Source organism: Paenibacillus sp. TSM33 (genome assembly GCF_056099025.1).
This window is the reverse complement of record NZ_JBLZXB010000014.1, coordinates 1-57,671: the sequence shown is the minus strand read 5'-3', so window position 1 is coordinate 57,671 and position 57,671 is coordinate 1. Positions and strand designations below refer to the sequence as shown.

The window sequence follows — 57,671 nt, the reverse complement described above, 5'->3', positions numbered from 1 at the left end:
TTGCTTGACGTGATTGTTGTAGAGGATAAAATCACTAAGGGCGATTTCTGGCGAGAACAGAAAGCCGTTCGCCTCCCTTCTGTCAACAGTATCCGTCCCAATTCATATCTAGAGCTGCGAAATACTCAAGCTTTGAAAGGCAAACGCATCGGTGTTCCGAAAATCTATATCGGTAAGGACCATGAAACCACAACTCCGATCAAATTTAGACCTTCAATACAAGCATTATGGGAAAAAGCTGTAAAGGATTTAACTGCTCTTGGAGCTGAAGTAGTGGAAGTTGACTTCCCCTTGCAAGTGAATAGCGAGAAGGACCGACCAACAGCAAAAACACCTGAAGAACGTGGTCTGATGCCGGCAAAGTGGAGTGAAAAGGAATTCGGGTTGCTTAATCCTTATGCAGCTGAGGAATTCCTTAAAAGTGTGGGCGATCCGAATTTCCCGTCATGGGCTAATATCGACCCTGCAACCGTCTTCCCGAATCCGCCCGGATCGGTAGATGCCAAACGTGGCAGAGACCTTGGTCACTATGACGTATTCATTGAAACTATAAAGAAAGGCGTCACCCCTTACGAACAAATTCCTCAATTTTATGAAGGGCTGCGGGGACTGGAAAATGTACGAAAGATTGATTTTGAAAATTGGATGAAGCAAAACAACCTTGATTTTATTGCTTTCCCCGCCAATTCAAATATCGGCAAAGCTGACTCCGATGTGAATGAAACGTCTTATGAGGAGGCTTGGGAGAATGGCAACTATTTCTCCAATACGAATTTCCTTCTACGCGAGTATGGGATCCCAAGTGTGTCTGTGAGTATGGGCGCCATGAAGGATACTGGTATGCCCGTCAATCTGACGATGGCAGGTGCCGCATATAGCGATAATGACCTGCTTCGATACGCTTATTCCTATGAGCAGGCAACCAAAAACCGTCCTATTGCAACACGAACGCCAGCGCTTGAGGATGAAACCTTTTCCTATAACCCGCAAACTGCTCTCCCACCCTCTAAACGTAAGGAAACAGAAGCCCCTGCACTTAAGTTGAATGCTTCGATCAAGGACGATATTCTCGCTTTGGAAGGTTCAGTAACAGATCAAAGCAAAATTGCTCAGCTCAAAGTTTATGTCAATGGCATGCGTGTCGCTATTACAGAAGATAACGCTAATTGGTCAGCAGCGCTTCCAACTACTAAATACAAACAGGGTGGCGCCTCCCAAGCCGATACACTGCATATTCTCGTGCTGGCGAAGGATATTTACGGAAATACCTCTGCTCAAATCAAGTCTGTCACTTTACTCTAATGACCAAGGACATCATCGAACTTACTTAGTTGTGGTTCCCTGACCGTAAGATAGCATTAGGAAAGATATCGCTGCAGATGGTCTTAGCGGGGATAGTTGAGCTCGGCGGTCTGGAGGTTGGTCAGATGAAGCTGCAACTTCCAGCTCTTTGAATTAAATATTTAAATTAGCAGACTCCCTATACTGCTTTCGTAGTATAGAGAGCCTGCCATTTAAAATATAAAGCCACAATTTCTTTTTAACCTTTCTTATATCATTCGTCGAGGTCACTTTTCAGCTTACCAGCTTTAGTCCAACCGCTGAGCTGAATACCGAACTCCAATCATTTCAAATACGCCTGCCAAATTTAGAAATGCCCAGTTCATCCGTCAGTGTACCTTTTTTCTTTGTTTTTTCTCTTGGCTCTGTATTTTGAGTCCTACAACTCCAAGCAGAAGCAGCCCGATCAGCATGAATTTAGATCCCTGTACATCAGCACCAAACAACAAAATTTCTGCCAACACAGTTCCGGCCGTTCCCAAACCGACAAATACTGCATAAATCGTTCCAACCGGAAGCGTACGGGAAGCTATCATCATGAGTATGAAACTTACAAAAATGGCTGCTAAAGTCCCTCCCCACTCTAACCATCCACTGGCATGTTTCAGGCCGATAACCCAACCAACTTCAAGTACTGCCGCCATTACAACAGATAACCATGTCTTGTTCATTCTGTACTGCCTCCTTTTTGATTGCGCTGCAAATATAATGTGTATCTAAAGCAGCAATTAAAAAAACCTGAGATCATACTACATACGCAGTTTTTCTCCCAGGCTTTTATCCCTCCGTGACACAGTGCAACAACTGTGAGTTTTCTCTCGGACCAGCCGATATGACATCGCGGAACCCTAGAAAACATTTTTAAATTCAATTATAGTATTAATGTTTTGGTCATTATGAAATCGATTTGTTCTTCATCCCCCATATAAAAAGAGTGGGCACCCGTTTGAACAAACCCCATTTTCTTATAAAAAGCAATAGCATTTTCATTTTTTTCCCATACACCGAGCCAGATTTTCTTTTTATTATGCTCCAATGCAATTTCCATAGCTTTATTTAGCAGATATTTACCAAGCCCATGTTTTTGAAATTCATTTTTTACATAGATCCTCTCAACTTCGAGTGACTCATCACCCATTTTCTCGGATTGGGCATCATTTATATTTACCTTTAAATATCCAGCAAGTTCTTCGTTGAGATAAATGAAAAAGATTTCTGAAGAGACATTGGACAATTCCTTATCCAACTGCTTCGAGTTAAATGCTCTTTCCAGATAGGCTTGCATATTTTCAGGTGAATTTTGATCTTTAAAAGTATCGTTGAATGTTTCAATGCTTATTTCTTGGAATATTTGTAAATCTTCACGACTGCATTTCATAATTTTTACATTCATTATAAATATAGCGCTCCTTCATATAAATCAATTAATAATTTCTTTTGTTCCCTTTTTTTACGAATTCCCATTCATCACTTATATTTTTTCTTACTCTTTGAAGAAGATTAAAAATGGTGTTTACTTCACTTTCCGAAAATCCCGCTAATGCAACATGATCCGAATAATCATGTTCTCTTTTTATAAAAGGATAAACATTGTTCCCTTTTTCTGTCGGAAAGAGCTTATTAATTTTTTTGTTATGAGGATCCTCTTTCTTTTCAATAAATCCGTTAATTTCAAGTTTATTAATAGCACGAGATGCGGTTGTTCGATCTACTTTTATCATCTCAGCTAACTTTTCTTGAATAATTCCTGGGTTTTCACATATCCGTACAAGGTATAAATATTGTCCTTTTGTAAGGTCATATTCTTTAAATTCAATATTACTTATAGAATCTAATGCTCTTGCAATCATTCCAATTTCACGAAGTACTTCCTTCATAATGAACTCCTTTGCCCCTATTTTGTTGCAAATGCAATAAACATGGTATATATTTAATCTACCCTAATTTTGTTGCATTTGCAACATGTAATGATAAAGAGGTCGAGTAAAGTGAAATATGTTTTCTTTGTAATAGGAATTTTTATATTATCCCTTGGTATTTCTTTCACTATACAATCAGACCTTGGGACATCCCCTTTTGATGCGCTTTTGGTAGGACTATCCACAAATGTGGGGCTTACTGTAGGAAGTTGGGAAATCATAATGGCTTTAATTTTGATTTGTTGCAATTCACTTTTAAAAAGACAAAGACCAGAAGTTTTGGGGTTGTTAACAGCATTTATAACGGGGATTGCTATTGATATGTGGCTTTTTTTATTGCAGGATTTAATAACGCCTGAACTTTGGTACAGCAAAGTTGTTTGTTTTGGAATTGGTTTAATTGTTGTGGGATTAGGAACTGCAACCTATTTACAGACAAACTTTGCCCCCATTCCAATTGACCGATTAACAATAATCATACAGGAACTAACTGGAAGAAATCTATTTTTTTCGAGAACATTCATTTACCTCATATTTTTGATCATAGCATTCATTTTAAATGGACCCATTGGGTTTGGAACTTTGTTAACTGTTTGTTTAGGAGGGGTAATACTCAATTATTTCATGCCCCTTACTGGAAAAGTATTAGATCGCATATTAACAGACTCTGGTACATCACCAAATCATGATTAAGATACAAAGCATTCCATATAGAATGCTTTGTATCTTTCTTATTCAACTAACCTGATCTGAAGGCATAATATCATTACATTATTTTCGATACAGAATCTTTGTTTTCAATTTTATGTTTTTCTAGAAGAATTGGTACAGTTATTTGTCTCTTAATTGGTACTTTAATTGTGTCTAATTCATTTTTATAATGTGTTTGTATTTTGAAGGTCAATTCATGAAGGAGTGTAACTTTATGTTCCATGGATTATCTGCTTTTCCACTCACCCCGGTGAATGAGACAGGCATTGACGAAAAAGCATTTGTGACACTGATTCAACGATTAGTTGCAGCTGGTGTAGACTCCATTGGTGCATTGGGTTCAACTGGAAATTATGCATATCTTAATCGAGAGGAACGTTTACGTGTTCTTCAGCTTGCTGTACATTCAGCAGAGGGGATTCCCGTGATGACAGGCATAAGCGCGATTCGTACCTTAGAAGTACTTCGATTAGCGGAAGATGCACAAAGAGCAGGAGCAAGTGCAGTGCTGCTAGCCCCTATCTCCTATCAAGCACTAACGAATGAAGAAGTCTTTTCACTCTATGAACAGGTAACCCGTTCACTCTCCATTCCACTTTGTGTCTATGATAATCCGGGTACCTCCCATTTTCATTTCAGTGATGAATTGCACGGCAGAATTGCTGAGTTACCTAATGTTGGTTCTATTAAGATTCCTGGAGTACCTACTGATCCCGAAGCAGCCAAGACACGCATTAGAAAACTACGAGAGTCGATTCCTCCCCATGTAACTATAGGAGTAAGTGGAGATCCATTTGCAGCCACCGGCTTGAATGCAGGTTGTGAAGCATGGTACTCAGTTCTCGGCGGTTTATTTCCAAAGACGTGCCTAAAGATAACCCGGTTGGCCCAGGACGGTCTTGCTGACGAAGCAGAACGACTCTCGGCGCTACTTGAACCTATTTGGACGTTATTTCATCAATATGGTAGCCTTCGTGTTGTTTCAGCAGCCGCAGAACTAAGTGGCTTGAGCTTAAGTCCCAGTCTTCCTTTGCCCTTACAACCTTTGAATCAATCGGCTAGAGAACACTTGAAACTCATACTAAAGTATCTTCAGGAATGAATTGTTTCTTTTACCATTTATCGAAAAAAGAGCGGAATCTCAGCAAGTATCTAAATCCCGCTCTTTCAGCATGGAGGCGCTGCTTTAACTTAGGACTGTTTTTCTTATCGAATCCGTCCAGAGAGCATCCACAGGCGGTAATTCGTTCCCTTGTGTCATATATATCCGGTCGACTCTGAGTTGCGACTTTCGAGCTAAGATCGAAAACAGATGATCACCACTGGGCAATTCCAAATCCGACAGTAAACACCAATAGTACACTTGAGCTGTGTTATACGTATGCAGTGTGCCCTTGCCCAGTTGTTCGGATAACGGTCTTACTACGCCGTCCAGCGATAAGTAGCATGAATCGGATTGGTCGTTATGATGTCGAACCAAAATCCAAATATGGTAAAGACCTGAATTCGTGATATTTATTTTGTAATGCATCGCTGGAGCCATCTCCGGGTTATCCCACTGCCTTCCAGGCTCAGAGACATGCATGGCGAAACCTGTTCTTCCATTGGTTTCGGCCTGTAAGTGGCTCCAGCGAATAGCATTAACGTCTTTACTGGACGTGAGATATGCATATTCAGAGTTTTCCAACGCATATTCGGCTTCAATCGCAACGATGCCGTCCGATTCGATAAACATACCCGTACCAAATTCTTTTATAACATCCTTTGTACCGTCAGCATCACAAATGTCTGCATAGCGCGTATCCCCTAATGTGGTCTGCGGAACATCAAAACATTTCAAGAAGATTTCATCCCTGGTAGCGTAAAAATCTCTTGTGGCATAGAGGACGACGGGAAGAGGTACTTCATGCTCTCCCGTTTCGTAAAATTGATTACATAATTGTTCGACTTCATTCCAATTCACAGTAGGAATTTCCAGTCCATGATCGGTAAACAGCCTATGATGATGCTGACTGGGAATCGGCCCCAGATTGCACGTTTTTTGCTCATTCGTATATATTACTAACTTGTTAATAGTGACATAGGGGTCTACCATATAAATTTTTAAGACATGTATACCGGAAACCAGGTAGGGCAGCTCCACTCTCATTTTCTCACCGTTATTAAAGACGGATTCCTGCCAGGTGCCCAGCCACTCGTCACGAGTCTCTGATTCTACCAGAATGGGTGCTGTATCATCGACTCCGATGCCGAAACGAATGTTGCCAGTCGAATTTAAAGTAAGAAAACGATGAATTTCTAAGCTAAACTGCCCAGCCTCTTTCAAAAAAATATCGTATCCTAAATATGGATGATTCTTAAATTCTCCTGCAAGCGGTTGTAGTTTACCGTTCCAGGCCATCATTGCGGCCCCCTCATATCTTGCCATTCCCGGTATGACCACCCAACCGGAATTATCGGCCGAATCTGCACCAGGAACATTATGATCGTAGGAGGCTGCTGGGATAGACACATACCCGTCTGCCTCTATATGTCCGCAAAACGTTTCAGGAACATTTACACCTTCCTCAACTTGCACCTTTATTGAAACAGAAGTCATATCTTTATGGTTTCGGACGTTCAGTTGTGCAGTCTTTCCAGCATGTTTATGTGGATCAATGACCGAGACAAGAATTCTTTTCTCCGTTTGGATCAATCCTTCACTTTCGGAAAGGATGATCCAATCTGCGTCTTCCATTACCTCAATCGTGAATGGAATGGTCCCGTTCCCCTGGTTTCCTATCTCGAACCATTTTTGTTTTTGACCATGGATGGAAAAGCACAGCGTTGTTTCTCCATTCCAAAGATCGATTCTCATGCCACCTTGAGCAATTTTCAATGCGGGCTTTCGCGCAGGATGCAAGGCGGTAGGCGGTGGTGGAAAGCTTTCTGGTGTGAGGATTCCGTTCCACTTGCCTTCACTCATTTTTGCGTTATAGAAATGAAGCATTCTTCGCTTGTAGTCTGCCATTTTTATCGAAAGCTCTGCATATCGGTCAGCAGCCTGCATGTTTCCGCGCTCATAAGAAAGCGTGCTTCTATCGGCAAAATAAAACTCATGGTTGGTATAATACGACGCGTGAACTTTCATGAGAAACATCTGAAAAAATGCAGCCCGCTCCTGCACTGGAAGGCTGTACATTATGGCATTACCCCGATGAAAAACATCCTCCAACCGCATTAATCTACGCCCTGCTTCATCACCTAATACAGTTTGTGAAAACACATTGGATTGCATATGTTCGATCTTTCGTACGTTAGTGACCTGTGCAAATGTTTCGTATATTTCCGCAGCTTCAGGTCCGTGTTTGCCGGAAAAATTGGTGTTTATCCAAGATTCGACGAATTGGGAGGCATTCTTGGTTATTCCTTCCTCTTTGCCAGCTTCCCAGCCAGATCGCAAAAAGAATTCCATATCCTGTTCAAGGGGCTTCAACCCGCCAACATTCAGAATCCACAATTTCCGGATTCCCGATTCATACGATTTTTTCAATTCATTCCCTGTATGGGCCAATGGAATTGAATTAATAAAGAGATAGCTCATCCCCGTTCCTGGAGCTGCCCAGTAAGAGCTGTGATAATATAAACCGTTGCCTCCACTGCGTTGGCGCTCCTTCTCATTCGGATATCGGCGCATATGCCCAAAGTTGTCGTTTGCCCAAATGAGGGTCACACCTTCAGGTAGATCAAGACCTCGGTCATATAGCTCTAATACTTCTTTGTACGGGATGAATGTCTGTAATGAAGCATTTTCTTTTGACTCGCCGATCACGTCCTTGAGAATTTGCTTTTGATCCTGTATCACCTTACCTAAGAGAGAACTCTTGGCTTTTACCCGTTCTTCCTTAGACATCGAATTATCCTCGTCCATGGCCTGCGTATGAAATCCAGAATCGTGAATTCCGCGCATGCCAACTGTATAACATACTTCGTAATTTTTATTCTTCTCGACACTTTCTCGCCAATACTCCTGTAGAATCTCGCGATTTCGGCCTTCGATGGAATAATCGTACGAGGCGTCGTCATAACCCTTGGCTGCTAGCCATGGCTCCCATTCATTCTGGTTGCTGCGAAGCAGCATATCGCAATGCGACGTGCCTACAACAATCCCCATTCTTTCCGCAAGTGCTCCATTTTCAGAATTCTCATTAAAATAATTCACATGCATGGCAGGCCAGATGAAATTGGCCTTCAGACGAAGTAAAAGTTCGAAAATAGATTGATACGCAGTAGGTCCGATTGTACCATCTTGAGTATGAATCTTGGCCCAGTCATCAAGCTCTTCCTCATCATTCAGAAAAATTCCCCGGTACTGAACCGCTGGCCAATCTGCCTTGGAGTAGTCCAAAGGCAAACAAAATACATCGCAGGTTTTCACCGGTACATCCGCCCAGTAATACCACGGAGACACACCCATCGCCTCGCACAAGTCATAGATTCCGAAGATAGTACCACGCCTGTCGGTTCCTATGATATATAATACACCGTCAATGACTTCCTGAAGAAACGCTTCCCACCGATACGAGCCATCCTCCAGCGCAAGTTTTTTCAGCGATACCCCTTTTTCTTGCAGAGAAGCGAGTAACGGCTCATTGTCTGTGATCGTGCCGATCACGATGCTGCTTTGCTCCATTTCTTTTGCTCGCACTAGCTTACAACCGCAAACCCAATCAATATCTCGCATAAGATTGCAAAAGGCAAGATGCACCGCGCTGTTTTCCGTTTCGGAAACAAAAACAGGCACCGTGTGATTTCTTTTCAACAGTTCAAATTCATTCTGGATTCCTTGGCGTGATTTCAAGTGTCTAACCTCCTCATGTGATCCACTCAAAATAAAATCTGGTAGCTAAACTATACCTGAATACCAAGCAATAATCTTTTAATATGTTGCCGAATTATCAATTTGTTATATTATATTGCTATAGGATGGAGGTTGAGCGATAATTGCTGATGTAAGTCATACACATCCCCTATTTTCAATCGAGTATGTCGTCCATGATGCAGGCCACAACATGACCAATTTTCATTATCACGATGCACATGAACTTTATTTTCTAGAAAAAGGGTATCATCAGATTTTAATCCATAGTCTTCCAGTAACGCTAACTTTGAACCTATTCTGTCGTACATCAACCAAAACTATAACAAAATTACCAAAATCGAAGATATCGCAAAGTCGTTTTACATGTCCAAATATTATTTGTGTCATCGTTTTAAAGAAGCAACGGGACTTACGATTATTCAATATTTAAATAACATTAACTTGTGGAATGCGTATAAGCGTAATGCGGGCTTATCTTCCAAGGAAAAGAGGAATGTAAATTGACTAGTCTTCCCCTGCATCCGGCTTTGTCTGGAAAAACAGTTGTGGTAACCGGCGGCTCCGGTGTGTTGTGCAGCTCCATGGCCAAAGAGCTTGCCCGCCAGGGTACCAAGGTCGCTATTTTGAACCGTACTGCTGATAAGGGCGAATTGATAGCCAAGGAAATTTGTGAGAGTGGTGGAGAATCCATCGCTGTTACCTGTGATGTGACCAATGTTGAAAGCGTGAAGCAGGCTGAGGAGACGGTCCGTCGTCTGCTCGGTCCGTGCGATATTCTGATCAATGGAGCAGGCGGCAACCACCCCAGTGCGAATACGAGTTTGGAGACATTTCATCCTGAAGATCTGGATCAGTCTGGAATCACTACCTTTTTCGATCTCAGTGTGCCTGGCTTCCGCAATGTGCTTGATTTAAATTTTATCGGGACTTTAATCCCAACACAGGTTTTTTCCAAAGGCATGATCGGACGACCTGGCGCTGTGGTCCTTAACATATCCTCCATGAGCGCTCCCAGCCCAATGACCAAGGTTCCCGCTTACAGCGCTGCCAAAGCCGCCATCAACAACTTCACCCAGTGGCTGGCCGTACATCTAGCCGAATCTGGCATTCGGGTAAATGCTATTGCCCCCGGATTTTTCCTGACTGAGCAGAATCGACAATTGCTCACCAACGAGGATGGCTCGCTTACCGAGCGCTCAGCCAAGATTATTGCCCACACCCCGATGCGTCGTTTTGGTGAACCTGAAGACCTTCTCGGAACGCTGCTTTGGCTGGCCGATGAAACCGCTTCCGGTTTTGTGACCGGTGCAGTCATTCCTATTGATGGTGGTTTCATGGCCTATTCAGGAGTATAGAACCTCTCTCCTCTGCGTATGTTCAAGCAGGATTCCACCTAACATGTATACAAGATTGAGAATTCTTTAAAAATCTCTCAAGGCTGCCGTCTCGTGATTTTTTTACTCGATCTATCACCCAAGCAGCGTTATTTCTTAATATAGTCAGCGAACTGCCGGAGAAATTCGAGAGAATGCATATCCTTTCTGAGATGATGATGTACCAGATCATCCATTTTGCTTGTTTCCTGATTTAGCATATATTTAAGCATAGTTTGGTGCTCATGCCAGATTTCCATCAGCTTTCCTGTTTCCAGCATATGCAGCTTGCGATATCTGATATAGTGAACATTTGAATGCTGAATCAGCTGCCAAAGGAACTCTCGGCCCGCCAATTGGAACATAGTATAGTGGAACTGATCGTCCAAAATGAGAAATTGATCCGTAGCATGATCTTCATCCATGACAGCCCTCTGTCTGTCCAAAATTTCGCTCAGCTTCTGTATATCGCTTAATGCAAGTTGCGTAGAAAGCTCCTTCATAATCTCTTTTTCCAGCGCACTTCTCAAGTAGCTCATTTGTTCAACGGACTCCAGATCGATATAAGAGACAACGTTCCCCTTTTTGGGATAAATATCAATATAAGATTCCAGGGCAAGCTGCTTCAATACATCGCGCAGCGGAGTTCTGGACAACTGGAAGCGTTCTGACAAGGTCGTCTCGCTGAGCAGAGTACCTGGCTTTAAGGTCATCGACAAAATATCATTTTTCAAAAGCTGCTTGATTTCTACCTTCGTAAACATATCATTCCTGCCTTCACTTTATAAATCTAGACTTATTATAAAACATTTTGATGTGTTGAGCCCCTCTATAGTCATTGACAAGGGCAAACTTTATACTTTATGATCAATCCGATCTTGTATACAAGATTGTCAATAAAATCAGGGAGGGTATCGTTATGGACATGACCTGGAGATGGTATGGGGAAGGCAACGACAATATTACACTGGATCATATCCGGCAAATTCCGGGAGTTATGGGCATTGTCTGGTCTTTACATGATAAGGTAGCCGGTGAAGTATGGGAAATGGAGCGAATTGAAAAGATAGCTGATCAGATTACAAGCAAGGGCTTTAGTACGGCGGTCGTAGAAAGTGTAAATGTCCACGATGATATCAAAATCGGCCTCCCAACCCGCGATCAATACATTAACATTTATATTGACACCATTCGCAAATTATCCAAGGTGGGAGTCAAGGTGATTTGCTATAACTTTATGCCTGTCTTTGACTGGACCAGAACCGAGCTTTATAAAGAGCTGCCTGACGGATCTAACGCTCTCTTTTATGAAAAGGCTGCCATTACCGATAATCCCCGCCAAATGGTGGATCGGATTCTCAAGGGAGCCGGGAAGTTCACGATGCCAGGCTGGGAACCGGAGCGGTTGGTGAGACTAGATGAACTGTTTGCTGCTTACGCGGATGTCACCGAAGACAAGCTGTTTGACAACCTAAAGTATTTTCTTGAGCGCATCGTTCCGGTTTGCGAGGAGGTTGACATCAAAATGGCCATTCATCCTGATGATCCGTCATGGCCCATCTTCGGGCTGCCGAGAATTGTCCGAAGTCGTGAGACCATCCAGCGTATCCTGGATGCAGTGAACAGTCCATATAATGGTCTAACCTTCTGCACAGGCTCACTGGGGACTAATCCTGAGAATGATTTGCCAGCTATGATTCGGGAGTTCCATGATCGTATTCATTTTGCGCATATTCGTAATGTCAAGGTGTTTGAGAATGGCGACTTTATTGAAGTGTCACATCGCGGGAAAGGCGGAAGTGTCGATATACCGGAAGTAGTTAGAGCTTATCACGAGAAAGGCTATCAGGGATATGTGCGCCCAGATCACGGCAGACATCTATGGGGAGAAGAAAAGAATTGTCGGCCAGGCTACGGTTTGTATGACCGCGCACTGGGAGTTATGTACTTGCTTGGTGTCTGGGATAGTCTCGCTCAAGGCAAAGGAGTGAAATAGATGCTCCAGCTTGACCGAAAAGGTTTTTAGATAAGACGGCCTGGGAAGCTGCAGGCATCGAACTGCCGAAGTATGATCTGGAACTTGTAGCCCATCACACCTGAATTAGACCGCAATGGGTGCATTTTGGCGCAGGCAATATTTTTCGGGGATTCGTAGCCAATGTACAACAACAACTGCTGAATAGTTTGAAAACGGATACAGGTGCGATCAGGCCTCCGAGGTTCGCCATCTCCTAGAGGATGAAAAACTGTTCGGCGTCCGATTATATGAGATCGGTCTGGGCGACAAGATTGAAGCTATGTTTCATGAAATGCTGTCAGGTCCCGGAGCAGTCCGAAGCACGATAGAGAAGTATGTGAACTAGAACTTCCTTTACAAATCCCCGTGCCATGAAACTTTGGTCAGGGGATTTTGTAATTCTCATGTTCTTTTAGCTTGTTGTCAACGGTAGAACCGGGCCACAACTCTGATTAGAATCCTGCCGTCCAACCCGCGTCAGCAGCAATAACTGCCCCATTCACAAAGCTCGATTCGTCTGAAGCTAAGAAAAGGGCTATTTTTGCGATTTCTTCAGCCTGCCCTACACGAGGAATTACGCCTTGTGTGACCTTCGTTCGAGATGCACCAAACTCATTCAAGTTATGAATCGTTGAAGCAATGTTTGTAGCTGTCGCACCTGGTGCAATGGCATTGCATCGAATACCTTTTTGTGCATACATAAATCCCGTGTTTTCGTAATACCGACTACCGCATGCTTTGAGGCGGTATAGGCAGCGCCCGCATGCGCACCGCTGAAGCCACCTGTAGATGCCGTATTTATAATCACTCCATTGCCTTTATCCAGGAAGATCGGGATTACTTTACGAATTGCACGCATAACGCTTTTTGTATTAATATCGAATATCAAATCCCATGTCTCTTCGTCCACGTCCCCTACTGGCGCCATGTTATCCATAACGCCCGCATTGTTAACCAAAATATCGAGAGTTCCGAATTCATTAACTGCTCTGTCAATCAAAGCATGTATATCATTCAAATCAGCAACATTGGTTTTTAATGCGATGGCCTTTCCTCCAGCTGATTTAATTCCTGCTGAAACCGCTTCTGCTCTTTCAATGTTCAGGTCTGAAATAACAACACTTGCGCCTTCTTTTGCAAATAATTTTGCAATCGCTTTCCCCATTCCAGATGCTGAACCTGTAACGACTGCAACTTTTCCTCCCAAACGCATGAAAGATCCCTCCAATGTTCTTTAATCAACCGTTCATTTGAAGTATGGATCAACTTCTAATTCAAAGTCAATTGTACGAAAGTACAGGCGATTAATCTATCCTTCATACCATAACCCTGATAGTCTCCTTCAAGATAAAACTGATGTGTATCACGTTGATAAGGAGCATGATGCATATTATTAAGAGTTTATCGATTTATTTTTACAATTTCTGTAGAATTATATATATACATTTCCATGGTAATGGTATATTCTAGTAAAAAACAATGCTCATATAAAAAAATATGACCCAATGGAGGGACAGGCCTTGAAGAGACTATTCGCTTTAAGTTGTGCTTTCTATCTGTTAATCGGCGTCACCAGCGTAGTGCTTGGGACATTACTGCCGACTTTACTGCCTCATTATGGACGGGGGTATAGCGATGGTGGATTATTGTTGTTCCTGCAGTTTTTCGGATTTCTTGTCGGCGTTCTGCTCACTCCCTTTATGGCTCTGCATATGGGTCGCAAGTCCATGCTATCTATTGCCTTGGGCAGTATTGTGATAGCATGTACCGTCTTGGGTGTACTCCCCTCATGGAATTGGGTCATCGCAATGGCCATCTGGATTGGCTTCGGCTCAGGCATTATTGAATCTTCCATCGGAGCGTTCACCATTGAGTTCACCGAGGAACAAAAAGCCGTAGCCATGTCCAAGCTGGATGTCTATTTCGCACTTGGCGCACTGCTTATGCCGGCGATCGTTAGCCTGTATATCTGGCTTGGAATGTGGTATCTAACCTTTTACACCCTCTCCCTTCTCACTTTTATCCTTGTGCTATTTTGGCTTACCATGCCTGTTTCCGCCTCCTCTCACCTTACCCAAGCAGACATTCGAACTACTGAACGTTCAGTTGAACAAGCCCGTTACTCTGGACCGCATCGTGTATTGCTAGGAATCTTCATTATATTCTTCTTTGTTTATATGGGTCTTGAGCTGGGGCTCATGAACTTCCTACCTTCTATTCTGACAGAAACGCTACAACTTCAGGGTTCCGTAGCCTCGCTGGGTGTCAGCGTACTTTGGATTGCAATGATCATTGGTCGTATGTTCTCAGGAAGGATTGCAGAGTCAGCAGGCTATATTCCTTTCCTACTATGGAGTGCAATCGGCACTTTCTGTTTCTTGATCGCTATGGTATTTATATCAAGCCATTGGGCTACATACCTTCTAATTTTTGGTGCAGGGATATTCATGTCCGGCCTCTTCTGTATCGCGCTTGTCTACGCCAACGTACTGATTCCAGGAATGACCGAGCGGACGACCAGTATTCTGATTGCGTCGGGCGGAATTGGCGGCTCGGTGCTTCAATATGTAATCGGCTGGAGCATGAGCGAATGGCCAGTGGCGGCTAGCCTCTGGATTTTAGGAGGATTTACTTTGATTTTGCTGCTGGCACTTATTCTCACGCATCTGTGGAATAATCGGGGCAGCCGAGTCGTTGACTCTCTTGTCCATTCGGGCAAGGAAGGATGATATTGTTTTAGTTCTTAGGGGAGGTGAGGCCTATCGCATTTTGGCTTTTCGGGCTGATTCTGTTGCTGCGGTTTTCTCTCATATCTGTGAAATTGCAGGAACAGGCAAACTATGGCTTCTTGGTCCATTAGGACAAGGAAGGTGAATTTCTTATTCTGGGGAGGTGAGTTCAGCCTCGTTATGCTGTAATAGGGCGTTACTCTTTTTTAAGGATGACTTAATGAAATGTATATTCTGATATGGAGGGGAAATATCGTGCATACCTTGACCAAAGAACGTTTCAGATACGGAAAAGGCATTACTTTGATTGACGATTCAGGTAAGGAGTATTTGGATGGCGTATCTGGCACCTTCAATCTGTCGCTCGGTTATAATCACCCTCATGTCGTCACCAAAGTACAGGAGCAAGTTGCCAATCTTGCCCACATGTCTTCATCCTTTACCGAGCCTTACGTTGAAGAAGTTCTAGACCATCTAATTCAATATGCCCCGAACGGCATCGACGCCGGGTGGATGAGAGATATTACCGGCTCCACGGCGAATGAATGTGCTGTGAAGCTGGCCCAGAAATATACCGGAGCAACTGATATCATCAGCCTGCATCTGTCACATCATGGACAGACCCAGTTCGCAACAGGCATTTCCGGTAATGCCTTTCGCCGCAAGAACTTTCCCAATTCAACTGCGGCATATTCTCTACATGTACCTGCCCCCTACTGCTATCGTTGCCCCTTTAATTCTTCACCAGACAAGTGTGGTCATCATTGTATTGAAGCCATATCAGACGCCATTGAATATGCAAGCTCAGGCTCTGTGGCCTGCATGATTATTGAACCCATTTTGGGCAACGGAGGTAATATCATTCCGCCTGCAGGATATTTCAAGCGCCTCCGTCAGCTATGCGACGAGCACGGGATGATTCTGATTGCTGACGAAGTGCAGACTGGGATTGGGCGGACAGGCTACATGTTCGCAAGTGAGCTGTTTGACATCCAACCGGATATTATTACTCTCGCCAAGGGTCTGGGCGGCATTGGTGTCCCGGTTGCGGCGGTTTTGATGCAGTCTCGTCTCGATGTCCTGGAGAAGCACGAGCATTCCTTTACCTCGGGCAGCAATCTGATCTCGGTCACGGCAGCCAAATCCACGCTGGAGGTTGTAAGCGAACCCGGATTTCTGGAAGCCGTCCGGTCCAAAGGAAACCTGCTCGGATCCCTGCTGACCGAGATAGCTGACAAGCATGATTGCATTGGTGAGGCTCGTGGCGTCGGACTGATGTGGGGACTGGAAATTGTAGACGAGGACGATGGCCCGGATGCAGTGAAAAGCAATGGAATTATCGATCGTGCATTTGAGGAACAGCAATTAATCCTCAGAGGTTCCCGTTACGGTTATGGCAATGTGGTCAAAGTGAGACCTTCCCTCACGGCTACAGAAGATGAGATTGTCGAAATTGTTAAACGGCTTGACGCCGTTCTTGCTACCCTTCACTAACAATCTGCCCAATAGGCAAAAGGAGGAATTATTCATGCTTGCACTGGTATATAAATCAGCTTGGGATGTCGCACTTGAGGAAAGACCTATCCCGGAGATTAAAAAAGATAACGATGTACTCGTCCGGATTCGGGCGACAGGCGTATGCGGTACGGATCTAGGCATCATTAGTGGCAAATATCATGCCGTGCCGTCCACGATCTTGGGCCACGAATCAGCGGGGGATGTGATCGCTGTAGGATCAGCCGTCAGTTCACTACAGCCTGGAGACCGGGTGGTAATTGATCCAACATACTACTGCGGGCAATGCGAAATGTGCCGGACAGGAAGACAGAATCATTGCACACACAAATCCGTAACAGAGACCGGAGTCAGCGCCGACGGTACGTTCACCGATTATTATGTGACTGAGGACCGTTTTTTGTACAAGCTGAAGGACCATATCAGCTACGAAGAAGCGACGCTGACCGAACCGCTGAGCTGTATGCTGACCGGAATCAACCAGATTAACCTGCTGCCTAACTTCACAACCGTTATTATAGGCGCAGGGCCGATCGGGATTCTGTACAGCTATGCTCTTGCTTCGAAAGGCGTAACTGGTTGCCTTGTTGACATCTCGGAGGAACGGCTCGCCATAGCGGATTCTATTGCCCCCGAACGGTGGTCCGCGCACGCCACACTGGAATCGGCCATTCATAAGCTGGCTCCGTTAAAAAATCAGGTGGACATGATTGTGGACACCACAGGAGTGGTCGGCACCGAGGTGCTAAGCCAGCTTGCGAGCGGCGGGTATTTGATGCTGGTAGGGCTGAGAGATGGGATAAGCTCGTTTAATCCGAAAGAGGTAGTTGACCGTAGCCTTAAAATCATCGGTTCGATTGATTCTCTGGGCACATTCTCCACGGCGCATTACCTGATTGAGCAGCAAATCATTCCCGCCAAAAAGATCATTACCCACTCGTATCCGCTGGACGACTACCATGAAGCCTTCAAGACGCTTGGATGCAATATCAGCGAACGGACACTTCAGCCTTCGTCGCAGGCGATCAAGATTGTGCTGCAATCGAATGGCTCCGGCAACTAAATTTAGCTACTAACAAAGGGGAGAATGGACATGACGAGCATCCATCATGTTACACCGACGAATAATGAATACACAGGAGACCCATCAGCGTCCGTTCCGGTCAAAGCGGTCATCTTCGACATGGACGGGGTGTTGGTAGACAGCGAACCGATTTATTTTGAAGTTGAACGCAGCTCCTTTGCCCATTTCGGTGCACCCATGACGGAAGAAGAGCACCACACTTATGTCGGAGTGACACTCGAATCCATGTGGCGTCAAGTGCTGGACAGGCATCAACTCACTCATACATTGGAAGAGGCGCTTGCCTATCACCGAAAAAATGTGATGCAGACCATAACAGCACACGAGGGCCTGGTGGCGATCAACGGACTGGAACGGTGGCTGGACTGGCTACAGGAAAAAGGAATTCCGGTTGCAGTAGCCTCTTCCTCTCCACGGTCGCTGATTGATCTCATTATGGAAAAAACGGGACTTGGCCGTTACTTCGATATTCGAATCAGCGGAGAAGAAGTATCCCAGGGTAAACCAGCACCGGACATCTTCCTATATGCCGCCGAACTGCTTGAGATAGCACCGGCCCATTGTATTGTTATTGAGGATTCACGGAACGGTGTTCATGCAGCCAAGAGTGCGGGTATGCGCTGTATTGGTTTACACAATCCAGGCTCAGGCCAGCAGGATTTGTCCAAGGCAGATCACCGTATTTTCAACTATGATGACCTGTGGGCGCTTAAAGAGAATTTGCCCTTCGGAGAATAGTTTCCTGCCAAGAGAAGGACCGTAAGGTGCTGGAATGCATATCTCCCCTATAAATATATTAAACCGCATAACCTTTAAAATGGATGAGGACATATTTAAATATGCCCCATAGAGTACACAGTTGAGTATGTTAACCTACCCTGTGTGTACTCTATGGGGTATGCTTTACATCAAATATTTTTTAACCTCATTTTGTTACGGAAAAAACTGAACTTAGGAATGCCATAATCGGAATTTTTATAGTATGTATTTTATATGTCAAGTAGTAGTTTTCCGCTTTGGCCATCCTCATCAGTCCCGGCTTTCACACCCAAATACACCTCTTCCCTTTTGGGTCCATTAAAAACCATTTTATTATAAGACGCCTGCTCTTAATCATTACTTTATGTGCATATAAGCTAGTTTATAGTATCTCATATTGCTGTGCTCAGCTGTGCAGTCGTTTTTCAATGATGTTCTACTGGAGGATCACTGTGAAGGTCTTGATCCCGCTCTGTAAAGTTCCAGCGAGTAAAGGTAACCTCAAAACCCTCTCGGGTTGGCGAACAGGTATAAGGACCGGCCTGATTTCCGGTGGTGTAGGGAAAACGCGCCACACGAATCGTTCGCCATCCGTGCTGCTCCGTCCTTGCGCGAATAATCACAGCATCCTTGATGATGGAAGCGCGCAGGGTGACTTCTTCACCGACCCACTCTGGCACAGCCGCAAGCGACCAGTCAGAATATCCAGCGGTTACGACTGTGGAAAGCTGAGGAATGCCGTCATTGATTTCTATCCCTGCTTTAATCCATTGCTCCGGGCCATGGTATAACAAAATACCTGCCTGATCGTAAAGCTCCGTAAATGATGCGAGTTGAAACGACACTTCCACCGCCGTGTTATGATTCCAATCCGATAATAGAGCGGACCCATCCTCAAATTCAAAACCATATAAAGTCTTTTTCCAGAAGTCTCTTCCCTTTTCAGGCGCAACCTTAAGAAAATCTCCTTCTTTCCGGGCATATAGAGGTGAATTGATCCAATTCCCTTCCTCCCATTCCATTCTCTTTTTAGTCATCTTTTTGTCCTCCTTTGTTCAAATAAAGGTGTCTCGTTTTAAGCAAACATTAGATACCAATAGATGGCGATCTCGTCACTTTCTTTATCTAGGCCTCTGTAGACGTAGGAATCGAATCCACCGATCACAAAACCACAACTTTCATAGAATTTACATGCGCGAACATTATTACTTTGTGTCTCCAACATGATCCCTGGCATCCCGCCATCCTTCACCCAGCGTTTAGCCTGTTCGATTAGCTTTTTACCAATACCGTGGCTTCTATATAGCTTGTCGACTTTGATATCTTCCACGTATGCATATTTATTCCAATTCTTTTTTAGAACAATTTGACCCACGACTTGATTATTTACGAGTGCTACAAATATGATTTGATTGGGATTGTCGATATAGTTCGTATAGTCCTCAACTGTGTCTTCTTCAAACTGATCATCATCATAGCTTTTTTTACGAATAGGCCTCTCCTTCACCGTATATCCGATTTGTTGTCCCGTTAATTGCAAGACAAGGGTAGAATCTACGATAAAGCTACCATCAATGTTAGTACCACACTCACCGTCCTCAGCCTTCAGTTCTCTGATTAAAATATCCATATTCACCTCCCCCATCTTGAAGCAAAATCAAGTTGCATTAATGCTGCAACATTCTGCAAATCTAAATCAGTTTAACACTGTTCCATTCTAATCATTATAACAAAGTTTCGCCATTTTCTGTCTAATCCATCAAACATATTAAACCTTCTCCCATTCCCGTTTCCGCTCATGAAGTGAGCTAGTAATAATACGGTCCAGCAGCTGTGTAAAGGTTATGCCTGCTGCAGCTGCACTCTTCGGAAGCAGGCTGTTGGCGGTCATTCCAGGTAAGGTGTTCACCTCCAGCACGTAAGGTATATCCTGACACAAAATCATATCGACCCTTGCATACACCTTGCACTGCAGCAGCCGATAGCTGACAAGTGCCGTCTCGCGCACAAGCTGCTCAATAACGGGAGGAAGCTGGATCACCTTCTCCTCAGCGCCGCCGGTCTCATATTTCGCTTTATAGTCAAACCATTCAGAATGGGCGGAGCGAATCCCGATAATTGGCAATACCTCGCCATCCACAATTGAGCAGGTAAGCTCCGTCCCTTGAATAAAAGGCTCAACCAAAATCGTTTGATTCAAACCGCAAGCCTCCTGAATAGCCGAGTGAAGCTCCTTCTCATTATGCACAAGCTGGATGCCGATGCTGGATCCTCCCATATTCGGCTTCACAAAAACGGGGTAACCCAACTGCTCTACCGCTTGCTGATCATAATCACCCATTCCCTGCCAGCAGAGGCCTGTAGGCGTATGCACTCCCGCCGACTTCAGCAGCATCTTAGACAGCTGCTTATCCATGCACAGGCTGCTTGCCAGAACACCGCTCCCTGTATAGGGAATACCCAGTGTCTCCAGCGCCCCCTGTACTGTGCCGTCTTCGCCATATTGGCCATGCAGCGCCAACAGTGCAAAATCGATGCCTGCGTCCTGAACCTGTGCGATTAAATCCGCTGGCTGATCAATCGCAATTGGAACCACCTCATAGCGGCTGCGGTCCAAATGATTCAGCATCTCTTGACCTGTCTGCAGAGAAACTTCACGCTCAGTGGAAGTTCCCCCCATAATAACGCCTATCTTCATCATGACACCCCATTTTCTCAAAAAATCATAGTGCAGTTACGGATTGTTCTTATGACCACATGCCTTATGAAAGTTACGCACCTGTTGGCCTATGATCTGAATCCCCCGCTCGATCTGTTCATCGGTTACTCGGGAAAAACCAAGCCGCAAAGTATTCGTCCCTTCACCTTCTTGTATAAAAAACTTGTCTCCAGGTGTATATATAACACCTTGATCTATGCATGCTTCAAGCAACTCGCGCGTATTTACGCCTGACAGGAAGGTAAGAAATACATGCAAGCCCCCATCGCCAGATAGTTGCGCCTCAGAGAGATGGGTTTCACAGCATGCTTTTGTAAGCTCGTATTTGCGCTTATATTCTGTTCGTGCTCTTTTTACATATTTCTCAAAATTTCCATTGAGCAGATATTGATATAATATCGATTGGTCGATTGTTGAGGTATGAATGGTGCGCGCACGCTTAATGCTTTCCAGAGTGTCAATCAGCGCTCGATCTGCAATCACCCAGCCTACTCGCAAGCCAGGGAACAGCACCTTGGAGAAGCTGCCAATATATATTACTCCGTTCCCTCGCCCTGCTGTTGCTATTAATGGCGCAATATGCGCTCCTGAATAGCGCAGTTCCTCATTAAAACCATCCTCTATCACCGGAATCTGATAGCGCATCATTAAATTCATTACAGCGCTTCGCTTTGCCGGCGACATGACAATCCCTGTAGGATTGTGATAGGAAGGAGTCAAATAAGCGAGATCGAAGCTATTTGTCTGCTTCTGCAATAATGCTTCGAGCTGCTCCACATTAATACCATCCCGCTCCATTGGAATACCGGTAATCTCAAAACCTTGTAGCTTTAAATTTTTGATCGCTGTGTGATGGGTCGGATTTTCACAAATTACCGTACCTCGGTGCGCTGAAGGGCGGAGTGCCGACAGCACAATGTCAAATCCTTCTGTAAACCCACTCGTAATCAGTATATCCTTGCCGCTTATATCGACGCCCTTATTCTCCATATATCCCATCAGGTAATCGATCAACGGTTTGTAACCCTTGGCATAGCCGTAGTTGAGCAGAACCTGCCCTTCGATTGCCATCCGATCCATAAAGGCTCGCCTTACATTTCCCAGATCAAACAGCTGCTCATCTGGTGCGATGCTTGTAAACGAGATGGTTCCTTTTTTAGCGCGAATCCCCTGCTTCATCATATCAAGCTCAACAGCCGTTACAGCATACTTGTTCATTCTTGTCTTCCAGTCAATCTGCCAGGCGAAGGAGGTGTCAGATTCTCCACTATCTGCAGCCAAACGGTCCACCATAGCGGCCACATAGCTGCCTTTATTCGGAATCGCATACGTAAATCCATCGTCTTTCAAGCCTTCATAGGCTGCAATGACTGTATTGCGACTCACCTTGAGCACACCGCTCATTTCTCGTGTGGAGGGCAGCTTCTGATCCCTATGAAACGTCCCTTTTATAATTAAACGTTTGATGTATTCTTTTACTTGTATCACGACCGGACGGTCACCAATGCGCTTAAAATCTTGGAACATTCTTCATCGCCCTCCATCTACAATGATGGCACAGGTAACAAAAGAAAAAAAGAACCACCGCTCTGGACTTTTCGTCCTTTGATGGTTCTTCCAATTCAAGGCATGGACGTATGGAACTTCGTCATTTAATCACATTAAAAACCATAGTCGAAACAAGAGAAATTAAAAAAGTCGCTGAACACTTGGGCTCCGCTCAGTCTTCCGTCACTGACTATAAAAATGTCGATGTGAAAGAGAACTAAAACATAACAAGCTTCAAGGTGAAGAGGTCGGACCAGACCGTCCTGCAATATCACCATATTTGGCAAATCACAAAGATAAATGGCTCTCTCCTGCTATGAAAGAGATGATCAAGATCATTAAAAGACACACGAAGAAATGGATCTAGTATTCTGATAAAGTTGATATCATATTTCGCAAGTGACTTTCAGGGTCCTATATGTCATGATGTAATATCATAGGAGGAACGCAACCAGATGGATATTTGTTACTGTTATCACGGCAAGCAAGTTTGTAAACCTAGCTATTCTTGGGGACCCGGCATCAAAGGACAATACAAAATCATGTTTATCCATGCGGGCAGAGGCGTTTACCAGATTGACGGTAAGACCTTTCATCTTCAGCAAGGCGAAGGCTTTATTGTATACGACAATATTCTTTGTTACATGGAGGCGGACCAAACCGATCCTTGGATTTATTCTTGGATAGCCTTTTCGGGTAACGGGGTTATACCTCTATTCGAGCAGGCGCACATTTCTCCCCTTCATCCCGTATTCAGGTACTCCCCGTTGTTTTGGTTTGATTCTTATTTGGATGAACTTTCCGCCTGTGACGTGAACCACAGCACCAGTGAACTGCGAAGACAGAGCATTTTGTTCAGGTCACTCGCTGATTGGATTGAAATGTTGGTTGCTACGAGTCAACTACTGCCCGAGACACGGCCCAAAGACGTCTACATCCGTAAAGCGGTCGAGTTTATTCGAATGAACTATAACCAAAGGGTTTCCATTTCTGAGGTCGCACACATAGTTGGGATTGATCGTGTCTATCTGTCCGTCCTTTTCAAGGAAATTCTTAATGTTTCCCCACAACAATACTTGTTGAACCTCCGGATGGACAAAGCAGGCGATCTGCTGGACAATTCGCAGCTGTCCATCACGGAAGTCTCCTATTCTGTTGGTTATAGCGACCCGCTGCTGTTCTCCAAAATGTTTAAAAAAGTGAAGGGACTTTCTCCATCACACTTTCGCACAAGGCTTAAAAGAGACAGCTCATTGGGTCTTTCAAGCCTCGACTGATTTGTTCGTGAATGAATCGGTTGTTGCTATGACATTACCAGGGGACATCCCCGATATTATGCATAACCTGGTCGATCTCTTGAATATCCGCTGCCGATAGCGGATTCGCGTGTACTGCTAGCACGTTTTCCTCAATTTGACCTACACGGCTAGCACCAATTAGCACCGAATCGACGCCGCCTTCGCGTAGTGCCCATGTCAACGCCATTTGCGGCAACGTCTGACCGCGGCGCTTCGCGATCGCCTCCAGCGCACGGAATTTGTTGATCCGCTCCTGAGATACGGCCTCCGGTTTCAGTGTGCGCTGGCCTGTTTTAAACTCAGTTTCCAGCTTATCGATGTATTTTCCCGTCAACTGTCCGCGACCAAGCGGGCAGAAAGCCACGGTGCCAGCTCCCACTTCAGCCAACACGTCCTGCAATCCGTTCTCAATCCACCGGTTCAGCATTGAATACATAGGCTGGTGGACGAGCAGCGGTGTACCAAGATTCTTAAGGATCATAGCTGCTTGCTTCGTTTCCTCCGGTCCGTAATTGGATAAACCGACATACAGTGCTTTACCTGATTTTACAGCATGAGCAAGCGCTCCCATCGATTCTTCTAATGGGGTATCACCATCGGGACGATGATGATAAAAGACATCGACATAGTCGAGTCCCATTCGCTGAAGACTGCGGTCCAGGCTTGCAAGCAGATTTTTTCTCGATCCCCACTCACCGAACGGGCCTGGCCACATATAGTAGCCAGCTTTAGTTGAAATAAACAGCTCGTCCCGATAAGGTGCGAGGTCCTTTTTTAAAACATGTCCAAAGGTCTCCTCGGCCGATCCGGGAGGCGGACCGTAATTGTTTGCCAAATCAAAGTGCAAGACACCAAGATCAAAGGCGCGTAATATCATTGCACGACTATCCTCAAACGGTTTGTTCCCGCCGAAATTTTGCCACAAGCCGAGCGAAATGGCCGGGAGCCTGACGCCGCTCCGTCCAATCCGCCGATATTTCATTTGTTCGTATCGATTATCCTGTGCGATATAAGCCATCTGATTTCATCCTTTCTCTTTCCTAGCGAAATACTGACCTCCGACGTGTCATCCCTTATTTTTCATTTCACGCCTCCCTCAAAGGCATGTCATAAGGTTGAGGACCTAACCTTAGGCAGCTCAAGTATATCTAACAATTCTTATGTATTGGAATGTCACTGTGATAAAAGTACATGTCATAATGTTATTAAATAATAGGACAGCTACTAAAAAAGAAGCCAAGAGCGAGTAATGTGCTCTTGGCTTGCTTGGAAGGTACTTTATTTATTTCATATTTCCAGTTGTTTCATTCTCAGTTGTTTCCTGTTAAGCGTTCGACTTTGAATTTATGCTACCAACATAGGTACCCTTGAGTAGTTTCACTAGAGGAATTTGCTCGCTCTCCCGATGGTGCTCTGATATCCGACCGAAGCCAGTATCCACATGTCGTTTACCAATAAGTTCGCGTCAATATAAGGGCTGATTCTTGGTTTGCTTTTCACCTATTTTTCGAATTTGTATCCAATACCAAACACGGTAGTGATCAGGTCGCTTGCATCCAACTTCTTGCGAAGCCTTTGTATATGGGTATCAACGGTCCGAGTATCGCCGACAAAATCGTATCCCCATACAATATCCAGCAGTTCGGAACGTGTGAACGTTTTGCCTCTGTGATTAATCAGAGTCATAAGTAAATCAAACTCTTTCGGAGTCAAATCAATTGGAATACCATTTTGTTTGACAAGATGTTCCTCGACAATGATTTCGATTTGTTTAAACCGAATTACTTTACTCTCCGTATTTTTTCCGTTGTTTGCTTGATCTACCCTCCGGAGGATTGTTCGAATCCGAGCGATAACCTCCCTTAAATCAAAAGGCTTTGTAATATAGTCATCCGCTCCGAATTCAAGCCCAAGGATTTTATCGGTGATATCCGATTTCGCGGTAATCATCAAGATCGGTATGTTATAACTTGCAGTTACTTGTTTACAAATATCTAATCCGCTTTGATCCGGCAGCATCCAGTCAAGTAGCAAGAGATTGGGTTGAAATTGTTGAAGTTCAACCATCCCCGCTGCTCCATTTGCCGCAGTTCGCGTTTCAAACCCCTCCATTGAAAGTCCGTATGATAATAAATCAGCTATTGGTGTATCATCTTCAATAATGAGAATTTTTGCTTTATTCATCATAACCCCCGTCTTCTCTCGTTAATCCGCGATATCATAATGTTAATGATTAGTTAGGGAATAATCAACTCGGAACATTTTACAGTAATTTTTGTACCTTGGACTGCAGTTTATGAAAATCATCAGCCGTTCCTGGCGTTTTGTGTGACTCAACGAAGGATACCTATTTTATAACAAAGAAAAACAACCCTACTCCATGTCCGAGGACTAAGATAAGGTTATCTCCAAATTAGTAGAGTGAAGTCATATTATTGATACAATCGGTAATGAGATAAAGCTCTTGTCAATTTGGTTTTGACAAGAGCTCCAGGAAAAGTTAGGAATGCGTTATTGAAGCGTCAAATTATCAACGTAAACGGCTATCTTACTGCTGCTGTTCGCTGAAGCAATGAATTGAACTCCAATTTCCCTAACATCGTCAAGGTTGGCTACAGATGCAAGGTTGATCGACAGTGCCGTACCTCCAGAAGAATTTATCTTGACGGCTTCGCCAGCATACCAAGCCCAATCTGATCCTGTCTTGACGTAAATTTTGGCATTGAGACCATCACCCACGGAGCCCCAAGGCGCATGTTTGGCGGACACACTTAACATTTTCTTACCAATAAGGTTATGATTTTTTGCGAGGTGAAGGTAATGCTGGGAATGGGAAGACATGATGATATCCGCTTTAAGAGAACTACTGCCTTTAGATGACCACTCCTTTCCAATCCATGGACCCTCGATATTCGAACCAGTCCAGCCCTGCATGCTATCCTCGAAGTCATACAATGTAGTCTCGGTATTGCCCCCATCGCCACCACCGCAAGCCGAATTCTGCCTCCACTCAGCATACGGAGCGTGCCCGGCTAGAATGCTTTTCAGATAGTTACCTCCTGCTGTGAGACTCCCGTTCGTATTGAAAATACTTGCTCCTTCTGCCTTGTCATTAATCGCCCAGTTGGCCCATGACAGATTATTCTGGTTCATCCAGTCAAGCCATTGGTTTGTGGAATCGTAATTAATGCCGCCGTCGCCATCCGCGTTAACAAAGCCCATCTCGGTAACAAACAGCGGGATGCCCTTACTCATCGCGTAGTTAGCTTTGTCGCGGAGCGACTGAAAATGAGATCCAGCGTAAAAGTGCAATGTATAGGCGATATTACTAGAGGATGTAATGGGGTCGTTCGCTGCCTGGTCTACATTCTGAGACCAGAATGGCGTACCAACGATAATCAGATTGTCGGAATGTTGACGAATGGCTGGAATAACTTGCTCAGCATAACTTTTGATTGTTCCCCACGAGACTTGTGTAGGTTCGTTATAAATCTCGAAGATGACGTTATCATAGCTTCCGTATTCCTGTGCCATTCGGCTGAAGAAACTTTTGGCGGCGTTGGCGTTGTTGTGCGCGTCATGTGAGTGCCAATCGATAATAACATAGATCCCCTTTGCGATTGCCGCATTGACCACTTCACGAACTTTGGCTTCATCGGCCGTGTTGTACGGATTTCCGCTGGGGTCCACGCCATATGCCGCTCTTACGATCTCTACTTGAAATTCATCCACCATCCGATTCACCGTGGCGGTATTCCAAAATGGACCGGACCAGTTGCTCCAGAAGAAGCTAGCCCCTTTGACCATCACAGACCGATTCGTTTTGGAGCCGTTAATCTTGTTTCCACTTGCTTTCATTTCACCGAAATAACTTACAGGGTTTGCGCAGGCAGCTGCTGAAGCAGGCGTTGCAGGTATGATCGCTTGAAAAAGTAGTGTTAATAAACTGATCAGTAAGATCATGATTAACGGCTTAGTGAAGGAATTGAACGATATTTTCATAATTCTCTTCTCCTTTAATATGGCATGGTCACGCGAAAAATTTCGGCAAGTAGCTCCAATATTCATCTGCATATCGGCTGAATTTAAGAACAGTGACAGCATATAAACTTGATTGCGAAAACGTTTTCGAAAATAAAGTCAAAAGTTAAACCCTCCTGTTCGAATAGTTTTAACCATTAACCTCTTCACGCTTACCTCATGTTTATAACTTATCGCCCCACGTCTTCCGGGTCACCACCTTCTTTTTACAATCAATCTATTCCAGTTTCCTCCCTCTGACGCAATATGAGGCTTTCCCTTCTGTCCATAACTCGGGAATAAAACAAGAACGAGCAGAAGAATATTTGATTCAAATGACCAAATGTTAAGCGCTTACATCATAATTAAAATACAATTTGTTTTTGTGTTTGTCAATTCTTAAAAAGCTATTCCTTATACTGTCCTGTCGAGTCTCGTACAACCAGATCTGCCGGGACAATCTCAGTTGGCGGTGAATAATCGGGATTCTCAATCATTCGGATGAGATGCTCTCCTGCTTTTATCCCCATTTGAGTAATGTTCTGATTGATCGTCGTAAGCTTAGGCATGGACAGCTCCGCATAGAACGTATTGTCAAACCCAACGACGGAAATGTGATCAGGTACTCGCATTCCGATTTCACGAATTGCTTCAATCGCACCAGTCGCCATATAGTCGGAAGAGCAGATCACGCCGGAAGGCGCTTCCGCAAGCTGTAGCAGGCGCTTCATCGCCTTATATCCTCCTTCAAAGCTGTATTCCTCTACCTCCACATATTTGGCGTAGTAAGGAAGATCGTTCGAGCGCAGTCCCTCCTGATACCCGGAAAATCTCGTTTGACCAACCAGACATCCCAAATCTCCGGAAATAAAGGCGATGCGTTTATGTCCGAGTTCCACCAAATGCTGAACACCCAAGTAGGCACCTCTGCGATTGTCTGCTGTTACATATCCGGTTCTAGGTCCTAGCAGGTCGGTATCGATCATCACCGTCGGCACCTCAGCCTGAAGTAAATCCAAAAAATTTTGATTAGTTCGATCGACACCAAACATGACAACTCCATCTACATTGCGGCTGATGCAATGCTTAGTGAAGGTATAATCGGGGTTTCTAAGATTCGGGGATAGAAAGAGCAGGTCATAACCGCTATCTTCAAGAGATTTTCTTAACCCATCAAGAAGCTCCGATATAAAAGGATTCGTGAAGAAATCCAGCAGGAACATCCCGACCGTCCAGGAACGCTTTTTTACGAGGCTGCGGGCAACGACATTCGGCTGGTAGTTCAGCAATTCGATCGCCTTGTTCACCTTATTCCTCGTTTTACTGCTGACATCAGAATAATTATTAATCACTTTGGATACCGTTGCCACCGATACCCCTGCTTGCTTTGCCACTTCATGAATAGATGCCACTAGACTCACCTCAAACCAAAATAAACGAATTGCTGACTCAGTCCATAACAATTTACTATTTATTATACGCGATGCTCAGCCCCATGGGAAACGTTCAGTAATATCGTTAAAACAAAAAAAAGCCGCCAATATGGCGACTTCCAAGTGTATATCTTTTTGTCCATTGATTATAGTGACAACAAGTTTACCCTTTTCTTCTTTGTGTGTGTTTTAATTTTCTTCGGATTCTAGCTGATCTCCAAATAATCAATGTATGCATCCCATGTTCCGTTTTCAGCTGTTAGAACGAGCTCAATCTCTTGATTTCCGGTTCCATGGCTGACATTGGTTAGAGTATAGACCGCGGGATTGCTCCCGCCGAAGTAGAAGGTCCCCTTTGTCTGCCCACCGATTTTCAAATCAATTCTGGCCATGTTGGAGTTACTTGAAGCACCACGGAGTGAAAAATTATGGGTGCGCTCGCAAAATATTGCGTGTACTTCACCAAATCATTGTTAGAATATAAAGCAACTCCGTTGAACGGCGAACTGATATTGCCGGTGTACTGACCGCCTTTGGTCATACTCTCGACTTCCACTTTTGTACCTGTGCTCGGAGGAGATGTAGCGCTGTCAGACGCCATCGCGCGACCGGTGATCGGCGAGATCATGCCAGAGCATAGGCTACGGCTCTTGAGATTTTGTGCTATCTGTGGGATCGCTTGGAGCGTCGTCTGGTACTGGTCATGCATCAGAAGCACGTCCCCGTTTTGCAATCTGTTCGCAGACGCTACGATCTGGGCGGTAGTAGCACCGTTCCAATCCTGGGAGTCGACGTTCCACAGCACTTCAGTAAGACCATTTTGGCTCTCGATGGATTTCAAGTTCGCGTTGGTCGCACCGTACGGCGGACGGAACAACTTTGGTACAGTTCCGGTAATCGACTGAATTACCTGCTGCGTTCGTGCGATTTCCGACGACATTTGCGAGCCACTCAACGTAGTCATATCCGGGTGCGTAAAGGAATGGTTGCCGATCCACATGCCTGCGGCCGCTTGTTCCCGTACTAGAGACTGGCTATTCTGCGCGTTCTGCCCGATGTTGAACATCGTTGCGCGCAAGCCAGCCTGCTTCAGCGCAGCAAGCAGTTTTGTCGTGTTACTAGTATTTGGGCCATCATCGAACGTCAAACCTACGTAACCATTCGCGCAACTGGCATCGGCAGCACTGGCGACAGGCATCATCGGTACCGAGAACAATGCACCGATGAGCATCAGCGATATTGCGCCTTTTACTAGCTTTGCTTTAAGCATAATATTGCCTCCTCTTAATATAATGTTTGATATCAGAAAGAATCTAATTGAAAGATTCCTCGTTTGCACTCCCCTGCTCTGCCACGCGTTCAATTCCCAAAAACAGCTTCACATCTCTTAATTTGTAAACGTTTTACGAAACATATTCTATCATCGAACTCTTCATATTTAACCTACAAAGATTTAACCTTATGATGTAAAAAGTTTAGTTTCTTGAACAAAAAAGCTGACATTATTACGTATCAATGTCAGCTTATAAAAATTATTATTTTCTTATTGATGATCCAAGGAAGTTTTTTCTCCCTTGAATATAATTAGGAAAATGGCACCGCCTGTTATCACTGTAAATAGTAGCAGTAACGTCAAATTGCTGTACAGATATGCTGCAACGTCAGTAACAATTGGGAGAATAGGAAAGTTGAACCTAAGCTGTGTAAGCAGTCCGCCTACAATTGCGATACCGATCCCTTCCGCCAAAAAGCAGGAAAAATTCAAAAAACCCATACCTGAGCCTGATTCGTCAGCACTTAACGAGCCTGCCACAATGGTTGAAATGACCGTTTTAACAAAGGATAGTCCACCAAAAATTAAAACCACTGCCCCTGAGATGATCCAGAGGTTACGATCCGCGAAAAGTGAAACAATCAAAAGTCCTGTACCGAGAAGCAATAAACCTGCAATCATGACAAAACGAGTTCCTCGCCTATCGACCAAAGAACCACCAACGATCCCGAAAAGAATCACACTAATCGTTCCTGGAAACAGAACACCGCCCCCGATAAGGCTTGTCGACATCTGGTGTACTTCTCTCATCATGTAAGGGATCATAGACATAAATCCTGCCACAGTCCCTAGAAGTATTCCCCCTACAAATACGCCCGCGATAAACCTTCTCTTTTTGAATAAAGTCGGGTCTACAAAAGGTTCCTTAGCTCTTCGGATTCTCAAAACAAATCCTATGAAAAGAATGACACTGAAGGTCAAATACCACCACTCGTAATGTGTTGTAAATAAAGTGAACGAAATAATTCCAAGAACAAAAAGCAGGCCTCCCGGAACATCAAACCCACCTTTTTTCACAGGTTCGTCAGGCAACGTCCGTAAGACAAACGGTAGTGTGACTAGCGTCATCATTGGCAGGAAAAACAGATACGACCAATGTACATAGTCCGCGATCCAGCCTCCAAGTATAGGACCAAAACCTTCTCCCAAAGCAACAGTCGATCCGATCATTCCAAAAGCCTTTCCTTGATGCTGCTTTTCGATACTTTTGGTAACGATAACCATAATCAACCCCGGGACGGCAGAAGCACCCGCTCCTTGGATAAATCGTGCGGCAAGCAAAATCGGAAACCAGGCATGGAGAAGCAAGCCAATTAACGATCCCCCGCCGTATATCATCATACTAATGAGAACCAGTTTTTTTACGCCGTAAATGTCCGATATTTTTCCGTAAACGGCTGTCCCTACGGCAAAAGAAAGAATGAAGCTGGTATTAACATAATTTGCGGCGGATGGCTCAATTCTAAATTGAGCGGCAATGTCGGGCAACGATACGTTGAATACCGTCTCATTTAATACGCTGAAAAATGCAAGTACGCACAGCCAAATCAAAGATTTAGGAATGCGTTCCTCAATCGATTTTTTCATCATGCAAACCCCTTAAAAGTGCCAGGGATCACGCAGTTTATAGGGCCAGTGATGCGTTGTTCCCTTTAATTTGTGCCCTTCTTTTTTGTATGTACTTCATTTTAACGCCTCCAAAAAGTAAAAATCTGTTTAATTCAATTCACCTAACCATATTATCATAGAAATAATGAAAATATTACCCGCTATTTTGACGATTATCATTTCATGACGGGGTAAAGCAAAAATTGGTTAGTAACTGCTCGTTGGATAACAATATCTAGTCTCTAGAATACCTTATTAACGCAATCTCTTACTATTTATTTTCAATGATAGATCATCAAAAATATATATGAGATTAAATTGTCTTTTTGGAAATCGTCGAGAAATATTCTACGACTATCTCACGGAATTCCAAAGCAGCTCGCGAAATATAACGATTCCTGTTCCATAATAAAGCAATCTCCCGTATCAATTCGTGGTTCTCTACCTGGAGATATTTGAGCTGTTCATGTGAATTTCGTGCCGTGCTCGGTATGAAAGCTATACCAATTTCGGCTTCTACAAGAGTACTAAGCCTTGCAGGTTCATCCCCCTCATACACATATTTAGGCACAAATCCTTCCGCTTTGCATACAGAGTCCACTAAATCACGAGTACCGTAGCCTCTCTTTACACCGACAAACCATTCTTCCCTTAGCTCTGTCAAGGATACGCTGTTTCGGTCCGCCAGCCGATGCCCCTTTGGAACAGCTACAAGAATGGGATCGACACATACGATTTTACATTCGATGTCATTCCCTTCTACAGGAGGTGAGGATAAGCAAAAATCAACTTCTCCTCTATGCAGAAGTGTAACCATTTCCTGCGTGGTCAGCATTTGCACATGAAATTGAATATAGGGTCGTTTTCTCCGAAACTCTCGAAGGATATTTGGCAATGTGCTTGCAGTGGTCACAGCTAATTCGAGAGTTCCAAGTTCTGGATTGGATAAGTCGCTGAGCTCCTGCTTCCCTTGTTCTAATTCAAACAAAGCCCTTTCTGCACGGTGAAGAAATTTGCTCCCGAACTCATTCAATCGCAGTTTCCTCCCTGTTCGGTCGAATAAAGGCACCCCCAGATCTTCCTCCAAGCGTTGAATCGTTTTACTCAGCGACGATTGAGTAACGTGCAGACTTCGTGCAGCTTCTGTTACATGTTCCAAACGAGCTACAGCGAGAAAATATTGCAGTTGAAGAAGTTCCAATTCGCATCCTCCATTCATTCCCTCAAGTCAATGAGATTATAACATCAAATGCATTGGAATAAATAATCGATTTCGAGTACGATGACATTAATTCGCTATAGGGGGACCAGAAATGAGTGTTCGCAGCTGGTGGTTAATGATTTCAGTTGGTCTAGGGATACTATTGAATCCATTAAATTCTTCGATGGTTTCTGTTGCTATTCCAAGTCTGCAAAAGGTATTTCGCCTTGACTTTACAGGTGTTTCCTGGATTATTTTTTCTTTCTACATTGCAAGCAGCATCGCTCAACCTGTCATGGGCAAAGCCAGCGATTTATTCGGTCGTAGAAAGATATTTCTTACAGGTCTTGTTGTATCCTTCATTGCATCATTACTAGCCCCATTGTCACCAAACTTTGGATCGCTCATCGTGTTTCGCATTGTGCAATCTATCGGAACAAGCATGATGGTTGGGGTTGGAATGGCTATTGTTCGAATTCATATTACAGAGAAACAAGCGACTGCACTGTCTGTTTTGTCCATATTCCTATCAGGAGCAGCAGCAATTGGTCCCTTTATTGGCGGGGTCTTGATTCATTGGTGGGATTGGCCTGCCATCTTTTTCGTTAATATTCCGTTTGTGTTGGCCAGCTTTTTATTGGCTTGGAGGACTATTCCTAAGGACGAATCGCCAATATCCGTTGCACGCAACATGTCCCTACGTAAATGGTTTGATTTGATAGATGCCAGAGGGATTCTGCTCTTCACAGTGGGGTTGGTTGCTCTGCTCGTTGGATTACTCTCGGCAAAATCGTCTGGGCATATCTCATCAGGAAATGTCATTGTCGGGCTAATAGGTCTCGTTGCACTGGGGGCATTCGCACGATATGAGTTAAAAGCAACGTCACCCTTTATTCCTTTACGCACATTCGCCAAATATCCTGCGATGACTTGGGTTAATGTTGAATTCATGCTCATTAACATACTCTATTACTCGCTTTTTTTCGGGCTTCCATCCTACTTGCAAATGGTACGTCATGTCAGCGAGTTCCACACAGGAATTCTTATGCTAAGCTTAGGCTTGTGCTCGCTATTCTCTTCTCCAATAGCAGGACGATGGATCGATAAATCAGGACCCAGACCGGCATTACTGGTATCCGCAATCCTGATGACATTGGGATCGGTATGGCTTGTAACATTAAATCCAACTTCTCCGGTGATCAGCGTGTGTTTGGCTTTGGCTACATTCGGTATTAGCAACGGGCTGAACAATGTAGGTATGCAAGCAGCCTTGTTCCAAAGTTCTCCAAAAGAAATCATCGGTGTAGCATCCGGATTATTTAATACATCAAGATATCTGGGAACCATTCTCTCTTCATTGTTGATAGGTATCGTAATGGGAGGTAAGTTCAGCTTCGAGGGATTTCAAGTGCTTGGGATTGTCCTTACGGTAATTGCATTATCTTTGGTATTCATGAGTCGGCGACGCCGGGAGTCAGAACAATTGCGGGAGTCATAGGTTTACCGTTTCTTTAAATTCATCCCTCCGCTCTTTATTTAGCGTTAATTATTCAACGAATGAGGAAGCAGTTTAGTTAAAAAACAGCCGAGCGATCGGCTGTTTTTGGTAGCGATTGGTAGGTGACTTAATTCCAGTTCCACAGCCCTGATCCAGCGTTCGAATTTCTTTATGCAAAGGTGAATTTTCATTAGCTCCTTACCCGCGTTTAAATAAACAAAAAATTATCTTCCGTGTAGACGTTCCCGAATTCTGCCGGTACATTAGATCAAGCTCTGGCTTCGGTTCATCATTTAACATCGATATCATTTCAACCGTCAGTAGGCAGGCCACCTGGCTATATACCTTCCATTTGGAATATTAAAAAATAGTCGGTACCATTCCCCCATCCATACGGATTGGAGAACCCTTAAATGCAGACGCATATGGGCTACATACAAATGCAGCTAGTCTACCTATTTCTATAGGTCTAATAAATCGCTGTATTTCGGATTGAGGCAGATTTACAGCCATAAATTGTTTCTCTTTTTCTGAAAAAGTCATATTTTCATTGACGTAAAGCCCCTCAATGATTTGGTGTACATTTTCAGAAAGTGTTGGTCCTGGCATGATCGTATTGACAGTAACTTCTGTACCTCTTGTTAATTTAGATAAGCTTTTTGACAATGATAGCAGCATGGATTTGGTCATACAATATTGAGGCATCTGTCCTGAAGGCATAATTGCTTCTTCACTCGCAATGAAAATAATGCGTCCATAATCGTTTTTCAACATTTTAGGCAAGTAAAATTTAGCTAATCCATTTGCAGCAAGAACATTAGTACGGAAGTATTTTTCCCATACTTCATCGTCAACGTCCTCATACTGCATAATTTCGTAAATGCCCATATTGTTAACCAAAACATCAACTTCGGGATATTTTTCAAATAAAGCTTTTCTTTGCTCTTTATCCACAATATCGGCTGTAGCATTTTGAGGAGAGGTAGTTGGGCATTTTGTCTTTATTTCATTTACTGTTTGTTCTACCTCTTCATAATTCCGTCCATTAATAAGTACATTCACGCCTTCTTTGGCAAGTTCAATCGCAATTGCTTTACCTATACCTTTCGTTGATCCTGTAACTAAAGCAGTTTTATTGTTTAATCCCATATCCATCATACAATTCTCCTTTTTATCTACTTCAAAACTATGTTAAGCTCAGCCTTTTAAAGGGTCCTGATTATATTACCTTGTCTGGATTGTTCAGTAACTAGCATAATACGACAAATTTCTTGTTTCACACGCCAGATGGATAAGGTCAGTATTACAAGCTCTCTGTAGAATGAATGGAGTTGGGAAACTATTAATAGATAGTCGATCTTCCTAGCGGTTCTTTTGATATCAAGTTGGTATCTAAATGTGTAGTGCGCCAATTTGAAGGAGTATCCCCTTCCCAAAGACGAAAAGCGCGATAAAATGAATTCTGATCTTCATATCCAATCAAAAAGGCCACTTCTTTAATATCAAGCGAGGGATCTGCCAAGTATTCTAGTGCCTGCTCATGTCTAGCTTGTGTTAACAGTCGCTTAAAGCTCGTATTGTCGTCAGTAAGCCGGCGCTGCAAGGTACGATCGCTCATTCTGAGCTCCTTCGCCACAGCCTGAATGTCGGGGCGTCCTCCGGTGAGGCTACGTTTTATAATCCTTTTGACCATTTCGGTAATGGAGCAGTAGCGCTGCTGTTCAGCCAGCGATCGGTCTAGGACGGGAGTCAGGATCTCCAGCAATTCTTCGTTGTACGAAACAAAAGGGAGGTCCAGATCGCTTCGATATAACGTCAACCGATTACATTTTGCATCAACCTGTACACTACACCCAAAATAAGCTTCAAGAGCCTGCACATCTCCCATGGATTGTGAAAATTCTACGAACTGCGCCGTCAAAGGTTGACCAGTGCCTCGGCGTCCAAGCTCCAGAAGACATGCAAGTGTAATACCCGTCAGCATCGGTGGACCAGGCTGCTCGGTATGAAGCCATTCCAGTTCGATGGTACAGTACTCCCCCTCCTCAGTGACACGTAAGGTTTCGGGGGGACATAATTGTTTGTACCGAGCCATTCGGTTTAGAGAGTCGCGGTAGTCACGAGCGTGGTAAGTTGCTAAGACGGTCGGTGGGTACTTCGCTGTTTCAAAAACGGTTGCAAGCTTGATGATTCCTTTGGCAGTGTCACCAATGAGATCGGAATAAGCCTGCCAGATCGCGAAGTATTGTACGCTTGTGACTACGGGCTCATGAATAATGGTGAGCGGCAGTCGTGCTTTATGAGCTACGTCCTGAGCAGAGATCCCTAATTCGTGTAATCCCGTCCAAAATCCTGGTGGGATTTTAATATGGTCAGAGGTATAAGACTTCTTCATACATACAGACCTCCTTTATTACTTCCATTTTACTGCAATCTCTGATCATTCCAGTATAGTGAATTTTGTTAATATATGCTTACTGAAGGTTAGACCACCATAAATAAAAAAGCAACCGGCATGCCGGTTGCTTTTGGGTCATTTCCACTTCGATAATTGCAGTCGTTATCAGACCAAAATTGCTATAAACTACAACGTCCTAATTTTTCGGTACCTACCACTTCTTTTTTACTTTTAGAAATCAAATCTTCACGAGAAATGGAGCCACTCCCTATATTTTCAGTAGCAGTAACTGTATCTAAAAAACCTGTAGTATACTGTTTCGGGATCGTTATTTCTTTTTTCAAGTTTGTTGCGGCTTCAAGAGCCCAATAAGGGTTTCTTAACATTCCTCTCCCGACAGCCACAAGATCTGCATCCTCATTTCCTACTACAGCGTTAGCCAGGATCGGATCATCAAGTCTTCCGACTGCAATGACTGGAACTTCGAGTGCTTGTCTGATTTCTCGAGCAAGTGACACCTGGTATGCTGCGTGACTACCTGGTCTACCCCATGCAGCGATAGGTCCTTCCCCGCCTGAAGAAATGTCAAAAATATCTACCCCTGCTTGTTGATATTCTTTGGCAAAAGAAATGCTTTCTTGAATGCTGTATCCTCCTTCTACGTATTCTTTAGCAGAAATGCGCATAATAAGTGGCATATCTTCCGGCATCTCCGCCTTGGCTACCTGAATAATTTCCCGACCAAATTTTGTGAGATCTTTTCCGTATTCATCATCTCTTTGGTTGCTAAGAGGCGAATGAAATTGATGAATTAAGTATCCGTGAGCTCCATGTAATTCAATGGCATCAAATCCGGCCTTCACAGCACGTGCTACTGCACCGCGGAACTTCTCCACCATTTCTTTAACTTCTTGTGTTGAAAGAGCTCTAGGTAATTTAGATTTCTCATCAAATGGAACAGCGGACGGAGCAACAGGCACTTCAGCATCTTCTGCTTTACGTCCAGCATGAGCAATTTGAATACCTATTTTTGCTCCATAACTATGGCAGGCATCTACAATTCTTTTCAATGCAGGAATTTGCTCATCAGACCACAATCCCAGGTCGAAGTCAGAAATCCGTCCATCCGGTTCTACATCAGTCATTTCAATTATAATAAATCCAGTTCCACCAATGGCACGACTTACATAGTGCATGAAATGCCAATCGGTAGCTATACCATCTTTCTTGTCAACAGAATATTGACACATTGGAGGCATAACGACCCGGTTCTTTAATTCCAAGCCTTTAAATTTATAAGGACTAAATAAATCTTTCATTAAGAAAGACCCCTTTCTAGGTTTTATAGCAGGCATTACTAAATGTATGCACATGCATATAATATAGCATGCATATTTATGTTGTCAACTATCCGTTTACACGATGCGTTTACACAAATAAGAGGCCCAGAGATTGTATTCTCTAGACCCGGAGTTAAATTTTGCTCTAGTCAAGCACTAACTTTCGTATCAAGCTTTAATATTGTATGAAAGAATTAAATTTTTTCAATGAATGATTGTAATTTTGGTTTCAATTCATCTTTTAAGAGAGCTAACTTCAAAACTTGGTTGAAGGTTTCGAGCGCTCTGTCAAATTTCTTTTCGCCAAAATCGGTCATGCTTGTATAGATTCCCCTACGATCATCTTCACATATATGTCTTTGCAAAGCTCCACAACTTTTTGCTTCCATTCTGACTACCAGTCTAGATAATGCACTTTGGCTTAACCCAACCATTTCCTGTAACTGCTGTAATCTCAATTTCTTTTCCTCAGTTTGAGATAAGAAATACAGTACCAAAAATTCATTTAAGGATAAACTATAATTTTCTTGAAGTGCACGCTCGACTTCGTCGTTTATATTCGATTGAAGTTTAGTAAGGGACAGCCAAATATTTAAAAGTTCAGTATCAGTGTTGTTTTGCATTTCGACTCACCCGTTCTATTCTAAAGTATAAATAACACATATTATTAGAGTCATTATAGGGAATAATTAATTCTATCAGGGTTACCTGAAATGGTCAAAACCTCAGAACGGATAGAGGTTATAAAAAAGCTTTCTGAAGCAGTGACTTAAGTTGTCAACACAAAAACACCTTTCAAAATCGGCCTCCATATTTAGAAATGGAAGCATTCTCCTGAAGGTGTTTTTGTTTTGAAACCCATTGTAGTTTACTAATTATTTATGGTCAGATACTCTTTTGCGCATTCCAGCCAGTCCCAGTAACCCAAGTAAGCCAATCCATCCCCAATCCATATCGTTGTCATTATCTACGGCGTTTGCTCGTACACTGTTAGCGTTGTAGGTTGAATTGTTGTTGTGATAAGCATTATTAGCTGTGTCATTGGCCACATCTACATTTGCACTTTGTGCTGATGAAGGAACGACTAAAGCTGCAAAGAAGAACATGGAAGCTACAGCAGTGACTATTTGTTTTTTCATAAAAAGGAATCCTCCCTGAAAGTGTGATGCATATAATTTCTCCAAAAATTCGTCCATTATTCCATTGCACTTTTATATTTTTATTTGGATACTTTGATGAGTAAATTGGAACTATAAGTTCGGGAAGAAAAAAATATCGAAGGAGCGGTTAAGATGGGAATACTAAGTGGAAATCCAAAAGATGAACCTATGCACTATGGTGAAATTTCCGGTGTTTGGCAATTTTCATTGGTCGCGAAAGGAGCTCTGTCTTTCTACCAAGCATTCCTGAATCATGCAGGAGATAAGGATTTGAAAAAGATATTGGACGCACTCATTGATCAAGCGAAACTTGAAATTAAGGAGTGTGATACGCTCCTTACTGATAATGGGATTGCTCCAGCGCCAGCCTTACCCGAAAGACCTCCAGTGAAACTTGAAGATATTCCTGTTGGTGCAAGGTTTACTGATCCTGAGATAGGCGCTAAAATTGCGTCTGATACGTCATTGGGGCTGGTGGCTTGTAGCCAAGTTATGGGGCAATCCATTAGAGAGGATATAGGGGCCTTGTTTGCAAAATATCATGCTACCAAAACTGCTTTAGGAGTTAAGATTCTTCAATTGAATAAAGAAAAAGGATGGTTGCTGCCTCCTCCCCTTCAAGTGAAAAGACCTGAAGCTGTTGAAGTTTAAAAATAGATTAAAGTGCTACTAGCCATATTCAGAGCAGATTGAAAGTTAAAACAATAACCCCCATTATCCTCAATATGAGAACAATGGGGGTTAGATTCGTTTACGATTCGTTAAATATCTCTTAGAATCACGCTTTTGGTCGCTGCCGCCTCAAAAATCGTCTCAATCAGCACCAGTACACGGTGCACTTCTTCGCTCTTGATCGCAAGCTCGGCTTTTCCTTCGATAGTGGAGACAAAATTTTCGTAAAAGCTTTCTGCAGCAGAAGGTATTTTCTCAATCGGGAACTTAAGGGTGGATTCCTCAGACGGAGGTGCCATCGTTTTGGTCAATCCTTGACCTGCTTGAATCGGTTTGGGTTCCACGTGCGCAACATCTGGGTTCCGAGTGACAATCTCTCCACTCAAATCCCAATCCTTGATCACTGCTGTTCCTTCGGTTCCTTTAATATACCAACGCGGTAACTTTACGTAATTCGTTGTACCTACTTCAATGACCGCTGTAAGACCGTCCTTGAACTCAATGAAGCTGCTAAAGCCGTCATCCACTTCTGTCCCCAGAATATAACTTAAAGTAGCGGTCACGCTTTCGATTTGGCTGTCCGTAATCTGGAGTAGCTGGTCCAACAGATGGACTCCCCAATCCAGCAACATTCCTCCACCATACGCCTTCAATTGCCGCCAGTCGCCTGGAATGCCGTTAGCTCCCTGAACCCGTGATTCCAGGTGGAAAAGATCGCCAACCGTCTTCTTGCTGATTATATCTTTGACAATCCGGTAGTCTTCATCCCATCTGCGATTCTGATGTACTGTAAACAGACGGTTCTCTTGCTTAGCCACCTCGACAATATCCAAGAAATCTGCGCTCGTGATTGTAACTGGCTTTTCACAAATGACATGTTTGCCAGCTTGCAATGCTTGGATTGCGATTTCTTTATGAACGTCATTAGGTGTCGCTATTAATACAATATCTACGTCCTGATCGCCGAGAACGGCATCTAGACTGGCATAGGTTTTATAGCCGGCTGCTGCAGCCAATTCCATCCGATAATCAACAATATCATATACACCGCCAATGGCAAGCTGCTCAATAGGTTCAATTAATTGAACATGGTAGCTTCCCATACCTCCATAACCAATAATAACTACATTGTATTTCCGATTGTCCATTTTCATTTTCCTTCCACTCCTAAATTGAGCCACCACCTATCAAACGGTTGCTCACGGATCGAATTCAATTGTGAATCGGTTACTGCCATGCAGGTCATCCGTAAGATGTTATTGCATACGCTTTCATTATAAAGGAAATCTTTCCCCAAAAAAAGGGGGATATTAAGATCTAGTGGATTCTGTATTGGATAAATACTCACTCAAGATTTCCTGCATTGACTTCTTTGAATTTTGAAACTGTTTTATTCGATGACCATTGGCACCGGACGGGTGAGGGAATCCCCACAGAATTTTGTTTTCTTGAATTTTTTGTTCATCAAGCAAGCGACGAAGAACGGTCTCGACTGACTTTCCTAATGGAATAATAAGTGGATAATCCAAACATTCTAATTCAGGAAGAAAAGACTCAAGCACTGACCCATACAAAAAAGCATGGTTAATAATAGGAGGCTGATGTCCATTATAATTTTCTTTATTCACAAAAACTGGAAAACGAATTAAGGAAGTTGTATGTAACAACGAGCAATCTGAATCAAATAGTTTACGTACATGCGACACTTTCAAAAAATCATGCAATCCTATTTCTTGAAGCATATTTATTAAGTTGTCTCGCATGGAACCGGCCATCCTTGCTGCAAATTTGGCTTTTTTACAAGCTTCCTCATATGACTGTTGATCCTTCAAAGATATTATGGCAGTTCGAAAGGCAATTTCCATCTGTTGCCAACCAGGTGTAATACCAACTAGCACTACTTTCGCGGAAGAATTGATATATTCATTATGCGGGGAATAGAACATTTCAACGTCTCCCGAAGACTTTAATTTGAAATCATTAATCAGCAATTCGTATTTAGAATACTTTTGCTTTACCGGTAACGAATTTATCACAGCAACTATACGCTTTTGATGAGTGGAAGAGATCAGGTTGCATCCTCCTTACGAGCTTATATTTAAGTATATATTACCGTTTTACAGGAGGGGTGTTCTTCACACCCCCCCACATGTATTTACCAATAAATATCTATCCTTATTGTGTCTGTAAGTTTGCGAAGCTCAGCTCTTTCTATCTTCTTTGGTAATTAAAGAACTGTAAGCGGGAATCGTCACCGTTTCTGTCCTTACTTTCGCACCCTTTGAGGTGGAGAAGACCACTTTCCGTTTCTGCTTATCCCAATCTTTCATCTGGAGGGTAACCGACTCCCCTGACAGGTTATGATATACATACAATACTTCTTTGCCTGAAGAACGTTTGTATGCCGCCACGTTGGCAGAACCTGCTTGGACTGGTTCTAGATTATTGCTACGAAGAGCTGCATGTTCTTCTCTCAGGCGGATGAGCGTACGGTAGCTTTCTAGCAGAGAATCATTGTCCCGCAACTGCGCTTCCACCGATACTTCGCCTCTGTTGTATTTGGGCTCCTCCCACTTCGTTTGACCGGGGCCTTCTCCCTTGTACCAGCGCATAGGCTCCCGAAGATACTCATCGGGCTTTTCTCCCTTCATGCCGATCTCTTCCCCATAATAGAGAAACGGCTGACCCGGTAGCGTCAAAAGAATGGAAGCAGCCAGCTTGGCTTTTCGCACATCCCCGCCTAGCTCGCTCATAACACGGGTCTGGTCATGATTGCTTAGGAACGGAGCATCGAGTGCCGCCTTATTGTATGATTTGTACAGCTTCAGCGTTTTCTCAGCGAATGTTGCGATACCCTGATCCTGGCCGTTTTTCACGGAGTTCAAAATCGTTCCGCCCAGATCAAAATTAAACAGAGAGTGGAGCGATTCGTAATAAGGAGCTATTGTCTCCGGTTTATCCCATACTTCTCCTGCCAGATATACATTTGGATTTATTTTTTCCATCTCGGAACGGAACTCATTCCACCACGCAATATTTTTATCGGCGCCATCCTTTGTTTGCCCTTTAAAAATATGCATTGCTGCATCAAGCCTGAATCCGTCTGCACCCTGCTGCAGCCAATACTTGCCGACTTTGATCATTTCCTTGCGGACTTCGGGATTGTCAAAGTTCAGATCCGGCATACCGGACCAGAAAGTACCGTAAAAGTACCCTTCGCCATTCGGGTTCTTATGCCATACCTGCTGACCCCATGATCCCTTCTCATCCAAATTTGTATTCTCATTTGCCCAGACGTAATAGTCATGGTATTTGCTTTGCGGGTTGGCACTGGCCTCCTTGAACCAAGGGTGCTCGCTGCTTGAATGATTAATAACAAGGTCGATGATCACCTTGACACCCTTTCGTTTCGCTTCTTTCGTCAAGGTGCGGAAATCATTCAGATTCCCGTACTGCGGGTCCACCTGATAGTAGTCAGTTACATCATATTTATGGTAGCTTGGAGACGGATTCAGTGGCATGAGCCAGAGACCGCTGACCTGCAAATCCTTGCCTGAACGGGGTTTGCCGTCGTTTAAGTAATCAAGCTTTTGTGTAATGCCTTTTAAATCACCATGTCCGTCCCCATTCGAATCATAAAAAGAATTAATATAAATTTCGTAAAATACGCCGCTTCCAGCAGAATCCAAAGGCTTCTGCCCGTTCATTTCCTGATCGGCCATTACACCTGAGGCGAACATTGTGAGCATAGGCACCGTTAACAGGGTCGTGGACCATTTTCTTAAGCGTTTATTACGAGTCAAAACATATCAGCTCCTTTAATTGTTATGGGTGCGCTTTCATTATAAAGAGAAACCATCCAAAAAAAGGGGATATTATTATCTATTATGGTGGAAAATATCGATTTTATTGTTTTATGTCGTTATCGAACAAACTGCCCGGGTTAGCGGATCTTTTTCTGATCCTTAACCCAGGCAGTTTGCTTGCAGGTCTATTTTTTATCCTTTTACAGCGGAACCTACCGTCATCGCCCGCTCCACTTGCTCACTCAAGAACAGATAGACGAGTACCATCGGTAAGGAGGCAATGGTCATAACAGCTCCCATGGCTCCCCAATCTGTGCTGTAAGAACCTTGGAAGAAAAGCAAGCCTAGCGGTAATGTCTTCATATTTTCATCAGAAATGAGAATATAGGCCAAAGTGAACTCATTCCAGTTGTTCAAAAACTGAAAAATGGCTACAGTTGCAATTGCAGGTAATGCAAGGGGTACAATGATTTTCAGGAACAGTCTATAAATATTAGCTCCATCCATGCATGCTGCCTCTTCTATCTCCTTAGGGATTCCTGTAAGGAACCCATAGAAAATCATGGACGAGAAAGGAAGGCCAATTGCGATATAAGGAAGAATAAGAGCTCCATACGTATTCGTTAGATTAAAATCGCGAACCAGAATCGCCAGCGGTATCATGATAACCTGAAGTGGCATAAACATTCCTATGGTCATATAAGTCCGGACGGTAGAACGAAATCTCCACCTCATACGAGCCACTGCGAAGGCAAACATTAGAGCCAGTAAAAGGATAAACAGAGTCGAAATCGTGGATACGACCAGACTGTTCAGAAAGTAACGGGGAATATTAAATTGTGTCCAGGCATTAATATAATTTTCGTATCGAAAATGCGTTGGCAGTCCAAATGGGTTAGAGACGAAGATCTCATCGTTGTTCTTTAACGAGTAGGATACCATCCAAAACAACGGGTAGACCGAAACAATTAGATACAACCACAGTGGTATCTGCAGGGCAGCATGTCTGAACTTGCTCAAAGCGGTTTTACTCATTTCGTTCTCCTTTTCAATACACGCCTCATCAGGCGGTTTGTCCGCGGTCGAACAGCTTATTGATAACTACAGTTGCCAATAACGAGATTAATACAAGCAGCACGGATACAGCACACGCATAACCATAGTTGCTCTCCATAAAAGCATAGCGATAGATCATGAATGTCATTGTATAGTTTGTAGTGCCGGGCCCACCATTTGTCATAATCAGCATCTGCACAAACGCCCCTATTCCAGAGGTTATCGCGATAATGAAACAAAATTTGTACGTTTCCCTCATTAAAGGAAGCGTAACATGCAGATGCGCTTTCCATTTGCTGCAACCGTCAATCGTTGCCGCCTCAAAGTAGTCTTCGGGTATTGACTTAACTCCTGCATATAACAACGAGAATTGGTACCCCATAAACTGCCAGGCATTAACAAAGGCGATGGCAATAATGGATGTTGTTGGGGAGCTCAACCAATTTTGCTGATACGGGATGTTCAAGAGTTCAAACAATCGGTTGATTAATCCGTTGGTTGGATCGTAGATTGCAATCCATAGCTGGCACACCACAGTTACCGATAGGACAACTGGGATAAAATAAGCCGTTTTCAGTATTTTCCGCCCGCGTGTACGTGGGTCCGCACAGATTAGTGCCAATATCGTTCCCAGTCCGATCTGAAAGACTGCCAGTACAATTGCAAAGATCAATCCGTTCTTAAGCGAAGTCCCAAGTAGAGGATCGGAAAACAATTCCCGGTAATTATTCAATCCCGAAAAGGTCAGCGTACTAAGGCCATCCCAATCATAAAAGCTGCGAAGAACGGTTTGCAAAACAGGATAGATTAGAATCACGCTATACAGTATCAAAGCAGGGAGGAGAAACAGTGCGAGCGCCGGTTTGTTCCCCAAATATTTATTCATGTCTTGCTTCCACCCCTTATCTTTGGAACAGCCCCCCCCAGCGCCTTATGCCGCCAAGGGTTGCCGATTCCCTGAATTCTCAGTTTTCTTTATTCAATGTGCTATTCAGATTGCTCACAAAATCGTTTTCAGAAAAGTTGTCTACCATCATATTTTGAGTATTGTCATTAATGGTGTTCTGAATTTTTGTATTGCTCAGAAGTTGAGCATATTCCTGCGCATTAGGCAGCAACTCTTTGACAACTCGCTGCATCATGGCTGGAACATTAGCGGCCATTGGCTTATCAACTTTCACTGGAACTATCGGACTTCCAAGTTGGGTGTATCTGTACTCTGCTGACTTCGAAGCAAGGAATGCCGCTACCTTTACGGCTGTTTCCTTATTTTTGCTATTCGCTGATACTGCATAACCTTGCGGAGAACCTGAGCCGTCAATAAAATATTTGGACTTCTCGTAGGTTGCTTCATCCTTTGCAGGCCAGTACATCCAGTCGACTTGATCGCCCAGCTTTTCCTGGGAACTGTAAATTTCCCATTGTCCATTCACGAACATGGCAGCTTTGCCCTGATAAAATAGGGACGATGCCTGATCATAATTGGTGTTCGTAGCGTTGGCATCGAACAATCCGGCTCTTTGCAGTTGCTTCATCTGCTGTGCTGCTGTTACGAATGCTTCTGGCAATGCTTTTACACCCTTCTCCTCAAGTGCTCCAAATCCACGTGGCTGCTCTCTTGTAACCAGCCCGTTATAAAAAGCGGTCGTAATCCATTTTTCCTTGGCAAAGATCGACATCGGTACATAACCAGCAGCTTTTAACTTTTTCGCTGCATCGGCCATCTGGTCAATCGTCTTAAGCGGTGTTTTGATGCCTACCTTCTCAAAAATGGACTTGTTGTAATAAATCATTTGGAATTCAATACCAGTTTCAGGGTAAGCATACACATGATTGTCAGGAGCTACCAAACGCGATTCAACTCCCGGGTTAAGACTCTTCTTGAATTCGGCTGTTGTGTCATAGTTGTCAAGAACCTCGACATTTTTCGATTTTGCAAAAGTTTGCAGGACAGACCAATCCGCTAAATAGACATCCGGCATGTTGCCCGTTGCCGCATATGTTTTAAGCTTCTGGCCTCCGTCCTGCACGGCAGGATCCAGTTCAATTTCTACGTTTGGCATCTTCTTTTTGAGCTCTGCCACCGCATAATCGAACGGCTTAATGGTATCGTCATCGAAATGCTGCGCATACACCTTCAATTTGATCGTTCCGTCCCCTGATCCGTTATTGGAAGAGGCTGAGTTGTCTTCGCCACAAGCAACCAATCCGACGGACATGGTGAGTACTAGCAAGGCTGCACTCCAAATTTTAAGATTTTTTTTCATTTGTTTTATCCCCCTCATGAAGAGTCTTTGATGATTGCGCTTTCATTTGCTTGACTACAGTATACCGCTGCCTCTATTCTTCTTTAAGGAATAAAACGGGTATTATCAGTAAAAAACGGGACAAATAGAGCAGCGGTCCTCCATATAGGAAAACCGCCAGGCTTAAATTGATGTGTTCTGCCTCACAAGGCAGATGCTATCTCTTTTTGAGTTGCTCATATTCAGTGGGTGTCATACCAAAACGTTTCTTGAAACATTTGCTGAAATAATTGGGGTCACTGTATCCAACACTTTCAGCGATTTCTGACAGCTTCCGATTTCCTTTCAGCAAAAGCTCTTTAGCCTTCTTCATTCTGATGTGTGTAATATGATCCACTATGGAAAAGCCAGACTCCTTGCGAAATACACGGCGCAGGTAGCTGGGATCGACGAATACTCCGCACGACACCTGCTCAGCAGACAGCTCTACGTCTGCATAATGTTCCTCAATATAATTAATCGCTGCCGCAAATAAATTGGAAGCCTTCGTAGGACGCATATTCTCCATCAGCTGGATCAGCTTGCGGTATAGGGCGAGCATCCAACCTTCAGCAGCCTCCCAGGAATCTAACTCCCGCAGCCGTTCGTATGGAGACTTGTCTCCTCCGTTTTCCCATAGCTGGTCATAAGGAATGCCTCGTTCACTAGCAAAGGAAAGGGCTAAAGATACGATTCCCATAAGCATCGCATCTGCGTATTCGTCTCCCCATTTATATTTACTAAGCTGACGGATTGCCTTGCGGACCTCCTCTAGCGTTTCACTGTCTTTCATTCGTAGGTCAAGTACAACCGCATCGCGTAGATGGCCCAAATCAGGCATACCTGCTCTGCTATGCAACACTTCGCCGCCCTGTCCCCTTAACTCTGCACTTTCGCTCTCCTGTGGAAGCATTGGCAATTTCGGCTTAATACGCTCCAACATTGAGAGCATTTCTTCTGCATTGAACGGTTTCAGCAAATAATCCTGTACTCCAGTTCGAACGGCCTTCTGTAGATATTCAAACTCGTTATGCCCGGATATGAATACAATTACGATTCGTTCGAACTTGACTTTCAATCTCTCGGCTAATTCAATTCCGTCAATAAATGGCATATTGATATCAACGAGTGCAAGGTGCGGCTGATGCCGCTCGGCTTCCTGAAGTGCTTCCTGCCCGTTTCTTGCTTCACAGCAAACCCGAAAGCCGTGACTTTCCCAGTCTATCTTAATTCGCAGAAAGTCTCGGAACAGCGGCTCATCATCAACAATCATCACTTTATACATCTTGGTGTTCACTCCCCTTTGGCTGCGTTGGTAGCGACAGGTCAACAATGGTTCCCTCTCCGAGAACACTCTGCACGGATATCCCATACTCCTCGCCAAAATACAGGCTCAGCCGTTGCTGAACGCTATAGGTACCGATTGATCGTATTCCTTCTTTCGGTAAATGTCTGGACATAATGTTCTGAACTTGAATTTCGTCCATTCCCACACCGTTGTCCTCTACCCGGACGATCACCCTATCGTTCTGTTTAAAAGCAAAAATACGTATAAAACCTTTGGTTCCTTTCTTCTTAAGACCATGGTAAATCGAATTCTCGACAAGTGGTTGGAGCGAGAGTTTCGGAATTGGTGTACCCGCAAGTTCTGGAGGAATATCCACTTCATAGCGGAACACATCGGGATAACGGATTTGCAGAATTGCCAGGTAATCATCAGTAATCTGAGCTTCCTTTTCTAAAATAATGAGTTCCCGTCCTTTATTCAGCACCATTCGATAAAAATCTGCCAGCGCTTTCGTAGTATCTCTAGCCTCATCATTACGATCCAACTCATTCAGTGCATAAATGGTATCTAAAGTGTTGTACAGAAAATGCGGTTTTATTTGAGCGGTCATCAGTGCGAGTTCATATTCACGCTTGCGGTTTTGTTCCTGTCTTACTTCATCCAGCAATTCCCGAATCCGTCTTATCATAAAGTTAAAAGCTTCAGCAATGGTACCGATCTCATCTTCTGTTCGGACGGTAGCAACCGATTCTAAATCGCCAGTTACTACTTTTCGCATGGCTCTAGTCAGCTGTTCGAGAGGACTAACGACCATTTTGGACAAAAAGCTAGCACCGAGCCAGGAAAAAACAAGACATAATACACCGATTAAGAGCGAAAGCCTAACATTTTGCTGGACATCAGCTGTAAGTAGGCTAAGAGAGACAATATTGACTAGCTTCCAACCCATCCGGTTGTAATCATTGACCGTTACCAGATTGCCATCATCCTCAAATGAGCACGTTTTTTGGGATACATTAGACCCACAACGTTGGATGGCCTCCGCCAATTGTGAATTCACTGGCTTCATAAGCATCCCATTGTCTTCTGCCACAGCCACACGCATTTCGTTATCTAAAAAATAATAAGATTTGGGCGCATCGGGATCGCTGGAACGAAAATAATCAGACAAGCCTTCTTCCTTCACTAATAGGAAAAGCGTTCCATAGGGTTCGCCGGTGTCTATATTAATGACCATCTTTCCCAGAGTCAAAACCGGAGAGTTTGGATCTGGTGTCAGGAAATCTCTTTTCTCCATATCAAACCAGAGTGCCTGTCCATAACTTTCGGATTCCCTTACCCGCTTGAGCATGCTATAGACTTTGCTATCATCCCCACTTTCGGTATAAGACGCAAAAATTGTCCCTTCATTATCAATAAATACCGCCGCATCCACTTCGCGAAAGATTGACAAATCAATCGATAGACGGCTTTGCATCAGGTTTCCAAATTGAACACGGTCTATGGCAGTATCAGTTCTAGCGCCATATGAATCATACATCCGGTTAATATTCGTGACCATAATGTTGGCCGCCGTTTCCACGCTACTGAATATGTAGTCGGTCCGGGACAGGATAAGCTGAGATTCGTCCACTACATTGCTGGTCGTTTGCTCTATCAATGAACGGCTGAAAAGTTGGTTGGACACAAGTCCAAGAATGAACAGAGAAATAATAATGAGCGGGAGAAATACCGCTATAACCTTGCTTTTAAAGCGAAGGCGACCAAACCACTTACGAGCTAGGGACAGAATATTCAAATAGGACCCCTCCGTCATCAGAGAATATTCATCATGTTAACACAACTAATCTGAACAGTAGTAGAACTAAAATAATGTTAAAAAAATTCATCGTTCCATCTTGAAAGTGCCAAAAGTATATGTTAGGATAAAGTCGATTTTTAGTAAAATTATTAACTAAAAAGGTGTGAGCTCTTTGGCAACCATTAAAGACATTGCCCGCGAAGCGGGTGTGTCTGCCGCAACCGTTTCAAGGGTTTTAAATAACGATCTGTCACTGTCCGTGAGTCCAGACACCAAAGACAGAATTTTTTTAATTGCTGAGCAGCTCGGGTATAAGCCCTCACGGCTGAGGCAGTTAAAGAGGAACACGGAGCGTGCGGGGAAAACAGTTTCACTACTGCTGTGGTGTTCCATTGAGGAGGAAAGAGACGATCCGTATTATGCCTCAATCCGCCGCGGAATCGAACTACGCTGTGAAGAGCTTGGCCTGACATTGGGACAAACGCTGCGAGGCCGCTCATCTCTCGGCACCTTGCAGAAGGCGGACGGTCTGATTGTCGTGGGCGGCGTTGATCCTGAAGAGGTGTCCAAGCTGTATCCAGACAAGAACACCATGGTCCTTGTCGATCAGTACCATGAGCAGCTGGAATACGATTCCGTGCGACTCCATTTTCGGCAAGCGGTTGATCAGGCGCTTGGACATCTGCTTGAGCTTGGCCACCGACAAATCGGATTTATTGGCGGCAAGAGCGATGGAGAGCGAAGGGCGCATTATTTTGAACGATTTATGCGGGAACGAGGGCTATACAATCCTCAGTTTGTCCGCGTAGGTGCCTGGAGTACCGCGGATGGATATCTCATGATGAACGAGCTCCTAGCCGAGCAAGAACGACCGACAGCCTGCTTCGCGGCAAGCGATCCGCTCGCCATCGGTGCCCTCCGCGCCCTTCATGCACATGGAGTCAAGGTACCGGAAGATATGGCTATTGTGGGCTTCGACGACATTGAGATGGCGGCCTTCGTGCAGCCTCCGCTAACTACTGTGCGTGCCTATCCTGAACAGATGGGGAAGGCTGCCGTGCAGTTGCTCTCAGAACGGTTTGAGGGGCGTGAACCACCTGCGTACAGCGTGATCGGGACTAAGCTTGTCGTACGGGAAAGCTCATGCATCAACAGTAAATTCAATAGTTGAGAGTCACATTGTCATTGATAAGTATCCTTACGTAAAAAAATCGAGATGATAACCCCTAAGGAGTGAATATCATGAATATTCATGTTAACGAAGCGCTTGGTTTGTTTCATCTGCAGTCCAAGGATTGCAGCTATATTATCCAGCTGGTAGAAGGATATCCTGCACATGTCTATTGGGGAGCTCAACTTCATCATGACCAAAATCTCGCAAGTATATTGGAGCTTAGAGAGCGCTGCTCCTTCTCCCCCACTCCCGTTTCTTCCAGTCGTACACTTTCTTTGGATACGCTTCCACAGGAATATCCACAGTACGGGACAAGCGACTTCCGTCAACCGGCTTATCAGGTTGCGCTTGCGGATGGAACTCGAACTACGGAGCTAAAATATAGTGGTTACCGTGTTGAACCGGGCAAACCAAAGCTTGAAGGCCTTCCTTCCGTCTATACCGAATCGGATGATGAAGCAACAACTCTCCTGTTGTTCCTTGAGGACCAACACTCAGGTCTTAAGGCTACACTGCTCTATACTGTATTTGCGAACCACAGCGCCATTGCTAGGTCTACTCTTTTTGAACATAAGGGAAGCGCTGTCATGAATATTGAGCAAGCGATGAGCGCATCTGTCGACTTTGCCGATTCCAATTACCAAGCTCTCTATCTATCTGGTGCCTGGGTTAGAGAAAGACATATCCAACGCCGCGATCTTGGACCCGGCGCCATTCGGTTGGAAAGCCGACGGGGCTCCAGCAGTCACCAAATGAATCCTTTTCTGGCACTGCTTCGTCCTGATACAACAGAAGATCGTGGGGATGTGTACGGCTTCAGTCTAATCTACAGCAGCAACTTCGTTGCGCAAGCGGAAGTAGAACAGTTCAATCAGACCCGTGTAAGCATCGGAATCAATCCTTTTGACTTCTCCTGGCGGCTTGAACCAGGTCAGTCATTCCAGACTCCTGAAGCCGTGCTGGTCTTTTCCGAAGAAGGTCTTGGGGGTATGTCGCGCACCTATCACCGACTCTATCGCACACGTCTGTGCCGGGGAGCTTATCGCGATAAGGAACGCCCGATTCTCGTGAACAATTGGGAAGCGACATATTTTGACTTCGACGCCGATAAAATCGAGGCGATTGCCAAAGAAGCGGGGCCTCTTGGAATTGAGCTATTTGTCCTTGATGACGGTTGGTTTGGCAAACGTGACAACGATAACAGTTCGCTTGGAGACTGGTTCGAAGACCGTCGCAAGCTACCTGGTGGTCTTACCGACCTGGCCAAACGAGTTAATGAACAAGGCTTACAGTTTGGCTTGTGGGTTGAGCCGGAAATGGTATCACCTGATAGTGAACTGTACCGCACCCATCCCGACTGGTGCCTGCATGCAGAAGGTCGGCGGCGGACGGAAGGCCGATCCCAATTGGTGCTTGATCTCTCCCGCAAAGAAGTATGCGATTACTTGTACGAGACGCTTAGCTCCGTATTCTCGATCGCTCCAATTACTTATGTCAAGTGGGACATGAATCGTAATATGACAGAGATTGCTTCGGCTACCACTACTAGCGAACGTCAAAAGGAAACTGCGCACCGTTATATGCTCGGACTTTATGATCTGCTGGAACGCCTGACCTCACGCTTCCCGGACATCTTGTTTGAAAGCTGTTCTGGTGGAGGTGGACGATTCGATCCCGGGATGCTCTACTATATGCCGCAGACATGGACCAGTGATGACACTGATGCTATTGAAAGATTGGCTATCCAGTACGGCACCAGCATCGTGTATCCGGCCAGTACCATGGGGGCCCACGTATCGAACGTGCCGAACCACCAGGTGGGACGAAACACCTCCCTCGCCATACGTGGCGACGTGGCAATGAGCGGGAATTTTGGCTACGAGCTTGACCTTACTGCATTTACAAATGAAGAAAAAGAGCTTGCTGCCAGACAAATTGCCCAGTATAAAGAAATCCGTTCCCTTGTACAGCAGGGAGATATGTATCGACTTCTTAGTCCGTTTGAAGGCCGAGGCAATACTGCCTGGATGTTTGTTAGCGAGGACCAGTCCGAAGCTTTTGTCGCTTACTTCCGTGTGTTGGCTGAGCCAAATGGTCCTATCCGGCGACTAACTCTAAAAGGACTTGACCCAGCTAAAAAGTATATAATCGAAACCGGGGCAACCAGCAATACTTCAGAACCTGTCGGTGGTACCTTGGCTGAAGATGGCGTCTCCCCCTTCCGTGTGGCGTTCGACGGTGAAATTTTTGGAGGTGACCGTCTAATGAAGATTGGACTTGTTGTCTCGGATCTCACTGGGGATTTTGCCAGCTCTACCTTCCGCCTTAAAGCGATCTCCTGTTAATCATAGTTCAGCCGGTGACGATAAAAAATTAAAACAAGGCAGGTCGATTTTCCGACCTGCCTTGTTTAATAACTTTGTGACCATTTAATAGCATCCTTGATTTTGATTCTCCATATCATATGATCAAAGCCTTTTCCCCAATAATCTTTTAATAAATAATCAGGAGTTCCAAACTTCTTTTCCCATATTTTTTGTGCAATACGATACCCACTATCTAAACAAAATTCTTCTACTCCTCTATCTTTCAACGCCAGATACATTGATTTCAATAATAAATTTCCTACTCCAATCTTCTGGTAGTCAGGGTGAACAAATACAGTTCCTACCTCGCACAAATTTTTTAATGCATCATTGGTAGATTTACTTATAAGTTCACTTGCCGGGCCATATTCAATTGAACCCATTATTCGATCCCCGTCTACAGCGATTAAAAAAAATCGTTGCTCACCGTGGCTTTCTAAGTCACTTTCCAAATACGCTCTTTTAGTCTCAATTTCATCCTCTATATCCTCCAGCTTGCTTCCAATACCTTCTTTAGCAAATGTGTCTGTAATCACTATTCTAAACAATTCATTTAACTTTTCGGCATCTTTAACTTTTGGTCTTCTGATTTCTACATCATTCATCTAGATTTCCGCCGACGTACGATTCAGTACAGACCCTATTGAAAGTACACTACTCAGTAGTTCCATTAAACTTGTTATTTCATAAGTGGGTTGAATACCAGACGTATTTGTTTTTCTGGCAGGGTTGAACCAGCAGGTATCAATTCCGTACTTATTCCCTCCTTGAATATCAGAGGTTAAAGAATCGCCGACCATAAGGACCTTACTTTTATCTGAAATGGCTAGCTTGGCAAATGCGTAATCGAAAATACCAGCTTGTGGCTTTTGGCAACCCACTTCTTCTGAAATAATTACCTGCTCAAACACATCACGCAGCGGAGAGAGCTGAATTCTGGAGGTTTGTACCTCTTTGATTCCATTCGTAATAATCGCCAAACGATACTCAGATAGTACGTCACATAGTTCAACCGCTCCGTCCATCAAAAAAGCACCTTCACCCAAATAACGTAAATAAGCAGCACTAAAGGCGTCTGGATTGAAGTCTAGCTTATGGACAGTAAACAATCGTTTAAATCTTTCCACCCGCAACTGTGCCGAGGTAATAAGTCCTTCCTCTGCCTCTCGCCACAACACACTATTAATCTCATCATAGCTGGATTTGTACTCTGTGGCCCCTTGCGGCAATCCAAATTGGGTGAACGTATTATGTAGCGCATGACTCTCTGCCATTTTAAAATCAAACAGCGTATCATCAACATCAAACAAAATAATTTCGTATTTCAAAACGACCTCCAACCTCCATATCAAATGGAAATAAACTATCAATACAGCATGATCTCTCGGTTATTATACAGAACCTCATTGATCCGTCAAGTCATGACCAAAAGAATGGAGTAACATGCATCGTGCCAAGTCACTAGCATACAGATTTATAAAAAGAGGAGAATGCTAACCCAAGCTGTTCCCGACGCTTCAGTGACAAGCCTAAAGGTAATCATTCTCCTTTTACAATTTAATCTAATTGTTCTCTATTCGTAGCACCATAGCCATTTTTCAGCAACAAATAATGGTTTTTGTAAAGATCATACAATGGGTTTAAAGCAGTTCGTAGACCTTTAGGGTCAACCTGCCACCATCTTGAGGCTCGGTTTCTAGTATAAGAATCGACCGTTTTAATATGCTAGTGATTTTCATTAATCCATTCGGTTAATGTTTGATCAAAATAATGAGGTTCTTCAAACATCGGATTATGCCCACTATGTTCAAAAACCACCTTTTTTACGTTCGTATAGCTACCATCGACCCGATCCCATAATGATACAGGCGCGACCAAGTAATCAGTTCTTCCCAGACCAATAAACACGGGCTTATTGACATCCGCCAAAGACTGTATCAAATCTATCTTTCCGAAGGCTTCCCCCCATAAATAATCAATGATAGGCAAATTCGTGTGCACATCATTCCACATATAAGCTGCATCATAGGTATAATCATAAAAGCTTTGGGCTCCCATACGTATACACATGTGAACAAATCTTCTATCGGGGTCTTTTTTGATATCTTCCTCTAATAAAACAATATCTTTTTTGAAACGTTCTTTTCTTTCTGGACTGGCCGTTTCATAAAAGAATGAAAAGCTTTGCCGCTGTCTTTCTTGGCTGTTCGTAGGTGCTGAATTTAAGAGTACCACTTTTTCTACATAGTCCGGGTATTGTTTAGCATATTCCAAAGCCATAAAAGCATGCCCGGAATGTCCTAATATGATAAATGGATCTAAATGAAGGCATTGTCTTGCTGTTTCTATATCATTAATGACTTTATCCAAAGTGTAATCTTCCTGTTTTAAAGCTCGATTCGGTTTTGCAAACCCTCTATGGTCCAGGAAAATGAACTGAAACTTTTTATATAAATGTTTTGAGAATAAGCGAGGATAATATATACTACTACCAATCACCAATATTGGCTTTCCCTTACCTCTTAAAATATACTTTAACTCAAAACCATCACTAATAATCGTTTGATATTTGCTCATCTACATCGTCTCCTTTTCTTCTTTAAATCACTCCCTTTCCATTATTTAAAGCCCTTGTATTCTCCATAGAGCGTTCCAGCACTACAACTCACCTCTGAAAGTCCGTTTATTTTATTAGAAAAGTTTAACATGATTTTTTCAAAAACAAAACCGAATTTGGATCTTCTCAATCTTGCCGTACAAGTCGGAGATACAAAGTGGCAAAAGGAAATTACCCATAAACTTCAATCCTTAAGTGCCCTCCAGGCAGTACTGTATAAGGAACAACCAGAGTATTGTAGTACTTTTAACCGAAGGCATGGCATGAGCCGGTCAGGTGACCGATAAATAAATCGGTTATACAAAAGAGGACCATGATCTCAGTAAGATCATGGTCCTCTTTACTTGTTGCTTGGCGGCGTCCTACTCTCCCAGGACCCTGCGGTCCAAGTACCATCGGCGCTGGAGGGCTTAACGGTCGTGTTCGGGATGGGTACGTGTGGAACCCCTCCGCTATCGCCACCAAACATGAATTCGCTTCGCAAATTCTTCCGTAAGGTTATTCGGTTCATCACAGATCGTGTGAATGAATCGCCATACGCTGGTCGTATGTACTTCTACATACCTTCAAGGTGTTACACCCTGAAAACTGGATCCGAAACTCATTACGTCTTATCTTTAGGATAAGCCCTCGACCGATTAGTATTGGTCAGCTCCATGCATTACTGCACTTCCACCCCCAACCTATCTACCTCGTCGTCTTCAAGGGGTCTTACATACTGGGAAATCTCATCTTGAGGGG

45 protein-coding genes, 2 rRNA genes, 4 pseudogenes and 1 riboswitch (1 of these 52 running past the window's edge) are annotated in these 57,671 nt (G+C 43.9%); of the genes and pseudogenes, 16 read left to right on the top strand and 35 right to left on the bottom strand.

Annotated elements, in window-relative coordinates; translation table 11 throughout:
• Positions 1–1,302: the 3' portion of an amidase gene (locus ACN6NF_RS11980; RefSeq protein WP_474317904.1), read on the top strand. Its footprint begins 864 nt before the window's first position; the window shows 1,302 of its 2,166 coding nt (coding positions 865–2,166); its start codon lies off the left edge, out of view; the stop codon is at positions 1,300–1,302.
• 368 nt (positions 1,303–1,670) lie between these two features.
• Here the strand turns inward: ACN6NF_RS11980 and ACN6NF_RS11975 are convergent, their stop codons facing one another.
• The 3 genes from ACN6NF_RS11975 to ACN6NF_RS11965 form a co-directional block, all read right to left on the bottom strand.
• Positions 1,671–2,012: a DMT family transporter gene (locus tag ACN6NF_RS11975; protein WP_474317902.1), complete on the bottom strand. Its 342-nt coding sequence runs from the start codon at positions 2,010–2,012 to the stop codon at positions 1,671–1,673.
• Positions 2,013–2,105: 93 nt separating this feature from the next.
• Positions 2,106–2,204: riboswitch (guanidine-I (ykkC/yxkD leader) on the bottom strand.
• An 8-nt stretch (positions 2,205–2,212) separates the two neighbouring features.
• On the bottom strand, positions 2,213–2,734 hold the full coding sequence (gene paiA / locus ACN6NF_RS11970) for a spermidine/spermine N(1)-acetyltransferase (RefSeq protein WP_474317901.1): 522 nt from the start codon (positions 2,732–2,734) through the stop codon (positions 2,213–2,215).
• Between the two features lie 31 nt (positions 2,735–2,765).
• Positions 2,766–3,218 carry a MarR family winged helix-turn-helix transcriptional regulator gene (locus ACN6NF_RS11965; RefSeq protein WP_474317900.1) on the bottom strand — a complete coding sequence of 151 codons (453 nt, stop codon included), beginning with the start codon at positions 3,216–3,218 and terminating at the stop codon, positions 2,766–2,768.
• Between the two features lie 111 nt (positions 3,219–3,329).
• Between ACN6NF_RS11965 and ACN6NF_RS11960 the strand changes: the two genes are divergently transcribed.
• Positions 3,330–3,953: a YczE/YyaS/YitT family protein gene (locus ACN6NF_RS11960; RefSeq protein WP_474317899.1), complete on the top strand. Its 624-nt coding sequence runs from the start codon at positions 3,330–3,332 to the stop codon at positions 3,951–3,953.
• Positions 3,954–4,185: 232 nt separating this feature from the next.
• Complete coding sequence (locus ACN6NF_RS11955; RefSeq protein ID WP_474317898.1) at positions 4,186–5,073, top strand: dihydrodipicolinate synthase family protein; 888 nt, start codon at positions 4,186–4,188, stop codon at positions 5,071–5,073.
• 84 nt (positions 5,074–5,157) lie between these two features.
• On the opposite strand, the gene ACN6NF_RS11950 is transcribed toward ACN6NF_RS11955, so the two are convergent.
• Positions 5,158–8,811 (bottom strand): glycosyl hydrolase 115 family protein, encoded by a 3,654-nt coding sequence (locus ACN6NF_RS11950; protein WP_474317897.1) that lies wholly within the window; start codon positions 8,809–8,811, stop codon positions 5,158–5,160.
• 384 nt (positions 8,812–9,195) lie between these two features.
• On the opposite strand from ACN6NF_RS11950, the gene ACN6NF_RS11945 reads away from it, so the two are divergent.
• Together ACN6NF_RS11945 and ACN6NF_RS11940 are read left to right on the top strand one after the other, a co-directional pair.
• Positions 9,196–9,336, top strand: a complete 141-nt coding sequence (locus tag ACN6NF_RS11945) for a hypothetical protein (protein ID WP_474317895.1) — start codon at positions 9,196–9,198, stop codon at positions 9,334–9,336.
• Entirely contained in the window at positions 9,333–10,187 is an 855-nt protein-coding gene (locus ACN6NF_RS11940; protein ID WP_474317893.1) for an SDR family oxidoreductase, read from the top strand. Before ACN6NF_RS11945 ends, ACN6NF_RS11940 begins: the two co-directional genes overlap by 4 nt.
• A 128-nt stretch (positions 10,188–10,315) precedes the next feature.
• On the opposite strand, the gene ACN6NF_RS11935 is transcribed toward ACN6NF_RS11940, so the two are convergent.
• Positions 10,316–10,969: a GntR family transcriptional regulator gene (locus tag ACN6NF_RS11935; RefSeq protein WP_474317892.1), complete on the bottom strand. Its 654-nt coding sequence runs from the start codon at positions 10,967–10,969 to the stop codon at positions 10,316–10,318.
• Between the two features lie 155 nt (positions 10,970–11,124).
• Between ACN6NF_RS11935 and uxuA the strand changes: the two genes are divergently transcribed.
• On the top strand, positions 11,125–12,201 hold the full coding sequence (gene uxuA / locus ACN6NF_RS11930) for a mannonate dehydratase (protein ID WP_474317891.1): 1,077 nt from the start codon (positions 11,125–11,127) through the stop codon (positions 12,199–12,201).
• A 473-nt stretch (positions 12,202–12,674) separates the two neighbouring features.
• Here the strand turns inward: uxuA and ACN6NF_RS11925 are convergent.
• Positions 12,675–13,435 (bottom strand): annotated as a pseudogene (locus ACN6NF_RS11925) (SDR family oxidoreductase).
• Between the two features lie 307 nt (positions 13,436–13,742).
• On the opposite strand from ACN6NF_RS11925, the gene ACN6NF_RS11920 reads away from it, so the two are divergent.
• The 4 genes from ACN6NF_RS11920 to ACN6NF_RS11905 all read left to right on the top strand — a co-directional run bounded on the left by ACN6NF_RS11920 (position 13,743) and on the right by ACN6NF_RS11905 (position 18,288).
• A complete protein-coding gene (locus ACN6NF_RS11920) occupies positions 13,743–14,951 on the top strand; it encodes an MFS transporter (RefSeq protein ID WP_474317889.1) in 1,209 nt (402 codons plus the stop codon).
• A gap of 225 nt (positions 14,952–15,176) precedes the next feature.
• Positions 15,177–16,445, top strand: coding sequence for an aspartate aminotransferase family protein (locus ACN6NF_RS11915; RefSeq protein ID WP_474317887.1), 1,269 nt, complete (start codon positions 15,177–15,179; stop codon positions 16,443–16,445).
• A 34-nt stretch (positions 16,446–16,479) separates the two neighbouring features.
• Positions 16,480–17,529, top strand: coding sequence for a 2-amino-2-deoxy-D-mannitol dehydrogenase GutB1 (gene gutB1 / locus ACN6NF_RS11910; RefSeq protein WP_019687253.1), 1,050 nt, complete (start codon positions 16,480–16,482; stop codon positions 17,527–17,529).
• A 30-nt stretch (positions 17,530–17,559) separates the two neighbouring features.
• Positions 17,560–18,288 (top strand): HAD family hydrolase, encoded by a 729-nt coding sequence (locus ACN6NF_RS11905; RefSeq protein ID WP_474317886.1) that lies wholly within the window; start codon positions 17,560–17,562, stop codon positions 18,286–18,288.
• Positions 18,289–18,734: 446 nt separating this feature from the next.
• On the opposite strand, the gene ACN6NF_RS11900 is transcribed toward ACN6NF_RS11905, so the two are convergent.
• The 4 genes from ACN6NF_RS11900 to pdxR form a co-directional block, all read right to left on the bottom strand.
• On the bottom strand, positions 18,735–19,346 hold the full coding sequence (locus tag ACN6NF_RS11900) for a DUF1349 domain-containing protein (protein ID WP_016818781.1): 612 nt from the start codon (positions 19,344–19,346) through the stop codon (positions 18,735–18,737).
• Between the two features lie 38 nt (positions 19,347–19,384).
• On the bottom strand, positions 19,385–19,939 hold the full coding sequence (locus ACN6NF_RS11895) for a GNAT family N-acetyltransferase (RefSeq protein WP_474317884.1): 555 nt from the start codon (positions 19,937–19,939) through the stop codon (positions 19,385–19,387).
• A 138-nt stretch (positions 19,940–20,077) separates the two neighbouring features.
• A complete protein-coding gene (locus ACN6NF_RS11890) occupies positions 20,078–21,007 on the bottom strand; it encodes a D-alanine--D-alanine ligase (protein WP_474317883.1) in 930 nt (309 codons plus the stop codon).
• A 36-nt stretch (positions 21,008–21,043) separates the two neighbouring features.
• Positions 21,044–22,555: a MocR-like pyridoxine biosynthesis transcription factor PdxR gene (gene pdxR, locus ACN6NF_RS11885; RefSeq protein ID WP_474317881.1), complete on the bottom strand. Its 1,512-nt coding sequence runs from the start codon at positions 22,553–22,555 to the stop codon at positions 21,044–21,046.
• A 110-nt stretch (positions 22,556–22,665) separates the two neighbouring features.
• On the opposite strand from pdxR, the pseudogene ACN6NF_RS11880 reads away from it, so the two are divergent.
• Both ACN6NF_RS11880 and ACN6NF_RS11875 read left to right on the top strand, forming a co-directional pair.
• Positions 22,666–22,764, top strand: a pseudogene (locus ACN6NF_RS11880) (LysR family transcriptional regulator); the annotation flags it as partial.
• A gap of 267 nt (positions 22,765–23,031) precedes the next feature.
• Entirely contained in the window at positions 23,032–23,853 is an 822-nt protein-coding gene (locus ACN6NF_RS11875; protein ID WP_474317879.1) for a helix-turn-helix domain-containing protein, read from the top strand.
• A 34-nt stretch (positions 23,854–23,887) separates the two neighbouring features.
• Here ACN6NF_RS11875 and ACN6NF_RS11870 read toward each other — a convergent pair whose 3' ends face one another.
• The 7 genes and pseudogenes from ACN6NF_RS11870 to ACN6NF_RS11840 form a co-directional block, all read right to left on the bottom strand.
• Complete coding sequence (locus ACN6NF_RS11870) at positions 23,888–24,892, bottom strand: aldo/keto reductase (RefSeq protein WP_474317877.1); 1,005 nt, start codon at positions 24,890–24,892, stop codon at positions 23,888–23,890.
• 482 nt (positions 24,893–25,374) lie between these two features.
• Positions 25,375–26,058 (bottom strand): winged helix-turn-helix domain-containing protein, encoded by a 684-nt coding sequence (locus tag ACN6NF_RS11865; RefSeq protein WP_474317913.1) that lies wholly within the window; start codon positions 26,056–26,058, stop codon positions 25,375–25,377.
• A 327-nt stretch (positions 26,059–26,385) separates the two neighbouring features.
• Positions 26,386–27,876, bottom strand: coding sequence for a glycoside hydrolase family 5 protein (locus ACN6NF_RS11860; protein WP_474317875.1), 1,491 nt, complete (start codon positions 27,874–27,876; stop codon positions 26,386–26,388).
• A 425-nt stretch (positions 27,877–28,301) separates the two neighbouring features.
• On the bottom strand, positions 28,302–29,306 hold the full coding sequence (locus tag ACN6NF_RS11855; protein ID WP_474317874.1) for a LacI family DNA-binding transcriptional regulator: 1,005 nt from the start codon (positions 29,304–29,306) through the stop codon (positions 28,302–28,304).
• Positions 29,307–29,533: 227 nt separating this feature from the next.
• Positions 29,534–30,597: pseudogene (locus tag ACN6NF_RS11850) on the bottom strand (polysaccharide deacetylase family protein).
• Positions 30,598–30,870: 273 nt separating this feature from the next.
• Positions 30,871–32,247 carry an MFS transporter gene (locus ACN6NF_RS11845; protein WP_474317872.1) on the bottom strand — a complete coding sequence of 459 codons (1,377 nt, stop codon included), beginning with the start codon at positions 32,245–32,247 and terminating at the stop codon, positions 30,871–30,873.
• Positions 32,248–32,581: 334 nt separating this feature from the next.
• The gene (locus ACN6NF_RS11840; protein WP_474317871.1) at positions 32,582–33,469 is read right to left on the bottom strand and encodes a LysR family transcriptional regulator; all 888 of its coding nucleotides are present in this window, start codon (positions 33,467–33,469) and stop codon (positions 32,582–32,584) included.
• Between the two features lie 112 nt (positions 33,470–33,581).
• Here ACN6NF_RS11840 and ACN6NF_RS11835 point away from each other — a divergent pair, with 112 nt between their 5' ends.
• Positions 33,582–34,967 carry an MFS transporter gene (locus ACN6NF_RS11835; RefSeq protein WP_474317869.1) on the top strand — a complete coding sequence of 462 codons (1,386 nt, stop codon included), beginning with the start codon at positions 33,582–33,584 and terminating at the stop codon, positions 34,965–34,967.
• Positions 34,968–35,327: 360 nt separating this feature from the next.
• On the opposite strand, the gene ACN6NF_RS11830 is transcribed toward ACN6NF_RS11835, so the two are convergent.
• The 5 genes and pseudogenes from ACN6NF_RS11830 to ACN6NF_RS11810 all read right to left on the bottom strand — a co-directional run bounded on the left by ACN6NF_RS11830 (position 35,328) and on the right by ACN6NF_RS11810 (position 39,844).
• Positions 35,328–36,122: an SDR family NAD(P)-dependent oxidoreductase gene (locus ACN6NF_RS11830; protein WP_474317867.1), complete on the bottom strand. Its 795-nt coding sequence runs from the start codon at positions 36,120–36,122 to the stop codon at positions 35,328–35,330.
• A gap of 187 nt (positions 36,123–36,309) precedes the next feature.
• Complete coding sequence (locus ACN6NF_RS11825) at positions 36,310–37,362, bottom strand: AraC family transcriptional regulator (protein ID WP_474317865.1); 1,053 nt, start codon at positions 37,360–37,362, stop codon at positions 36,310–36,312.
• Positions 37,363–37,664: 302 nt separating this feature from the next.
• Positions 37,665–38,684, bottom strand: a pseudogene (locus ACN6NF_RS11820) (NADH:flavin oxidoreductase/NADH oxidase); the annotation flags it as partial.
• A gap of 215 nt (positions 38,685–38,899) precedes the next feature.
• A complete protein-coding gene (locus ACN6NF_RS11815; RefSeq protein WP_474317863.1) occupies positions 38,900–39,328 on the bottom strand; it encodes a MarR family winged helix-turn-helix transcriptional regulator in 429 nt (142 codons plus the stop codon).
• Positions 39,329–39,580: 252 nt separating this feature from the next.
• Complete coding sequence (locus ACN6NF_RS11810; protein WP_016818763.1) at positions 39,581–39,844, bottom strand: WGxxGxxG family protein; 264 nt, start codon at positions 39,842–39,844, stop codon at positions 39,581–39,583.
• A 153-nt stretch (positions 39,845–39,997) separates the two neighbouring features.
• Between ACN6NF_RS11810 and ACN6NF_RS11805 the strand changes: the two genes are divergently transcribed.
• The gene (locus tag ACN6NF_RS11805) at positions 39,998–40,516 is read left to right on the top strand and encodes a DUF3231 family protein (RefSeq protein ID WP_474317861.1); all 519 of its coding nucleotides are present in this window, start codon (positions 39,998–40,000) and stop codon (positions 40,514–40,516) included.
• A gap of 110 nt (positions 40,517–40,626) precedes the next feature.
• On the opposite strand, the gene ACN6NF_RS11800 is transcribed toward ACN6NF_RS11805, so the two are convergent.
• The 8 genes from ACN6NF_RS11800 to ACN6NF_RS11765 all read right to left on the bottom strand — a co-directional run bounded on the left by ACN6NF_RS11800 (position 40,627) and on the right by ACN6NF_RS11765 (position 50,770).
• Positions 40,627–41,691, bottom strand: a complete 1,065-nt coding sequence (locus tag ACN6NF_RS11800) for a Gfo/Idh/MocA family oxidoreductase (RefSeq protein WP_474317859.1) — start codon at positions 41,689–41,691, stop codon at positions 40,627–40,629.
• Positions 41,692–41,847: 156 nt separating this feature from the next.
• Complete coding sequence (locus ACN6NF_RS11795; protein WP_474317858.1) at positions 41,848–42,483, bottom strand: hypothetical protein; 636 nt, start codon at positions 42,481–42,483, stop codon at positions 41,848–41,850.
• Between the two features lie 255 nt (positions 42,484–42,738).
• A complete protein-coding gene (locus ACN6NF_RS11790; RefSeq protein ID WP_474317856.1) occupies positions 42,739–44,340 on the bottom strand; it encodes an alpha-amylase family glycosyl hydrolase in 1,602 nt (533 codons plus the stop codon).
• Positions 44,341–44,535: 195 nt separating this feature from the next.
• Complete coding sequence (locus ACN6NF_RS11785; RefSeq protein ID WP_013371135.1) at positions 44,536–45,378, bottom strand: carbohydrate ABC transporter permease; 843 nt, start codon at positions 45,376–45,378, stop codon at positions 44,536–44,538.
• 28 nt (positions 45,379–45,406) lie between these two features.
• The gene (locus ACN6NF_RS11780; RefSeq protein ID WP_016818758.1) at positions 45,407–46,285 is read right to left on the bottom strand and encodes a carbohydrate ABC transporter permease; all 879 of its coding nucleotides are present in this window, start codon (positions 46,283–46,285) and stop codon (positions 45,407–45,409) included.
• Between the two features lie 79 nt (positions 46,286–46,364).
• Positions 46,365–47,666, bottom strand: coding sequence for an ABC transporter substrate-binding protein (locus tag ACN6NF_RS11775; protein WP_474317854.1), 1,302 nt, complete (start codon positions 47,664–47,666; stop codon positions 46,365–46,367).
• A 196-nt stretch (positions 47,667–47,862) separates the two neighbouring features.
• Complete coding sequence (locus ACN6NF_RS11770; RefSeq protein ID WP_474317852.1) at positions 47,863–48,969, bottom strand: response regulator transcription factor; 1,107 nt, start codon at positions 48,967–48,969, stop codon at positions 47,863–47,865.
• On the bottom strand, positions 48,962–50,770 hold the full coding sequence (locus tag ACN6NF_RS11765) for a cache domain-containing sensor histidine kinase (protein ID WP_474317850.1): 1,809 nt from the start codon (positions 50,768–50,770) through the stop codon (positions 48,962–48,964). The genes ACN6NF_RS11770 and ACN6NF_RS11765 overlap by 8 nt, the downstream gene beginning before the upstream one ends.
• Before the next feature lie 175 nt (positions 50,771–50,945).
• On the opposite strand from ACN6NF_RS11765, the gene ACN6NF_RS11760 reads away from it, so the two are divergent.
• Both ACN6NF_RS11760 and ACN6NF_RS11755 read left to right on the top strand, forming a co-directional pair.
• Entirely contained in the window at positions 50,946–51,944 is a 999-nt protein-coding gene (locus tag ACN6NF_RS11760; protein WP_474317849.1) for a LacI family DNA-binding transcriptional regulator, read from the top strand.
• Positions 51,945–52,015: 71 nt separating this feature from the next.
• Positions 52,016–54,292 carry an alpha-galactosidase gene (locus tag ACN6NF_RS11755; protein WP_474317847.1) on the top strand — a complete coding sequence of 759 codons (2,277 nt, stop codon included), beginning with the start codon at positions 52,016–52,018 and terminating at the stop codon, positions 54,290–54,292.
• A gap of 65 nt (positions 54,293–54,357) precedes the next feature.
• On the opposite strand, the gene ACN6NF_RS11750 is transcribed toward ACN6NF_RS11755, so the two are convergent.
• The 5 genes from ACN6NF_RS11750 to ACN6NF_RS11730 all read right to left on the bottom strand — a co-directional run.
• The gene (locus ACN6NF_RS11750) at positions 54,358–54,918 is read right to left on the bottom strand and encodes a GNAT family N-acetyltransferase (RefSeq protein ID WP_474317846.1); all 561 of its coding nucleotides are present in this window, start codon (positions 54,916–54,918) and stop codon (positions 54,358–54,360) included.
• Positions 54,919–55,641 carry a YjjG family noncanonical pyrimidine nucleotidase gene (locus ACN6NF_RS11745; RefSeq protein ID WP_016818751.1) on the bottom strand — a complete coding sequence of 241 codons (723 nt, stop codon included), beginning with the start codon at positions 55,639–55,641 and terminating at the stop codon, positions 54,919–54,921.
• Between the two features lie 397 nt (positions 55,642–56,038).
• Positions 56,039–56,890 (bottom strand): alpha/beta fold hydrolase, encoded by an 852-nt coding sequence (locus ACN6NF_RS11740; RefSeq protein WP_474317845.1) that lies wholly within the window; start codon positions 56,888–56,890, stop codon positions 56,039–56,041.
• Positions 56,891–57,279: 389 nt separating this feature from the next.
• A 5S ribosomal RNA gene (rrf, locus tag ACN6NF_RS11735) occupies positions 57,280–57,396 on the bottom strand.
• Positions 57,397–57,548: 152 nt separating this feature from the next.
• Positions 57,549–57,671: ribosomal RNA gene (locus tag ACN6NF_RS11730) — 23S ribosomal RNA — on the bottom strand; the annotation flags it as partial.

What these genes read in the sequence shown, in the direction of transcription:
- ACN6NF_RS11895 (WP_474317884.1), bottom strand. Translation starts at nt 19,939, where the DNA reads ATGGATATTTTAATCAGAGAACTGAAGGCTGAGGACGGTGAGTGTGGT.
- ACN6NF_RS11935 (WP_474317892.1), bottom strand. Translation starts at nt 10,969, where the DNA reads ATGTTTACGAAGGTAGAAATCAAGCAGCTTTTGAAAAATGATATTTTG.
- ACN6NF_RS11835 (WP_474317869.1), top strand. Translation starts at nt 33,582, where the DNA reads ATGAGTGTTCGCAGCTGGTGGTTAATGATTTCAGTTGGTCTAGGGATA.
- ACN6NF_RS11875 (WP_474317879.1), top strand. Translation starts at nt 23,032, where the DNA reads ATGGATATTTGTTACTGTTATCACGGCAAGCAAGTTTGTAAACCTAGC.
- ACN6NF_RS11785 (WP_013371135.1), bottom strand. Translation starts at nt 45,378, where the DNA reads ATGAGTAAAACCGCTTTGAGCAAGTTCAGACATGCTGCCCTGCAGATA.
- ACN6NF_RS11845 (WP_474317872.1), bottom strand. Translation starts at nt 32,247, where the DNA reads ATGAAAAAATCGATTGAGGAACGCATTCCTAAATCTTTGATTTGGCTG.
- pdxR (WP_474317881.1), bottom strand. Translation starts at nt 22,555, where the DNA reads ATGTTCCAAGATTTTAAGCGCATTGGTGACCGTCCGGTCGTGATACAA.
- ACN6NF_RS11795 (WP_474317858.1), bottom strand. Translation starts at nt 42,483, where the DNA reads ATGTTCTATTCCCCGCATAATGAATATATCAATTCTTCCGCGAAAGTA.
- ACN6NF_RS11905 (WP_474317886.1), top strand. Translation starts at nt 17,560, where the DNA reads ATGACGAGCATCCATCATGTTACACCGACGAATAATGAATACACAGGA.
- ACN6NF_RS11915 (WP_474317887.1), top strand. Translation starts at nt 15,177, where the DNA reads ATGTATATTCTGATATGGAGGGGAAATATCGTGCATACCTTGACCAAA.
- gutB1 (WP_019687253.1), top strand. Translation starts at nt 16,480, where the DNA reads ATGCTTGCACTGGTATATAAATCAGCTTGGGATGTCGCACTTGAGGAA.
- ACN6NF_RS11965 (WP_474317900.1), bottom strand. Translation starts at nt 3,218, where the DNA reads ATGAAGGAAGTACTTCGTGAAATTGGAATGATTGCAAGAGCATTAGAT.
- ACN6NF_RS11860 (WP_474317875.1), bottom strand. Translation starts at nt 27,876, where the DNA reads ATGAAAATATCGTTCAATTCCTTCACTAAGCCGTTAATCATGATCTTA.
- ACN6NF_RS11800 (WP_474317859.1), bottom strand. Translation starts at nt 41,691, where the DNA reads ATGAAAATGGACAATCGGAAATACAATGTAGTTATTATTGGTTATGGA.
- ACN6NF_RS11775 (WP_474317854.1), bottom strand. Translation starts at nt 47,666, where the DNA reads ATGAAAAAAAATCTTAAAATTTGGAGTGCAGCCTTGCTAGTACTCACC.
- ACN6NF_RS11955 (WP_474317898.1), top strand. Translation starts at nt 4,186, where the DNA reads ATGTTCCATGGATTATCTGCTTTTCCACTCACCCCGGTGAATGAGACA.
- ACN6NF_RS11945 (WP_474317895.1), top strand. Translation starts at nt 9,196, where the DNA reads ATGTCCAAATATTATTTGTGTCATCGTTTTAAAGAAGCAACGGGACTT.
- ACN6NF_RS11750 (WP_474317846.1), bottom strand. Translation starts at nt 54,918, where the DNA reads ATGAATGATGTAGAAATCAGAAGACCAAAAGTTAAAGATGCCGAAAAG.
- ACN6NF_RS11770 (WP_474317852.1), bottom strand. Translation starts at nt 48,969, where the DNA reads ATGTATAAAGTGATGATTGTTGATGATGAGCCGCTGTTCCGAGACTTT.
- ACN6NF_RS11755 (WP_474317847.1), top strand. Translation starts at nt 52,016, where the DNA reads ATGAATATTCATGTTAACGAAGCGCTTGGTTTGTTTCATCTGCAGTCC.
- ACN6NF_RS11810 (WP_016818763.1), bottom strand. Translation starts at nt 39,844, where the DNA reads ATGAAAAAACAAATAGTCACTGCTGTAGCTTCCATGTTCTTCTTTGCA.
- ACN6NF_RS11740 (WP_474317845.1), bottom strand. Translation starts at nt 56,890, where the DNA reads ATGAGCAAATATCAAACGATTATTAGTGATGGTTTTGAGTTAAAGTAT.
- ACN6NF_RS11815 (WP_474317863.1), bottom strand. Translation starts at nt 39,328, where the DNA reads ATGCAAAACAACACTGATACTGAACTTTTAAATATTTGGCTGTCCCTT.
- uxuA (WP_474317891.1), top strand. Translation starts at nt 11,125, where the DNA reads ATGGACATGACCTGGAGATGGTATGGGGAAGGCAACGACAATATTACA.
- ACN6NF_RS11825 (WP_474317865.1), bottom strand. Translation starts at nt 37,362, where the DNA reads ATGAAGAAGTCTTATACCTCTGACCATATTAAAATCCCACCAGGATTT.
- ACN6NF_RS11975 (WP_474317902.1), bottom strand. Translation starts at nt 2,012, where the DNA reads ATGAACAAGACATGGTTATCTGTTGTAATGGCGGCAGTACTTGAAGTT.
- paiA (WP_474317901.1), bottom strand. Translation starts at nt 2,734, where the DNA reads ATGAATGTAAAAATTATGAAATGCAGTCGTGAAGATTTACAAATATTC.
- ACN6NF_RS11900 (WP_016818781.1), bottom strand. Translation starts at nt 19,346, where the DNA reads ATGACTAAAAAGAGAATGGAATGGGAGGAAGGGAATTGGATCAATTCA.
- ACN6NF_RS11780 (WP_016818758.1), bottom strand. Translation starts at nt 46,285, where the DNA reads ATGAATAAATATTTGGGGAACAAACCGGCGCTCGCACTGTTTCTCCTC.
- ACN6NF_RS11830 (WP_474317867.1), bottom strand. Translation starts at nt 36,122, where the DNA reads ATGGATATGGGATTAAACAATAAAACTGCTTTAGTTACAGGATCAACG.
- ACN6NF_RS11805 (WP_474317861.1), top strand. Translation starts at nt 39,998, where the DNA reads ATGGGAATACTAAGTGGAAATCCAAAAGATGAACCTATGCACTATGGT.
- ACN6NF_RS11870 (WP_474317877.1), bottom strand. Translation starts at nt 24,892, where the DNA reads ATGGCTTATATCGCACAGGATAATCGATACGAACAAATGAAATATCGG.
- ACN6NF_RS11890 (WP_474317883.1), bottom strand. Translation starts at nt 21,007, where the DNA reads ATGAAGATAGGCGTTATTATGGGGGGAACTTCCACTGAGCGTGAAGTT.
- ACN6NF_RS11865 (WP_474317913.1), bottom strand. Translation starts at nt 26,058, where the DNA reads ATGAATAAAGCAAAAATTCTCATTATTGAAGATGATACACCAATAGCT.